At 73.9% G+C, this 57671-nt stretch carries 40 protein-coding genes and 2 pseudogenes (1 of these 42 running past the window's edge); 25 read left to right on the forward strand and 17 right to left on the reverse strand.

The window, feature by feature from the left end:
• Window positions 1-610: 610 nt before the first annotated feature.
• Complete coding sequence (locus tag ACIOFR_RS31970) at window positions 611-2548, forward strand: BTAD domain-containing putative transcriptional regulator (protein WP_401002733.1); 1938 nt, start codon at window positions 611-613, stop codon at window positions 2546-2548.
• Between the two features lie 265 nt (window positions 2549-2813).
• On the opposite strand, the gene ACIOFR_RS31975 is transcribed toward ACIOFR_RS31970, so the two are convergent.
• The 3 genes from ACIOFR_RS31975 to ACIOFR_RS31985 all read right to left on the reverse strand — a co-directional run bounded on the left by ACIOFR_RS31975 (window position 2814) and on the right by ACIOFR_RS31985 (window position 4685).
• Window positions 2814-3227 carry a spore-associated protein A gene (locus tag ACIOFR_RS31975; RefSeq protein WP_401002734.1) on the reverse strand — a complete coding sequence of 138 codons (414 nt, stop codon included), beginning with the start codon at window positions 3225-3227 and terminating at the stop codon, window positions 2814-2816.
• Window positions 3228-3368: 141 nt separating this feature from the next.
• Window positions 3369-3758 carry a peptidase inhibitor family I36 protein gene (locus ACIOFR_RS31980; RefSeq protein ID WP_401002735.1) on the reverse strand — a complete coding sequence of 130 codons (390 nt, stop codon included), beginning with the start codon at window positions 3756-3758 and terminating at the stop codon, window positions 3369-3371.
• Between the two features lie 108 nt (window positions 3759-3866).
• The gene (locus tag ACIOFR_RS31985) at window positions 3867-4685 is read right to left on the reverse strand and encodes a hypothetical protein (RefSeq protein WP_401002736.1); all 819 of its coding nucleotides are present in this window, start codon (window positions 4683-4685) and stop codon (window positions 3867-3869) included.
• Window positions 4686-5195: 510 nt separating this feature from the next.
• Here ACIOFR_RS31985 and ACIOFR_RS31990 point away from each other — a divergent pair.
• The 3 genes from ACIOFR_RS31990 to ACIOFR_RS32000 all read left to right on the forward strand — a co-directional run bounded on the left by ACIOFR_RS31990 (window position 5196) and on the right by ACIOFR_RS32000 (window position 7161).
• Window positions 5196-5606 carry a spore-associated protein A gene (locus ACIOFR_RS31990; RefSeq protein WP_401002737.1) on the forward strand — a complete coding sequence of 137 codons (411 nt, stop codon included), beginning with the start codon at window positions 5196-5198 and terminating at the stop codon, window positions 5604-5606.
• A 308-nt stretch (window positions 5607-5914) separates the two neighbouring features.
• Complete coding sequence (locus ACIOFR_RS31995) at window positions 5915-6187, forward strand: BlaI/MecI/CopY family transcriptional regulator (protein ID WP_401002738.1); 273 nt, start codon at window positions 5915-5917, stop codon at window positions 6185-6187.
• 26 nt (window positions 6188-6213) lie between these two features.
• A complete protein-coding gene (locus ACIOFR_RS32000) occupies window positions 6214-7161 on the forward strand; it encodes a M48 family metalloprotease (protein WP_401002739.1) in 948 nt (315 codons plus the stop codon).
• Window positions 7162-7197: 36 nt separating this feature from the next.
• Here ACIOFR_RS32000 and ACIOFR_RS32005 read toward each other — a convergent pair whose 3' ends face one another.
• Entirely contained in the window at window positions 7198-7866 is a 669-nt protein-coding gene (locus ACIOFR_RS32005) for an ABC transporter ATP-binding protein (RefSeq protein ID WP_401002740.1), read from the reverse strand.
• A 284-nt stretch (window positions 7867-8150) separates the two neighbouring features.
• Here ACIOFR_RS32005 and ACIOFR_RS32010 point away from each other — a divergent pair, with 284 nt between their 5' ends.
• Window positions 8151-8966: a cysteine synthase family protein gene (locus ACIOFR_RS32010; RefSeq protein WP_401002782.1), complete on the forward strand. Its 816-nt coding sequence runs from the start codon at window positions 8151-8153 to the stop codon at window positions 8964-8966.
• 66 nt (window positions 8967-9032) lie between these two features.
• On the opposite strand, the gene ACIOFR_RS32015 is transcribed toward ACIOFR_RS32010, so the two are convergent.
• The gene (locus tag ACIOFR_RS32015; RefSeq protein WP_401002741.1) at window positions 9033-10526 is read right to left on the reverse strand and encodes a sensor histidine kinase; all 1494 of its coding nucleotides are present in this window, start codon (window positions 10524-10526) and stop codon (window positions 9033-9035) included.
• The gene (locus ACIOFR_RS32020) at window positions 10519-11193 is read right to left on the reverse strand and encodes a response regulator transcription factor (protein ID WP_401002742.1); all 675 of its coding nucleotides are present in this window, start codon (window positions 11191-11193) and stop codon (window positions 10519-10521) included. The genes ACIOFR_RS32015 and ACIOFR_RS32020 overlap by 8 nt, the downstream gene beginning before the upstream one ends.
• 131 nt (window positions 11194-11324) lie before the next feature.
• On the opposite strand from ACIOFR_RS32020, the gene ACIOFR_RS32025 reads away from it, so the two are divergent.
• From ACIOFR_RS32025 to xdhC, 9 genes and pseudogenes are all read left to right on the forward strand, one after another.
• A complete protein-coding gene (locus ACIOFR_RS32025) occupies window positions 11325-11858 on the forward strand; it encodes a hypothetical protein (RefSeq protein ID WP_401002743.1) in 534 nt (177 codons plus the stop codon).
• A gap of 55 nt (window positions 11859-11913) precedes the next feature.
• Window positions 11914-12711, forward strand: a complete 798-nt coding sequence (locus ACIOFR_RS32030) for a hypothetical protein (RefSeq protein ID WP_401002744.1) — start codon at window positions 11914-11916, stop codon at window positions 12709-12711.
• Between the two features lie 335 nt (window positions 12712-13046).
• Entirely contained in the window at window positions 13047-13694 is a 648-nt protein-coding gene (locus ACIOFR_RS32035) for a DedA family protein (protein ID WP_401002745.1), read from the forward strand.
• Window positions 13691-14308, forward strand: a complete 618-nt coding sequence (locus ACIOFR_RS32040; RefSeq protein ID WP_401002746.1) for a phosphatase PAP2 family protein — start codon at window positions 13691-13693, stop codon at window positions 14306-14308. Before ACIOFR_RS32035 ends, ACIOFR_RS32040 begins: the two co-directional genes overlap by 4 nt.
• Before the next feature lie 235 nt (window positions 14309-14543).
• Window positions 14544-14669: pseudogene (locus ACIOFR_RS32045) on the forward strand (deferrochelatase/peroxidase EfeB); the annotation flags it as partial.
• An 11-nt stretch (window positions 14670-14680) separates the two neighbouring features.
• A pseudogene (locus tag ACIOFR_RS32050) lies at window positions 14681-14854 on the forward strand (winged helix-turn-helix domain-containing protein); the annotation flags it as partial.
• A 566-nt stretch (window positions 14855-15420) separates the two neighbouring features.
• Window positions 15421-16929 carry a xanthine dehydrogenase small subunit gene (locus ACIOFR_RS32055; RefSeq protein ID WP_401002747.1) on the forward strand — a complete coding sequence of 503 codons (1509 nt, stop codon included), beginning with the start codon at window positions 15421-15423 and terminating at the stop codon, window positions 16927-16929.
• Window positions 16926-19397, forward strand: a complete 2472-nt coding sequence (gene xdhB, locus ACIOFR_RS32060) for a xanthine dehydrogenase molybdopterin binding subunit (protein ID WP_401002748.1) — start codon at window positions 16926-16928, stop codon at window positions 19395-19397. The genes ACIOFR_RS32055 and xdhB overlap by 4 nt, the downstream gene beginning before the upstream one ends.
• A 1-nt stretch (window position 19398) precedes the next feature.
• Window positions 19399-20208, forward strand: a complete 810-nt coding sequence (gene xdhC, locus ACIOFR_RS32065; protein WP_401002749.1) for a xanthine dehydrogenase accessory protein XdhC — start codon at window positions 19399-19401, stop codon at window positions 20206-20208.
• Between the two features lie 116 nt (window positions 20209-20324).
• Here xdhC and ACIOFR_RS32070 read toward each other — a convergent pair whose 3' ends face one another.
• Entirely contained in the window at window positions 20325-22061 is a 1737-nt protein-coding gene (locus ACIOFR_RS32070) for an amidase (RefSeq protein WP_401002750.1), read from the reverse strand.
• 142 nt (window positions 22062-22203) lie between these two features.
• Here ACIOFR_RS32070 and ACIOFR_RS32075 point away from each other — a divergent pair, with 142 nt between their 5' ends.
• Window positions 22204-22848 (forward strand): TetR/AcrR family transcriptional regulator, encoded by a 645-nt coding sequence (locus ACIOFR_RS32075; RefSeq protein ID WP_401002751.1) that lies wholly within the window; start codon window positions 22204-22206, stop codon window positions 22846-22848.
• A 119-nt stretch (window positions 22849-22967) separates the two neighbouring features.
• Here ACIOFR_RS32075 and ACIOFR_RS32080 read toward each other — a convergent pair whose 3' ends face one another.
• Window positions 22968-27317 carry a LamG-like jellyroll fold domain-containing protein gene (locus tag ACIOFR_RS32080; protein ID WP_401002752.1) on the reverse strand — a complete coding sequence of 1450 codons (4350 nt, stop codon included), beginning with the start codon at window positions 27315-27317 and terminating at the stop codon, window positions 22968-22970.
• Between the two features lie 343 nt (window positions 27318-27660).
• Between ACIOFR_RS32080 and ACIOFR_RS32085 the strand changes: the two genes are divergently transcribed.
• The 5 genes from ACIOFR_RS32085 to ACIOFR_RS32105 all read left to right on the forward strand — a co-directional run bounded on the left by ACIOFR_RS32085 (window position 27661) and on the right by ACIOFR_RS32105 (window position 39531).
• Window positions 27661-34923 (forward strand): RHS repeat-associated core domain-containing protein, encoded by a 7263-nt coding sequence (locus tag ACIOFR_RS32085; RefSeq protein ID WP_401002753.1) that lies wholly within the window; start codon window positions 27661-27663, stop codon window positions 34921-34923.
• A gap of 17 nt (window positions 34924-34940) precedes the next feature.
• Window positions 34941-35228: a hypothetical protein gene (locus tag ACIOFR_RS32090; protein WP_401002754.1), complete on the forward strand. Its 288-nt coding sequence runs from the start codon at window positions 34941-34943 to the stop codon at window positions 35226-35228.
• A gap of 247 nt (window positions 35229-35475) precedes the next feature.
• A complete protein-coding gene (locus ACIOFR_RS32095) occupies window positions 35476-36942 on the forward strand; it encodes a hypothetical protein (RefSeq protein ID WP_401002755.1) in 1467 nt (488 codons plus the stop codon).
• Window positions 36943-37000: 58 nt separating this feature from the next.
• Window positions 37001-38251 (forward strand): AAA family ATPase, encoded by a 1251-nt coding sequence (locus ACIOFR_RS32100; RefSeq protein ID WP_401002756.1) that lies wholly within the window; start codon window positions 37001-37003, stop codon window positions 38249-38251.
• Window positions 38252-38301: 50 nt separating this feature from the next.
• Window positions 38302-39531, forward strand: coding sequence for a VWA-like domain-containing protein (locus tag ACIOFR_RS32105; RefSeq protein ID WP_401002783.1), 1230 nt, complete (start codon window positions 38302-38304; stop codon window positions 39529-39531).
• Here the strand turns inward: ACIOFR_RS32105 and ACIOFR_RS32110 are convergent.
• Window positions 39480-40244: a DUF4386 domain-containing protein gene (locus ACIOFR_RS32110; RefSeq protein ID WP_401002757.1), complete on the reverse strand. Its 765-nt coding sequence runs from the start codon at window positions 40242-40244 to the stop codon at window positions 39480-39482. The genes ACIOFR_RS32105 and ACIOFR_RS32110 overlap by 52 nt on opposite strands.
• Before the next feature lie 279 nt (window positions 40245-40523).
• Between ACIOFR_RS32110 and ACIOFR_RS32115 the strand changes: the two genes are divergently transcribed.
• The 3 genes from ACIOFR_RS32115 (at window position 40524) to ACIOFR_RS32125 (ending at window position 47585) form a co-directional block, all read left to right on the forward strand.
• A complete protein-coding gene (locus ACIOFR_RS32115) occupies window positions 40524-41774 on the forward strand; it encodes a sensor histidine kinase (protein ID WP_401002758.1) in 1251 nt (416 codons plus the stop codon).
• The gene (locus ACIOFR_RS32120; RefSeq protein WP_401002759.1) at window positions 41771-42439 is read left to right on the forward strand and encodes a response regulator; all 669 of its coding nucleotides are present in this window, start codon (window positions 41771-41773) and stop codon (window positions 42437-42439) included. Before ACIOFR_RS32115 ends, ACIOFR_RS32120 begins: the two co-directional genes overlap by 4 nt.
• Window positions 42440-42758: 319 nt before the next feature.
• Window positions 42759-47585 carry a DUF3320 domain-containing protein gene (locus tag ACIOFR_RS32125; protein WP_401002760.1) on the forward strand — a complete coding sequence of 1609 codons (4827 nt, stop codon included), beginning with the start codon at window positions 42759-42761 and terminating at the stop codon, window positions 47583-47585.
• Between the two features lie 183 nt (window positions 47586-47768).
• On the opposite strand, the gene ACIOFR_RS32130 is transcribed toward ACIOFR_RS32125, so the two are convergent.
• The 3 genes from ACIOFR_RS32130 to ACIOFR_RS32140 all read right to left on the reverse strand — a co-directional run bounded on the left by ACIOFR_RS32130 (window position 47769) and on the right by ACIOFR_RS32140 (window position 50722).
• On the reverse strand, window positions 47769-48905 hold the full coding sequence (locus tag ACIOFR_RS32130) for a sulfite oxidase (protein WP_401002761.1): 1137 nt from the start codon (window positions 48903-48905) through the stop codon (window positions 47769-47771).
• A 120-nt stretch (window positions 48906-49025) separates the two neighbouring features.
• Complete coding sequence (locus ACIOFR_RS32135; protein WP_401002762.1) at window positions 49026-49934, reverse strand: hypothetical protein; 909 nt, start codon at window positions 49932-49934, stop codon at window positions 49026-49028.
• The gene (locus ACIOFR_RS32140) at window positions 49931-50722 is read right to left on the reverse strand and encodes a ParA family protein (protein ID WP_401002763.1); all 792 of its coding nucleotides are present in this window, start codon (window positions 50720-50722) and stop codon (window positions 49931-49933) included. Before ACIOFR_RS32140 ends, ACIOFR_RS32135 begins: the two co-directional genes overlap by 4 nt.
• A 221-nt stretch (window positions 50723-50943) precedes the next feature.
• On the opposite strand from ACIOFR_RS32140, the gene ACIOFR_RS32145 reads away from it, so the two are divergent.
• On the forward strand, window positions 50944-52152 hold the full coding sequence (locus ACIOFR_RS32145; RefSeq protein WP_401002764.1) for a cytochrome P450: 1209 nt from the start codon (window positions 50944-50946) through the stop codon (window positions 52150-52152).
• 25 nt (window positions 52153-52177) lie between these two features.
• Here the strand turns inward: ACIOFR_RS32145 and ACIOFR_RS32150 are convergent, their stop codons facing one another.
• The 5 genes from ACIOFR_RS32150 to ACIOFR_RS32170 all read right to left on the reverse strand — a co-directional run bounded on the left by ACIOFR_RS32150 (window position 52178) and on the right by ACIOFR_RS32170 (window position 56964).
• Window positions 52178-53389 carry an FAD-dependent monooxygenase gene (locus tag ACIOFR_RS32150; protein WP_401002765.1) on the reverse strand — a complete coding sequence of 404 codons (1212 nt, stop codon included), beginning with the start codon at window positions 53387-53389 and terminating at the stop codon, window positions 52178-52180.
• Between the two features lie 132 nt (window positions 53390-53521).
• The gene (locus tag ACIOFR_RS32155; protein WP_401002766.1) at window positions 53522-53818 is read right to left on the reverse strand and encodes a hypothetical protein; all 297 of its coding nucleotides are present in this window, start codon (window positions 53816-53818) and stop codon (window positions 53522-53524) included.
• Between the two features lie 70 nt (window positions 53819-53888).
• On the reverse strand, window positions 53889-54686 hold the full coding sequence (locus ACIOFR_RS32160) for a VOC family protein (RefSeq protein ID WP_401002767.1): 798 nt from the start codon (window positions 54684-54686) through the stop codon (window positions 53889-53891).
• A 188-nt stretch (window positions 54687-54874) separates the two neighbouring features.
• Window positions 54875-56308 carry a diaminopimelate decarboxylase gene (lysA, locus tag ACIOFR_RS32165; RefSeq protein WP_401002768.1) on the reverse strand — a complete coding sequence of 478 codons (1434 nt, stop codon included), beginning with the start codon at window positions 56306-56308 and terminating at the stop codon, window positions 54875-54877.
• Window positions 56305-56964 carry an SAV_915 family protein gene (locus ACIOFR_RS32170; RefSeq protein ID WP_401002769.1) on the reverse strand — a complete coding sequence of 220 codons (660 nt, stop codon included), beginning with the start codon at window positions 56962-56964 and terminating at the stop codon, window positions 56305-56307. Before ACIOFR_RS32170 ends, lysA begins: the two co-directional genes overlap by 4 nt.
• Before the next feature lie 391 nt (window positions 56965-57355).
• Between ACIOFR_RS32170 and ACIOFR_RS32175 the strand changes: the two genes are divergently transcribed.
• On the forward strand, window positions 57356-57671 hold the 5' portion of the coding sequence (locus tag ACIOFR_RS32175) for a universal stress protein (protein ID WP_401002770.1). It continues 272 nt past the right edge of the window; 316 of the gene's 588 nt are visible here — the first part of the coding sequence; it begins with the start codon at window positions 57356-57358; its stop codon lies off the right edge, out of view.

The following is a 57671-nucleotide window of genomic DNA, read 5'->3' on the forward strand; positions in this document are numbered from 1 at the left end:
CCTGGCACCTCACCCCCGCCAGCGCATAACCAGAAGGGGCCGCCCGGCCCGCAGCCAGACAGCCCCTCAGCAAGATCTTCACGAGCCTTCTAGGGCCTGATCCGGCCCGCCGGGTGCGACGGAGGAGTCACCGCGCGCGCGAAGAATGTCCGGCGCGGCGCGGCCGGTTGCCGGACGGCACCGCCGGCACGTACCGCGCCCGATCGGCCGCCCTGAGCGCGGCGAACGTCTGCGTGCAGTGGGGCGGCGGCTCCTGCGCGGGCATCTCGTGGACCAGCGGCTGGAGCCACTGCGGCTGACGTCCGGTCGCCCCTGTGCACGGTTGTTGTCCGGCTGTCCGGCTGTCGGGCTGTCGGGCTGTCCGACGGTGTGTTCGGGCGTTGTCAGGACGTTGTACGGACTTTGTCAGGACAGCGGAACGCCTTGCACTTGTACGGGAATGACCGTCCATCACCAACTCGACGGCCCTGACAACCAGTCGTCGCACAAGATCTTGTCCGTCAGCACGGTGCGCCCGGAAAACCCGCGTGCACCGCTCGGAGCACCGACGGCGCAGGAGAACAGGCGAGTGGAATTCGGGATCCTGGGGCCCCTTGTGGTCCGTGACGGAGTGCAGACCCGTACCGTCCCCGGCGGCAGGCAGCGGGCGCTGCTCGCGGCGCTCCTGATCCGGCACGGGCAGCCGACGTCGGCGCAGTTCCTGACGGAGGCCGTCTGGGACGGGCACCCGCCCAGGAGTGCCACCGCCGCCCTGCGCAACTACGTGATGCGGCTGCGCAAGGCGCTCGGCGCGGCGGGTGAGCGGATCGAGACCACCGCGGGCGGCTACCGGATCAACGTCGACGCGCAGGAGTTCGACCTCCAGAGCTTCACCGTCCTGCGCGACGAGGGCATCGCTGCGCTGCGCCGACAGGACTTCGAGCGCGCCGCCGCCCGGCTGGACGCCGCCCTCCAGCTGTGGCGCGGGCCCGCGCTGGCCGACATCCCCTCGGACGCGCTGCTCCGCAAGGAGGCCGGGTGGCTGGCCGAAGCCCGCCTGGACGCCGTGGAGGCGAGGCTGGAGGCACAGCTGCGGCTGGGCGGCGACGTCCGGGCACTCGCCGCCGAGCTGCAGACACTCACCACCGAGCACCCGGAGCGGGAGCTGCTCTGGGCCCAGCTCATGACGGTGCTGTACCGCAGCGGGCGGCAGAGCGAGGCGCTGGCCGTCTACCAGCGGGTGCGGCAGACACTGATCGAGGAGATCGGCGTCGAGCCCGGCAGGGAACTGCGCGAGGTTCACCAGCGCGTCCTGCGCGGTGACCCCGCCCTCGACGGGCCGACCCGGCCCCGCCCCGAGCCGATCGGCATCAACTCCGCGAGCGCCGGCGCGGCAGCAGACACAGGCGCCGACGCTGGGGCCGGGGCGGCCGCGGGCGCGGCCGGGCACCCGGCGCCCGACCGGACCGCGCGCTGTCGACCGGCGCTCGCCGTGACGCCATGTCAGCTACCCCCGGCACTGCCCGACTTCACCGGTCGTGCACGGGAGACGTCCCTGCTCAGCGGACGGCTGACCGCCCTGGACCGTACGGCGCCGTTCACCGCCGTGATCTCGGGCCAGCCCGGCGTCGGCAAGAGCACGCTGGCCGGCCAGGTCGCGCACGCCACCCGGACCGCGTTCCCGGACGGCACGCTGTACGCCGAGCTCCGCGGGACGGACGGCAGCCCGGCCCTTCCCGCCACTGTGCTCCGAACTTTCCTGATCGCGCTCGGCGTTCCCGCCGACCTGGTGCCGGTCGGACTGGAGGACCGGATCTCGCTCTACCGCTCGCTGCTGACCGGCCGTCGGGTCCTGGTGGTGCTGGACGATGCCCGCGACAGCGCGCAGGTCCGCCCGCTGCTGCCCGGCGACCCCGGCTGCGCGGCGCTGGTCACCAGCCGCCACCGACTCGCCGACCTGGTCGGGGCACTGCCGCTCGAACTGGACGTGCCGTCGGCGCCGGAGGCCGCGCTGCTCCTACGGCGGCTGGTCGGAACCGCACGGTCGGCAGCCGATCCGCAGGCAGCCACCCAGGTGGTCGCCGCCTGCGGACGACTTCCGCTGGCGCTGCGGATCTGCGCGGCCCGGCTGGGCGCGCGCCCCGGCTGGAGCATGCGGCACCTCGCGGACCGCATGGCCGACCAGCTGATGCTGTTGAACGAACTGCGGGTGGGCAGCCTGGACGTCAGGGCCAGTGTCGAGCCCAGCTACCGGGCACTGGAGCCCGCCGCCGCCCGGGCCTTCCGGCTGCTCGCCACGGCCACGGACGACCCCCTCTCGACCGTGCAGGCCGCCCAGGTGCTGCACCTTCCGGTGCCGGCTGCCGAGCACCTGCTCGAACGGCTCGTCGACGCACACCTGCTGCTCACCGACGCGCCCGGCCGGTACCGCTACCCGGCCCTGCTGCGGGCCTTCGCTCGCGAGCAGGGCGGCCTGCGGCCCGGGGTGGTGCCGGCGCAGCAGGACAGGCGCGCCGCCGCCGAACGGCCGGTCACGCTCGCCGACCTTGGGTGCGCGCTGGGCCGCTGAGGTCTGATGCGGTGCCCTGCGCCGTGCACGGCTCCCGGACGGGCGCAGGAGCTGTCGTGGATGTCGGAGCGTCCTCGGCTGGGCACTCGTCGGCCGGCGCCTCGTCACTGCCGCCGGGCGCGGGACGCTCCGGTGCCCGGCGGCAGTCGACGGCCGTCCCACCCGCAGGACCTCGCCGGCCTCGACTCCGTTCGGCAGCGGGCAGGTTGGCCGTCGGGCGCGGTCGAACCGTCAGAACGACCTGCGCCGGCGAACCTCCACCGCCTCAGCCGCAGTGGGAATCGAGCTGCTGTGCCGAGTCCCATTCGATCTGGGCGATCCAGTCGATGCACTGGCCCGGCGCGTGCACGTAGACCGGTCCGGCGTAGGAGCCGTAGTAGTCGCCGTCCTTGTACCAGGGATTTCCCCCGGTGGCGAGGCTGATGGATGCGAGCACGTACACCGGGCTGCCGGGGCTGTCTCGGACCGTCACGGCACAGTTCTGCCCGGTCGAGCTGTTGTACGTCAGGAACGCGGTACCGCCCTTGAGCGACATCGAGTCGACGACGCGGTAGCCCGAACCGCAAGCCCCGTTGTAGTCGGCGGCCTGCGCCACCGAGGGGACGGCGACCACGGCGCCGGCCGTGGCGACCACGGCGACGCCCACGCGGGCGAGAGTCTGCTTGATGCTTCGCTTCATGAGTGTCGGTGCTCCGAATCTGCTGGTGGATCAGGTGTGCGGCGATTTGGCGCGATTCCTGCTCTTGCCGCGGTATTCGCCAAAGCCGGGCCCCGCTACGCGAGAGCGCGTACCGGGGCCCGGTTTCCAGGTGGGTGGGGATCAGCAGTCGTGGGCGAACTTCACCGAGGCGTTCTCGTTGTACGTGTTGACCAGGTTCTCGGCATTGCGGAAGTTGAACATGTCGCTCGGGCCGCTGTAGTTGGAGTTGTAGTGCACCCAGACCGTCACGCACGTGTTGGAGACAACCGACGCGGCGTTGTTCTTGACGTGCTGCCCTCGGCCGTTGCCGGGGCTGGTGAAGGTGTACCCGGCGAGGTCGGGAATGCTCGTCGGTACCACCATGTGGGAGCCCTGCTGGTTCGAGTTGTAGAAGAGGCAGAATGCGCCTTCCGGACAGTCGCTGGTGTCGGCCTGCGCGGTGGTGGCGAGGGCGGGGACGAGCAGGGCAGCGCCCAGGGCTGCTGCGGCGAGCTTGAGGGTACGGTTCATTTCTTCTGGTCCTCTCTTGATGGACGTTCCAGGCGTGTATGCAATCCCCCGGCCTGTCGGGGGAAGGTCGGGCACGCCCGGACGGGAAAAATGTGTCAGCCCACTACTTCATCGATCGCGCAGCACGGCGTCGGCCTTGGCGAGTTCCTCGGTCTTCGCCGCGAGCGCCGCCGCGAATTCGGCTGGTTGCCGTGCGATCAATTCCTTCTGTAGGGAAGCCTCGACCGCGAGCCAGGTGGCGATCAGATCCACTTGCTGCTTGCAGGTCACGTCGGCCGTCGCCACTTGGATCTCCAGCGGTGTGGGCGAGTCCCCCAGGAAGCGGGGGTCGCTGATGGCATCCATCGGACTGGGGTAGGAGTAGCCCTTGTTCCTCATGCAGCCGGACCACGCCTCGAATGCCTGCGTGACCTGCGGCGCCGACGTACTGGCCTTGAAGGTCTGGAAGTTGGCCTGCTGGGCCACGCTGCTCGGGCCCAGTTCCCCCGAACCGGCCAGGCCCCGCTTCGCCTCCTCGTAACAGCCGCCGGGTGGTACCGGTACGCCGTTGACCTCGAACTTCGTGTCGTCCGCACCGGTCTTCCCCGGGAGGTGCCCGGTGAGCACCTGCTGCTGCTCGGCGGAGAACTGCGTCGGGTGGACCGGGTGGGTGCGCGGGTCGCGGTCACCCAGGTGGTAGCCGTTGGCCGCCACCTCGGCCTGGTCAGTCACGCCGTACCGGCGGTCCGTGAACGTGCGCGGTCCGGTCTGCGGGCCGGCGGGGCTGACGGCGTAGTCGAGACCGAACCGCTGCAGGCACGCCTTGCGCAGCACGGCTCCCGCCCCGGCCAGCTTCTCCGTCTCCGCCTCGGAGAAGAGATACGTCTCGATAGGAAGATGCGGATCGGCGCTCGCCGGGAGCGCGGACGGAGACTGCGTGGTCGGCACCGCCTCAGGGGCCGGCTCCCCGGATGACGAACAACCTGTCAGGGCAAGGCATATGAGCCCGGCCAGGCCGGCCAGCCGTACTCCCGCACTGCTGCCGGTCGATCGCTGATGCACGGCGGAACTCATACGCCGACGGCCTCGATCGCGGTCGCCGTTGCACTCATGGCCGGGTGTTTGCACATCTTCCGCATCTCGTCCTGCGTCCTCTTCCGGTCCGTTGGCAGTGGGCCGCCGGGTGAGCCCTTGCCCTGGGACGCCATCGTGGTGCGCGGAGATATCACCGTGGTCTCATCCCCGTCATACCCGGCGGCGCCGGTGGGGAGCCTCGGCACCCGGGTCGGTCCTGCCGGGCGAGCCCGAGTTGCCGGGGGCAGCCGGATTTCCGGTGCGTGTACGCGCTACCCCGCGATACCTGCGAGAGACCATGATCACCTAGCGTCGCACAACAGGTCGCGCCACCGCCCGAGCCCGGGCGCCGCACGGACGCGGCCCCCGTGCGAGGGAGTTCTCATGCGCCAGCTCGTCCACCGTGCCACCACCGCCGTCGCGGTCGCGACCGCCGCCTTGGCCGGAGTGGTTCTCGTGCCCGGTTCGGCCGAGGCCGCCGTCTACAACGGCGCCTGCGGGAGCGGCTACACCGTCGTCGACTCCCTGGAGGTCGGCGACTACGGGACCGTCTACCTCACCTACAGCCGGTCCACCGGCAAGAACTGCGTCGTGAACGTGCGCGACAACCCGGGTGCTCCGCTGTACATGAACGCACTGGTCCGGGTGGCGGGCTCGCAGGACTGGATCGGCGACTACGGCCAGTTCACCACCTACGCGGGCCCGGTGTACGTCTCCGCGGCCGGCACCTGCATCGACTGGGGCGGCGAGATAGAGACCGTGTACGTCTACCGCCAGAACGTCCACTGCGGCTGACCGCCGCGGCGCACCGGCACACCGCAACGCACCGGCACCGCAACGCACCGGCACCGCCGCGTACCGACACGGCACCCATGAGGGCGGCGATCTCCGCGGCCCCCTGGGGCCTCGGGGACGGGTTCCTGCGGCGGCCCGACCCACGGGCCGTAGGCTTTGCTGAGGGATACCCGACCAGCCACCCGAAGGGCCGGGCCGGCAGAGGGAACAAGGCGGAGCACGATGGAGCAGGGCAGCCCGGAGGCGAGACGGCCGCACGGCGAGCTCGCCGCTGAGGTGATGGCCGTGCTGTGGCCTCCGCGGAGCCGATGACTCCGCAGCAGGTCAACCGGGCTCTCGGTCGGGCGCTGGCGCGCACCACGGTGGCGACCATCCTGATCCGCCTGCACGAGAAGGGGACCCTCGTCCGGGTCCGCTCCGGCCGGGGCTACGCCTACGCGCCCACGGATGACGCCGCAGGGCTTGCCGCAGGCCGGATGCATCGTGCACTCGACGCGGAAGCTGATCGCGACCTTGTCCTCAAGCGGTTCGTCTCCTCGCTGTCCGGCCACGACGAGGACCTGCTGCGTGCGCTCCTCTAGCAGGCCGAGAGCGCCGGGGACGGTCCATGACGCTGGTCCTGGTCCTGGTCCTGGTCCTCGCGGCGCTGGTCTTCCCCTGGGCCGCGGCGGCGGCCGCTCGGCGCATGGCTTCCGCCCTCCCTCCCAGGGAAGCCTGCGCGGCGATCACGGGGGCGGCCGTCCTCGCCGCCGCCGGAACGGGGGCGGCCCTGGTCGGCCTGGCCCACGTGCCCTTCCTCGCCTTGTTCGAAGGCCTGTCCCTCGCCCGGGTCGCAGCCGCGTGGCCGGCGGCTCTGCCGGTGGCCGGCGTCGCGGCGGCGGTGCTTGCGGCACAGCTCGTTCTCGTGGCGCGTCGCTGGTCGGGGCACCGCTCGCTCCTGGCCCGAACCTGGGCCGATACGGCCGACGCGGAGGCGGAGGGCGACCTGCTCGTGGTGACGGGTGAGAACCCCGACGCCTTCGCCCTGCCGGGCCGAGGGCTCCGGGCGGGGCGCGTTGTCGTCACCCGCGCCATGCTCCAGGTGCTGAACGCCCGTGAGCGCCGCGTGCTCGTCGCCCATGAGCGGGCCCACCTCGCCGGGCGCCATCACCTGCTCTCGGTCACGGTCCATCTGGCCGCCGCCGTCCATCCGGCCCTGCGGGTTCTCGGCCCGGTGTTGGACTTCCACCTGGAGCGGTGGGCCGACGAGTCCGCCGCCGAGGCGGTCGGCGACCGGCGTCTGGCCGCGACGGCCCTCGCGCGTGCGGCCCTCGCCGGCGCGTCCGCCGGCCGCGCGGCCCGCGGCCCGCTGCTGTCGGTGAGCACGGGGCCGGTCCCGCAGCGCGTCCAGGCACTCCTCGGGCCCCTGCCGACCCGGCCCGCGGCGCCCTCCGCCCAGGCCGCGGTCGCGGGGCTGGGCCTGGCGGTGCTGGCTTGCACCGTCTCGGCGGCTGCTGTCGCTTACGGCCTGCACGAGTACGTGGAGCTGGCCTCCCGCGCGATCCGGGGGCACTGACCCGGATCCGGGTGACGACACCGGTGTGGACCGTGGTCAGGGTGCGGCCGGGTGCGGCGTGCACGGTTGCGTGCCGGGGGTGAGGTGGAGGGTGTCGGCGGCGTGGGCTGCCACGAGGTTCAGGTCGTGGGTGACGAGGACGACGGCGAGACCCCGGGCGGCGCGCAGCTCGCGGAGCAGGGCCATGATGCCGTCGGCGGTGGCGGCGTCGAGGGCGGAGGTGATCTCGTCGCACAGCAGGACGTCGGGGTCGGCGGCCAGGGCCCGGGCGATGGAGACGCGTTGGCGCTGTCCGCCGGAGAGCTCGTACGGGTGGCGGGTGGCGTGGTCGGTGGGCAGGCCGACCGCGGTGAGGAGTTGGGCGACCCGGGCCGGGTGCTGGTCGGGGGGCGCCGTGCGGTGGAGGGTGAGCGGGCGGGTGAGGGTGGCGCCGACGGTGCGGGCGGGGTTGAGCGCGCCGAGGGGGTTCTGCGGCACCAGTTGGACGCGGCGCAGCTGTTCGCGGGTGCGCGAGCGGTGTGTGCCGGTGAGCGGCCGGCCGTCCAGGGTGACGGTTCCGGTGGTGGCGGGGTGGAGGCCGGCGAGGGTGCGCAGCAGGGTGGTCTTGCCGCACCCGGAGGGGCCGACGATTGCGGTCAGGGTGCGGGGGTGCACGTCGAGGTCGACGCCGGTGAGGACTTGTCGGCGGGAGCGGCCGGTGCCCACGTGCGCGGTGAGGGAGCGGGCCGTCAGAACGGCGTCGCCGTCCGGCTCCAGGCGGATGGTGGGGGTCGTGGTGGTGTGCTGGGCCGGGATGCCTCCGCTGGGCGCGGTGGGGGCGTGCAGGGTGTGGGTGGTGTCGGCGCAGCGGGTGACGAAGTCGGGGTCGTGGCTGGTGAGGGCGATGGTGATGCCGTCGTGGCGGGTGAGGTCGCGGATGAGGTCGGCGATGTCGTCGCGCAGGGCGGCGTCGAGGCCGGCGGTGGGCTCGTCCAGGAGGAGGCCACATCATCGAGTCGACCTCCGGCAACACCGGCCTCGGCCTCGCGGTCGTCGCCGCCGAGCATGGCTACCGCTTCACCGCCGTCGTCGACAACCACGCCGCCGCCGACAAGCTCCGCGGCATGAAGGCCATGGGCACCCACCTCGTCCACGTCGACGAGGACGGCGACGGCGAGGAGCTCCACACCGCCGCCCGCGAGGAACTCGCCGAGGACATGGCCCGGGGCAAGGACAACACGTTCTTCACCGAGCAGCACAACAACCCGAGCAACGCCGTCGGCTACTACCCCGTCGGCCGGGAGATCGCCCAGGCCCTCGACAACCGCGTCGACCTGCTGATCGGCGCGGTCGGCACCGGCGGCGGCCTGTGCGGCACCGCCCGGGAGCTGAGGAAGCACGTTCCCGACGTCACGGTCGTCGGCGTCGAACCCAAGGGCTCCATCGCGTTCGGGCCGCCCGCCCACGACTACTACCAGTCCGGAACCGGCACCCCCGAAGGCGCCACCATCGGCCTGCTCGTCGACTACGACCTCATCGACGAAGGCGTCAAGGTCGGCGACATCGAGGCGTTCGCCACCGCCCGCGTCGTCGCCCGCCGCACCGGCCTGCTCATCGGCGGCTCCGCCGGCGGCGTCGTCCACGACGCCCTGACCCGCCTGACCACCCTGCCCCCGGACACCGTTATGGTCGCCTTCATCAACGACGGCGGCGAGAAGTACATGGACACCGTTTTCAACGACGAGTGGATGAACGCCCGCCAGCTCATCGACGAGGCCGTCGAGGCCGACATCGACGAGACCCTCACCAAACTCCGCAGGAACTGACTCGCCATGCAGCAGCTCGCCACCTGGGCCCGGGACGGCAGGGCGCTGGCCGCCCTGCGGACGGGGTCAGTCCGATGCGGTGCCGGGCCGCGTGCCCCCGTCGCCCGTGGCGGGTCCCCGCCGGGCGGGGAGGCGGGTGCGGAAGGTGCAGCCCGCACCGATGTCGTCGATGGTGAGGGTGCCGCCGTGGATGGTGGCGATGTCGCGGGCGATGGACAGGCCGAGGCCGGTGCCGCCGTCGTCGCGGCTGCGGGCGTCGTCGAGGCGGGTGAAGCGTTCGAAGACCTTCTCGCGGCCGGCGGGGTCGATCGCGGGCCCGTCGTTGGTGACGTCGATGACGGCCTGTCCGGCCTCGGCGTCGAAGCCGAGGCGCACGGCGATGGTGGTGCGGGCGTGGCGCTGGGCGTTGTCGAGGAGGTTGGTGAGCAGCCGTCCGAGCCACATCGGGTTGCCGGTGGTGGTGAGGCCGTCGGTGAGGTCGAGGGTGACGGCGTGCGGCTGGGCGTGGCGTCCCTCGGCGGTCGTGCGGACGAGGTCGGCGAGGTCGATGTCCTCCTGTGGCCCGTCGTGGCCGGTGGCGTCGAGGCGGGCCAGCAGCAGGAGGTCGGTGGCGAGGGACTGCAGCCGGTCGGTGTCCTGGAGGGCGCCGGCGACCATGGTGGCGCGGACGGCGGGGTCGGGGTGGGTGTGAGCCACCTCCAACTGGGTGCGCAGGACGGCGAGGGGGCTGCGCAGCTCGTGGGAGGCGTCGGCGATGAAGCGGCGCTGGCGGACCCCGGCGGCCTCCAGCCGGTCGAGCATGGCGTTCATGGTGTGGGCGAGGCGGGCGATCTCGTCGTCGCTGCCGGGTTCGGGGACGCGCCGGTCGAGGTCGCGGTCGCCGATCCCGGCGACCTCCGAGCGGATCACCTCCACGGGGCGGAGCGCGCGGCCGGTGGCACGCCAGGTGACGATGCCGACGGTGGTGACGAGGAGGGCGCTGAGGGCGGCGAGGGCGGCGGTGGTGAGGTCCGCGGCGGTGTCGGCGGTGTGCAGGGACGCGCCGACGCGGACGGTGACCTGGCCGGTGGGGGTGTCGGCGGTGAGGGTGGTGACGCGCTGGTGGTGCTCGTCGCCGAGCGCTTGGAGGTCGAAGGTGTCGTGCCCTTCGGAGGTGCCGGTCGGGGTGAGCGCGGGCCGGCCGGCGAGGTTCTGACTGGACGCCAGGACGGCGCCGGTGGTGTCGGTGACCTGGACGAAGTCGCTGCCGTGGTCGAGCGGGATCGGGTTCGGCAGGTGGCCGTCGGCGGCGAGCCGCCCTACCACCTGGGCCTGCTCGCGGGCCCCGGCCTCGACACTGCGTACCAGGTTGGCCCGCAGGAGCAGCAGCACGGCGGCCGACGCGACGAGGAGGACCACCGCCACACTGACGCACGCCGCGAGCGTGGTGCGGGTGCGGACCGACCGGGGTGCCAGACGGGCGATCAGCGCGGCGATGCGGGGCCTGGCCGTGATCTGCCGCAGGGCGCCGGCGGCGCGGCGGCGGGCGGAGCCGAGCAGCCCGGCCCGTGGGTCAGCCACCGTCGGCCGCCAGCCGGTAGCCGGAGCCGCGGACGGTCTGGACGGCACTCCGGCCGAACGGTGCGTCGATCTTGCGCCGCAGGGCGCTGATGTGGACCTCGACGGTGTTGGGATCGCTGTCGGCGGAGTCCCAGACCTCCTCGAGGAGGTCCCGCTTGGAGACCGCTTCGCCGGCGCGGCGGGCGAGGTGGTCCAGGAGCGCGAACTCCCGCGGGGTGAGCGCGATCGGCGTACCCGCCCGGGTGCAGGCCCGGGCGGCGGAGTCGACGACCAGGTCGCCGAGCACGGTGCGCCGCGGGGCGCGGGAGCCGATCCGGCGGGCGAGCGCCTTGAGGCGGGCGATGAGGACGACGAACGAGAACGGCTTGGACAGGTAGTCGTCGGCACCGGTGTCCAGGGCCTCGGCCTCGTCCCACTCGCCGTCCTTGGCGGTGAGCATCAGGATCCCGGCGTCGCTGCCGGCGGCCCGCAGCCGCGAGCACACCCGGTAGCCGTTGAGGCCGGGCAGCATGATGTCGAGGATGATCACGTCGTAGGAGTGGTCGGTGGCCCGGGCCAGGCCGGACAGGCCGTCGTGGACGATGTCGACGCTGAACCCCTCGACCTCCAGGCCGTGCTTGATCGCCAGGGCGAGCCGCTGTTCGTCCTCCACCACCAGTACGCGCATACCTCCAGGGTGGCAGGTCGCCGACGTGGACAGCTGAAGGCGTCTTCAGGTCTTCAGCAACCCTTCAGCCCCCTCTCGCCATGCTGGGCCCATCGACCGGGCACGGTGCCCGGAGACATCGGGGAACCGGGGTGAGCACGGTGGACGAGTCCGCGGGCGGGCAGGAATTCCAGGAACCGCAGGAGGAGCAGGTGCCGACCGGGACGGTTCGGCGGTGGCGGCCCGGGCGCAGGGCGCGCTGGGGCGGTGCGGCCGCGGTGGCGGTCCTGATAGCCGGCAGCGCGGTCGCGGTCGCCGCGCACCACGGCTTCGAGGAGAGGGACGGCCGGGCCTCCGCCCACGCCGACGGCCACGGCCACGACCACGGCCACGGCCACGACCACACCCGTGCGGACGGCCGCGACGGCGAGCAGAACGACGAGCACGGCGACGCCGGCCCGGCCCCGGCCCCTGCGCCGCTGCCGTCACTCGACGCGGCGGACGCCGTGGTCAAGGCCTCGTCCGCGGTGCCCGGCGGCAAGGTCGAGTCGCTGCGCGCGGTGTCCGTCACCGGCGGCGGCCGGGCCTGGCAGGCGGTGGTCCTCGGCCCGGACGGCGTCCGGCACGTGGTCACCGTCGACGGCGCCACCTCCGCGATCACCTCCAACACCGTCCTCGGCGGCTGACGCCCCGTCACCCGACGGCGCGGCCACGGCCGCGCCACGAAAGGAGTGCGCCGCTGTGAGCGCCACGACGACGGCCGGTGCACCCCGGCTCCACGACCGTCCGACCGGCGGGACGTGGAGCAAGGTGCCCGCGGTGACCGCCGGATTCTGGGCGGTGAAGGTCCTCACCACCGGTATGGGTGAGACCACCTCCGACTACCTGGCCCGGACCCTCGGCCCCGTCCCGGCGGTCGCCGGCGCCGCCGTGCTGCTCGCGGCGGTGCTCTACGCCCAGGCCCGGGCCGACCGCTACCGGCCGGCCGTGTACTGGGCGGCGGTGGTGATGGTGAGCGTGTTCGGCACCATGGCCGCCGACGTCGCGCACGTCGCCGTCGGAGTCCCGTACGCGGCCTCCGCCGCGGCGTTCGCCATCGCGCTTGCCGCGGTCTTCTGGCTGTGGCGCCGCCTGGAGGGCACCCTCGCGGTCGACACCGTCCGCGGTGGGCGCCGCGAGGTCTTCTACTGGGCGGCGGTGATGGCGACCTTCGCCCTCGGCACCGCCGTCGGCGACCTGACCGCCGCCACCCTCGGCTGGGGCTACCTGCCCTCCGGCCTGCTGTTCACCGCCCTGATCGCCGTACCGGCGCTCGGCCACCGCGCACTGCGCCTGCCGCCGGTCCTCGCCTTCTGGTGGGCATACGTGCTCACCCGCCCGCTCGGCGCCTGCTTTGCCGACTGGGCGGGTGTGAGTCGGCAGCGCGGCGGCCTCGACCTCGGCACCGGCCCGGTCAGCCTGGTCCTGGCTGTGATCATCGCGGCGGCGGTCCTCGGGCTCACCGCCGGATCCCGCCGCCCGGCCCGCGCGGACGCCTGACCGTCCGGGCCCACCTCATCCGGTCGGGCGGGAGCGCCCCACGGAGCGCCCGCCCGACCGGACCCGCGCTGTCACCACCTGCCTGCGGCCTCGGGCCCTCCGAAGACGTTCGGCCCGCCTCGGGTGTCCGCTGATCGACAAGTTCCACGCGGACGGACGCGGCCCGATCCAGGGGTTCCTGAAGGCACCTTCAGGTCTTCAGGAACCCATCAGCGCCGCTCGGCCATGCTGGACCTGACTGTTCGGACACGACGCCGGCCACCGCGAGGCACGACCGTCCCGCGAACGGGCCGGGCGCCGCCGACCGGCCGCCCCCTTCGGAAAGGCACCGAACGATGCTCTCCTCCTCCGCCCTGCTGGCCGTCAACCCGCTGGATGCGGGCTCACTGCTGGCCGCGTTCGGCGCACTGGGCATCGCCGTGATCATGTTCGCGGAGACCGGCCTGCTCGTCGGCTTCTTCCTGCCCGGCGACTCGCTGCTGTTCACCGCCGGCCTGCTGTGCACCACCGGTGCCCACAGCGGCCCCCACCTGAACCTCGGCCAGGTCCTCGCCGCCGCCGCGGTCGGCGCCCTCGCCGGCGCTCAGACCGGTTTCCTCATCGGCCGCCGCGGCGGCCGCTCCCTGCTCGCCCGCTCCCGCAACAAGCACCTGCACGAAGGCGCGGTGCGCGCCGAGGAGATCCTCACCCGCTACGGCCACGGCAAGGCCGTCGTCCTCGCCCGCTTCGTCCCCGTGGTGCGCACCGTCCTCAACCCGCTGGCCGGCGCACTCGGCGTCAACACCCGCACCTTCACCCTCTGGCAGGTCGTCGGCGGCCTGGTGTGGACGGTCGGCCTGGTCACGGCCGGGTACGCGCTCGGCTCCTCGATCCCGAACGTCGACCGCTACCTGCTGCCGATCGTCGCCGGCGTGGTCGCGGTGTCGCTGCTGCCGCTGGTCCTGGAGGTGCTGCGCTCCCGTCGCCAGGCCAAGGCCCGATGAGCGGGCCCGCGAGCACGCTCGCCCTCGACGGCCGCGGAATCGACGGCGACCTGTACCGGAGCGTCGACCAGTGGGCCCAGCACCTGCCCGCACCGGTGCAGCACACCGTCGCCGGCTTCTCCGCGTACGGCCTGGCGCTGGTCGCCGTGCTGATGCTCCTGGCCTGGTGGCACGCCCGGCGCGCCGACAGTGCGACGGTGGCCCGGGCACTGGCCGCGCCGCTGGTGGTCGTCGTCGCCTTCGTGGCCGACACGCTCCTCAAGTCCGTGCTGCGCGAGCCCCGCCCGTGCCAGGTGCTGGACGCCGGGCGGACTCTCGAAGCGTGTCCCGCCGCCGGGGACTGGTCGCTGCCCAGTAACCACACCGTCATCGTCTTCGCCGCGGCGGCCGTGCTGTGGCAGGTCGACCGTCGCCTCGGCGCGCTCGCCCTGCTGCTGGCCGTCGCGATGGGCGTCTCGCGGGTCCTGGTCGGCGTCCACTACCCGCACGACGTCGCCCTCGGCGCCGCGGTCGGCACCGCCGCCGGGTACGGCCTGGGCCTGCTCGCCGGCCGCGTCGCGCCGCGGGTCGACCGGGCCCGCGCAGGGAAGCTGCGCCGATGGCTGACCGCATGACCGTACGACGGTCGGCGTCCTGGATCGCGGTCTGTCCGGTGCGGGTGACCACGACCGACAGCACCTGCGAGCTCTCGAAGACCTCCTTCCCGACCGGGCACGTCGAGATCGCCATCCAGAACGAGGGCTCCAAGGTCACCGAGGTCTACGTCTACGGCGGCGGAGGCAGGATCATCACCGAGCGGGAGAACATCGGCCCCGGCAGCACAGGGCCACCATCAACGCGGAGATCAAGGCCGGCACCGACGACGCCGACCTCGCCGAGCACGTGTGGGTGGGCGCCGGCGACGGCCCCGAGTGGATGACCGGAGGCTCGTACCTGGTCGCCCGCCGGATCCGGATGACCATCGAGTCCTGGGACGGACGCCGGCGCCGCGCTGGAAGATCCTCGCCGAGGCGTGGCAGGACAGCTACGGCAGCGCCGAGACCATCGACGTCCACCTTTCCTGGCTGCGCCGCAAGCTCGGCGAGACCCCCGCCCCCGGCTACCTCCACACCGTCCGCGGCGTCGGCTTCCGCTTCGAAGCCCCCGCCGACCTCCACTGACTCCCCGGTCGACCGAACCTCCCACCAGGCGAACGCAGTTGAGCCCGACCGGCCCCCCTCCGGGCGAGCGCCGAGCGCTCGGAGCCGCGTCCGACCCGCCTGCCCCGGGCCGCCACCACGGGGCGCGCCGGACCGGCGACCGGGGCCGTGCGGGGCCCGGGTCGGCCGCTTGACCGCGGTGGCCGCGCCCAGTACCTTCGCTGGACCGACCCATGAGGACCGACAGGAGGCGACCGGAGGATGTACACCTGCTCCGATCTCGGCCGCCTCGCCCGCTGCACCGTCTGGGTTCCGGGTCGGATCGCGCACGGCTGCTAGGCCTCGGCCCTGTCCGACGATGCGCGCCGTGCGCGCGACGCCGGTCGTCGTCCCCCGGCCCGCGGCCCGGGGAGTGGCGCGTCCGGGCGGCGCGCATCGTCGGACAGACCCCGGAGCACCGTTCTGATGTGTCCGCTCGTTGGTGTGTGACGGGGTTTCCCGTCCCGTCCGTCGGCACGTCGCCGTGGTGCGTCGATCGCGCCCGTGGGCCGCCCTCGGCGCCTCCGAGTACAGAAAGTTGCCTGACATTGGCACAGCAGCATGAGGTGACCGGTCGCGCCGGAGAACGCGAGCCGGTCCCGGTACCGGCGCGGATCACGGTCAACGGCAGGCAGACACCGATCTCGCCCGCCCCGTCGCACACCACCGTGCTGGAGTTCCTGCGCGAGCGCGGACTGACCGGCGCCAAGGAGGGGTGCGCCGAGGGCGAGTGCGGAGCCTGTGCGGTCCTGGTGGCCCGTCCCGGGGTGGCCAGCCCCACCGACTGGGTGGCGGTCAACGCCTGCCTGCTGCCGGTCGCCGCGCTCGACGGCCAGGAGATCGTCACCTCCGAAGGGCTCGCGGTCGCCGGGGAGCCCGGTACGCCGCCCGTCCTGCACCCGGTGCAGCAGGAGATGGCGGCCCGGGGCGGCTCCCAATGCGGCTACTGCACACCGGGATTCGTCTGCAGCATGGCCGCCGAGTACTACCGGCCCGACCGCCGCGCACCCGAGCCGCCGTCCGCCTGCGCCGAGCACGGCCCGAACGGGTTCGACCTGCACGCGCTGAGCGGGAACCTGTGCCGGTGCACGGGCTACCGCCCGATCCGTGATGCCGCGTTCGCGGTGGGCACGCCCGCCGACGACGACCCGCTGGCCCGGCGCCGCGCACAGGCCCCGCCCGCGCCCGTCGCGTCCGAGTACGTCCGGGACGGGGGCTCGTTCCTGCGCAGGAGCACCCTGGACGGGACGTTGCGCCTGCTGCGCGAGCGGCCCGAGGCGGTCGTGGTCGCCGGATCCACCGACTGGGGTGTCGAGGTGAACATCCGGTCCCGGCGGGCGGACTGCGTGGTGGCCGTCGACCGGCTGCCCGAACTGCGTGAACTGCGCGTCGAGTCCGACCGCATCGAGATCGGGGCGGCGCTGACCCTCACCGAGATCGAACGACGGCTGGACGGGCGCGTTCCCCTGCTGGCGGAGCTGTTCCCGCAGTTCGCGTCCCGGCTCGTCCGCAACAGCGCCACCCTCGGCGGCAACCTGGGGACCGGTTCCCCGATCGGCGACAGCCCTCCGGTGCTCCTCGCGCTGGAGGCGTCCGTGCTGCTCGCCGACGCCGACGGTGAGCGCGAGGTCCCGCTGGCGGACTACTTCACCGGCTACCGGCAGAGCGTGCGCCGCCCCGGCGAGCTGATCCGCGCGGTACGCGTCCCGCTGCCGATGGCACCGGTCACGGCCTTCCACAAGATCGCCAAGCGGCGCTTCGACGACATCTCCAGCGTGGCGGTCGCCTTCGCCCTCGACATCGCGGACGGGACCGTCCGCCGGGCCCGCATCGGTCTGGGCGGCGTCGCCGCCACCCCGGTCCGCGCCCGCGCCACCGAGGCGGCCCTGGAGGGGCAGCCGTGGTCGGTGCGGACCGTGGAGGCCGCCGCCCGGGTGCTGAGCGGGGAGGGCACACCCATGGACGACCACCGCGCCAGCGCCGGGTACCGCTCCGCGATGCTCGGCCAGAGCCTGCTGAGACTGTACGCACGGACCACCGGGGAGGTGTCGTCATGAGTTCGCTGTCCGAACGCCCGGCGAAGGGCGTGGTCGGTGTCCCCGTCCCGCACGAGAGCGCCGCCCTGCACGTCACGGGCGCCGCCCTCTACACGGACGACCTGGTCCACCGCACCAAGGACGTGCTGCACGCCCACCCCGTCCAGGCCGCCACGGCCCGCGGCAGGATCGTCGCGCTGCGCACCGGGCCCGCGCTCGCCGTCCCCGGGGTCGTCCGCGTGCTGACCGCCGCCGACGTGCCCGGCGTCAACGACGCGGGGATGAAGCACGACGAGCCGCTCTTCCCCGACGAGGTGATGTTCCACGGCCACGCGGTCGCCTGGGTGCTCGCCGAGACCCTGGAGGCCGCCCGACTCGGCGCGGCGGCCGTCGAGGTGGAACTCGACGAACGGCCCTCCCTGATCACGCTGCGGGAGGCGATCGAGGCCGGCAGCTTCCACGGCGCCCGGCCCGTGATGGAGAGCGGCGACGTCGAGGCGGGTTTCGCCGAGTCCGCCCACGTCTTCACCGGGGAGCTCCAGTTCTCCGACCAGGAGCACTTCTACCTCGAAACGCACGCCGCGCTGGCCTACGTCGACGAGGCGGAGCAGATGTTCGTGCAGAGCAGCACCCAACACCCCTCCGAGACCCAGGAGATCGTCGCGCACGTACTCGGCCTGCACAGCCACGAGGTGACCGTGCAGTGCCTGCGGATGGGCGGCGGGTTCGGCGGCAAGGAGATGCAGCCGCACGGGTTCGCGGCGATCGCGGCGCTCGGCGCCAGGCTCACCGGCCGGCCGGTGCGGGTACGGCTCAACCGGACCCAGGACCTGACCATGTCCGGCAAGCGGCACGGGTTCCACGCGGCCTGGAGGATCGGGTTCGACGCCGACGGCCGCATCCGGGCCCTCGACGCCACCCTGACCGCCGACGGCGGCTGGAGCCTGGACCTGTCCGAGCCGGTGGTCGCCCGCGCGCTGTGCCACATCGACAACACCTACTGGATCCCCAACGCGCGCGTCACCGGTCGGGTGGCCAGGACCAACAAGGTCTCCAACACGGCGTTCCGCGGCTTCGGCGGCCCGCAGGGCATGCTGGTGATCGAGGACATCATGGGCCGCTGCGCGCCCCTGCTCGGCCTGGACCCGATGGACCTGCGCGAGCGCAACTTCTACCGGAAGGGCCAGTCGACCCCGTACGGGCAGCCGGTCGTGCACCCCGAACGCATCACCGCGGTCTGGCGGCAGGTCCAGGAGAACGCCGGCACCGCCGGCCGCCGCCGGGAGATCGCCGCCTTCAACGCCGCACACCCGCACACCAAGCGCGCGCTGGCGGTCACCGCCCTCAAGTTCGGCATCTCGTTCAACCTCACCGCCTTCAACCAGGGCGGTGCGCTGGTGCTCGTCTACAAGGACGGCTCGGTCCTGATCAACCACGGCGGCACCGAGATGGGCCAGGGCCTGCACACCAAGATGCTGCAGGTGGCCGCGACCACCCTGGGCATCGCGCTGCACAAGGTGCGGCTGGCCCCGACCCGGACCGACAAGGTCCCCAACACCTCCGCCACGGCGGCCAGCGCCGGTACGGACCTCAACGGTGCGGCCGTGAAGGACGCCTGCGAGCAACTGCGCGAGCGGCTGCTGCGGGTGGCCGCCACCCGGCTCGGCGTCAGCGCCTCGGACGTGCGCATCGTCGAGGGCGTCGCCCGGGCCCTGGGCGGCGGGGACGAGCTGGCCTGGGACGACCTGGTGCGCACCGCGTACCTCCAGCGGGTCCAGCTGTCGGCGGCCGGCTTCTACCGGACCGAGGGCCTGCACTGGGACGCGGTGTCGTTCCGGGGCTCGCCGTTCAAGTACTTCGCCCACGGGGCCGCCGCGACCGAGGTGGAGGTGGACGGCTTCACCGGCGCGTACCGCATCCGACGGGTGGACATCGTGCACGACGTCGGCGACAGCCTGTCCCCGATGATCGACATCGGCCAGGTCGAGGGCGGGTTCGTCCAGGGCGCGGGCTGGCTGACGCTGGAGGACCTGCGCTGGGACCACGGCGACGGGCCGCACCGGGGCCGGCTGCTGACCCAGGCCGCGAGCACCTACAAGCTGCCGAGCTTCTCGGAGATGCCCGAGGAGTTCCACGTCACCCTGCTGGAGAACGCCTCCGAGGAAGGCGCGGTGTACGGGTCGAAGGCGGTCGGGGAACCTCCGGTGATGCTGGCGTTCTCGGTCAGAGAGGCGTTGCGGCAGGCCGCCGCCGCGTTCGGGCCGGACGGGGCGGCCGTCGAGCTCGCCTCGCCCGCGACGCCGGAGGCGGTGTACTGGGCGATCGAGGCGGCCCGCCGGGGCGGTGCCGTTCGCGACGGCCGCCGCCCCGCCGGGGCGGTGGAGGACGGACCGGTCGAGGACGGGGCGGTCGGCGGCGGGGCGGCCGGCGGGGCGCACCTCGCCGGCGCCGCCGCGCAGGCCGGTGCCCACGCCCCGGCCGGTGCCTGACATGACGTGGTTCGCCGCGGTGGCGAGGCTGCGGAGCCGCCGGGAACCCGGCGTTCTGGTGACGGTCGCGACCGCGCGCGGCCACGCCCCGCGCGAAGCCGGTGCGAAGCTCGTCGTGGGGGAGAACGCGACCTGGGGATCGATCGGCGGTGGCAACGTGGAGGCGGTCGCGATCGACCGGGCCAGGGAGCTGATCGCGGCGGCCCGACCCGGGCCCGAGCTGATCGACTTCGCCCTGAACGACAAGGCGGTCAACCGGCACGGCGTCCAGTGCTGCGGCGGCACGGTCTCGGTCCTGCTCGATCCGCTGCCGGTGGTGCCGGCGGTGGCGATCTTCGGGGTCGGTCACGTCGGGCTGGAACTGGCGCGCGTACTCGCCCGTCAGGACCTCGACCTCCACCTGATCGACACCCGCCCCGACGTCCTCACCGAGGAGCGGCTCGACGTCCTGGCCGACTCGGTGGCGCAGGTACGGGTGCACCACCCCCTGCTGCTCCCGGAGGCGGTGCTGGAGGAGCTGCCGCCCGGCACCCACGTCCTGATCATGACTCATGACCACGCCGAGGACGCGGCGCTGTGCGACGCCGCCCTGCGCACGCCCCGGCTCGGATCCGTCGGGCTGATCGGGTCGGCCGCCAAGTGGGCGCGGTTCCGCAGGCGCCTCGCCGCGGAGGGCGGCCACGACGAGGCCGCCATCGACCGGATCAGGACACCGATCGGGCTGGCGGGTCTCACCGGCAAGGAACCGGCCACGATCGCCGTGAGCGTGGCCGCCGAGTTGCTGCGGACCTTCGAGGCCGAGGAGGGGTGAATCCCCGGGGTGCCCGGCGGTACCGGCCCGGGCGCCACCCCGCCGTTCCCCGACCGGGCGCCGAGCCGCCGGGTGCCCCCGCACGACCGCGCGCGGCGTGCGGGGGCACCGTCACGTCACCGCGCCGGCAGCCTCGGGGTGCGCGGCGGTGCCGTGCGCCGGCTGCCCGTCGCCTCGAAGGCCGCGCCGAGGGTCAGCAGGGCGTTGTCGTCGTAGGCGCGGCCGGCGAAGGTCAGCCCGACGGGCATGCCGGTGTCCGCCATGGTGCCCATGGGCACGGTCACCGTCGGGATACCGAGGTGGCGGGGGACCAGGTTGCCGTTCGCGACCCAGACGCCGTTGCGCCAGCCGAGGTCGGCGGACGCCTCGGAGACGTCCATGTCCGCCGGTCCCACGTCGGCGACCGCGGGGAACACCACCGCGTCCAGGCGCAGTTCGTCCATCCACAGCTCCAGGTCGACCCGGCGGGTCTCCTCCAGCCCGCGCAGCCCCTCTTCGAGGTGCGGCATTTCGGTGAAGGACGGGTACGGGCGCTCGCGCACGAGGCGCGGGTAGTCGCCGATCGTGTCGTCGAATCCGGTGTAGCGGTCGGGGAGTTCGCCCTGCTGCATGGGCCAGATGCGGTCGCCGTCGACCTCGGCCAGGGTGGCGAGCGCCGGGTCGCCGTTGGCGCGCAGGAAGTCGTCCCACGCCCAGGCGGACAGGTCCTCGATCTCGACGGTGAGGAAGTCGCGGCCGACCAGGCCTCGGGTGAACAGCGAGGGCGCGTCGGGGCGGTCGGACTCGTAGTTCGACACGACGGGGAAGTCGACCTCGACCACCTCGGCGCCGGCGGCCTCCAGGTCGCGGCGGGCGGCTTCCCACAGGGCGATCACCGAGGGGCGGGTGTCGATCCGCCGGCCGGTCTGGCCGCCGATGCCGCCGTCGGGGTTGGTCCCGGCGTCGGGGTCGGCGTTGATGTACATCCTGGGTACGCCGACGCGCTTGCCGGCGAGCGCCGCGCGGGCCGTCGGGGCGTCGGCGGGCGCGAGTGCCGGGTACGAGGCGGGGCGCACCTGCGACGGTGCGGGGAGCGGCACCCACGGCTGTGCGCGCCACAGGTCGCCGCGGGTGTCCGGGTCGTCGGCCACGACGACGTCGAGCAGTTCGAGCAGGTCGGCCATGGTGCGGGTGTGCGGGACGACGACGTCCATGGTCGGTACGAGCGGCCAGTTGCCGCGCACCGAGATCACGCCGCGGCTGGGGGTGTAGGCGCACAGCGCGTTGTTCGACGCGGGGGCCCGGCCCGACGACCAGGTCTCCTCGCCGAGGCCGAACGCGCCGAACGACGCGGCGGTCGCGGTGCCCGAGCCGTTGGAGGAGCCGGAGCCGTACGCGCTGGTGAGCCAGTCGGCGCTGTACGGGCTCTCCGCGCGGCCGTACACGCCGCGCTGCATGCCGCCGTTGGCCATCGGCGGCATGTTGGTCAGTCCGATGAGGACGGCTCCGCCCGCGCGCAGCCGCTCGACGGCGAAGGCGTCGTGCTGGGCGACGAGGTGCTCGAAGGCGGGGGAGCCGGCCGCGGCGGTCAGTCCCTTCGCGAGGTAGCTGTCCTTCGCGGTGTAGGGAATGCCGTCCAGTGGGCCGAGCGTCTCGCCGCGCGCGCGGCGTGCGTCGGAGGCCTCCGCTTCGGCGCGGGCGTCCGGGTTCATCACCACCATCGCGTTGAGCGCGGTGGCGGTACCGGGCCGGTCGTACGCGTCGATCCGCGCGAGGTAGGCGTCGAGCAGCCCGACCGCGGTGGTCTCGCCCTTCTCCAGCGCCGCGCGCAGGTCGGCGATGCCGGTCTCCACGACGTCGAATCCGCGCGTCATACGGGTGCCTCCTGGGTGGTCGGGTCGGACCGGCGAACCGCTGGGCGTCGAACCGATCGCGCGCGGCTGCCGTGTCCCCGGTGCACTGACTAGATTTTCAGTCTAGACTACAGATCTAGATCCCCGGAATCGAGATGAGCCCATGCCGACGCCAGAGTCCGAGCCCACGTCTCGGGCCCCGTTCGACAGGAAGCGCCAGCCCAGCGGCGACGAGGCGCGGGGCCGGGCGATGCGGGCCGCGATCAGCGCCATCGCCGAGAAGGGCACCGCGGCCGTGCGGATGTCGGACATCGCCGAGCGGGCCGGCATGAGCACCGGGCACATCCTGTACCACTTCGGCAGGAAGGACCGCCTCCTGCTCGAAGTCCTCGTCTGGAGCGAGGCGGACCTCGGCGACCGGTTCCAGCGGGCCGCGGACGAGGCCGCGTCCCCCGCCGAGAAGCTGGCGCTGTTCGTCCGCTTCTACCTGCCCCGCCACGAGGGCGACGAACGCTACGCGCTGTGGACACAGGTGCTGGCCCAGCGCCACGACGACGCCGGCCGGCGACTCCTCACCGAGCTGTCCGACGCCTGGGAGGAGCGTCTGGAAGCCGTCCTCCGTGAGGGACAGGCGCTGGGACACTTCGCCGAGGTGGACCCTTCCGAGTTCGTCATCAGGGCCGTGGCCATGCTCAACGGGCTCTCCGGAGACGTGATGTTCGGCCGGTCGCGCTGGCAGCACGCCTCCGCGCACGCGTTCGCCCTGTCCGCCCTCGAACGCGAACTGCGGCCGACCGGTCAGGCCTGACGACGCGCCCTGACGCCGTTCGGACCGGGCCCGGGGAGCCTCGACCGCTCCGGAACGCCGAACGGCCCGTCCACCCCCGGCAGGGGTGGACGGGCCGCTTCGGTCGACCGGCTCCGGCCTCAGCTCAGCCGGGTCGGGACCGGCCGCTTCCCGTCGAGCGAGGCGACCCCGATCGGGGTGAGGGCCTCGGGGAAGAGCTGGACGTCGGCGATCTGGCCGGCCGCGTACTCGCCGTAGCCGCCCTTGTAGAGGCGGCGGCCGAGCTGGAGCGGGCCGGTGGCGTTCCACGCGGTGCCCGCGTAGTCGGCGGCGCCGGCGGACTCGCCGTCGACGTACAGGCGCAGGTCGGCGGAGTCCGCGTCGTAGACGCCCACCAGGTGGTACCAGGTGTTGGTCTTCGGAGCGGACGCGCCGGTGGTGGGCCCGTAGGCGCTGCTGAAGGCGCCGGTGGTGTCGTCGGCATGGGCGTGGCCGAACGCGAACGCGTGGGCCCCGCTGGAGTAGTACAGCTGGAGGGCGTTGGCGTTGGTGCCGGACTGCGAGACGAAGGTGGAGTTGTCGGTGAGGCTGGTGAGCTTCACCCAGGCCGACACCGTGTAGCTCCGGCTGGTGTCCAGCGCCGGGCCTGCGGTCGCGGCGTACGCGGTGGAGCCGTTGAGGGTCAGCGCCCCGCCGCGGGCAGGGTCGGCCCCGACCTTGGCGCCGCCGTTGAGGGTCAGCTCACCGGTGGGGCGGATGCCGTCCGCGGTGCTGTCCAGCTTCCACCAGGCCGACGGCTGGCGGACGTTGCCGATGCTGACCGGTGCGCCGAACTGGGCGAGGCCGCCGGCCGGCGCCGCACCCGGGTACTCGGTCAGCCGGCCGGACCGGGAGCCGGCGTAGAGCGCCGGGAACCCGGTGCCCTGCACGTCGCCCGGGGAGGCGACGGCCGGGTTGTCCCGCTCGCCGACGCCGAGCGGCAGCACCTTCTGGGCGGCGGGCAGCACGTTTCCGCTGGTGGCGGCCCACTTCTGGTCGGGGATGTTCATGCAGTCCCAGATCACGACCGGGGTGCGCGGGTTGCGGTTGCTCGCCGGGTCGGCCAGGCAGCGGTCCGACTGCGGGTTCTTCAGCGTGCCCGGGTACGGGCCCGCGACCCACGCCTGGGCGCCGGTGCCGTTGCACTGGTACAGCTGCACCGGGGTGCCGTTGGCGGTGTTGCCCTTCTGGACGTCCAGGCACTTGCCGAGCACGTGGACGCTGCCGTCGGTGCCGAGCGCGAACTGCTGCGCGTCGGTGCCGTTGCAGGTGTACATCCACGCCACGGTGCCGTTGGCGGTGTTGCCGCCGGCGATGTCCAGGCAGAGGTTCTTGTCGGCGGTGTCCAGCACGCCGGAGACCAGCGGCGCGTGGGTCGGTGCGGCGATCCTCGTGGTCGGCACGCCGGCCGCGAAGGTCAGCGGGAAGCTGCTGACCGCGCCGGTGGAGTTGTCCCGGGCCCACAGGGTCGGCACGCCGCCCACCGTGCCGGGGGCGAGCAGGGTGGTGTCGGACCAGTCGCCGGTGCCGATCCGCACGCCGGCCCCGAGGTTGCAGCCGGCCAGGAACGTCCCCGGGAAGTACCAGAGTTCGCCCTTGTCGACGGTGATCAGGTCGGGTGCGTCGGCGAGCTGGGCGAGCTTGCCGGGGGCGAGGATCTGGGTGACGTTCTTCCAGGTGCCGTCCGATCCCCTGGCCGGGCAGGAGGCCGAGTTGCGGATCGGCACCACGTTCTGGGTGAGGGTGAAGCGGCCCGTCGTGCCGCCCGCCGTCACGGCGTCGTTCTGGTACAGGTACAGCTCGTGGGTCGACGTCGAGTAGGCGAACACGTCGTCCACGGTGGTGCCGGTGGCCGTCCCCCGGTGGGCGACCAGGTAGTTGTCCCACCCGGTCCCGTCCGGGCTCTGGGCCTTGGCGGAGGCGGTGACCGGCGGCGCGGCCGGGTCGGCGTCGCCCCGCACCAGGACGAGGTCGCCGTCGGTGGTCGGGGCGAGCAGGTCGGGCACCGCGTCACCGTCGACGTCGCCGGCGGTGACCTTGGTGGCCGGGTTCCAGGGCGCGAAGAAGCTGTACTGGCCCACGGTGCCCTGCGAGTTGCCGGCGTTGTCCACGGCCCGGACGAACAGGGTGTGCGCGCCCCACTGGGCGGCGCTCAGCACGATCGGGACCTCGGCGGTGGCGCTGCCGCCGGTGGTGGCCACGGCGTTGACCGACGTGGCGCCGTTGGCCGGGATGGTGGAGTCCAGCGAGTACTCGAAGCGGTCGACGCCGCTGCTGACGCAGCTGCCCCGGGTGCAGCCGGTGGGGGTCGGGTCGTTGGAGGTCACCGTGATCTTGACGCCGGTGTCACCGGCGTGGCCGGTGGGCGCCTTGTCGCCGCCGAGCGGCGGGAAGACCGGCGAGTCGGTGAAGGAGGGGATGGCGGGCGCGGCCAGGTCGACCTTGAAGTAGCAGTTGGCGGACCAGGCGCTCGCCAGGGTGCCGTCCTCGGCCTTGACGTGCCAGCCGTACTGGTGGCCGTCGGCGACCTTGAAGCCGATGTTGGGCCGGGCGGTGCCGCCGTCGCTGATCCAGCCGCTGACCGGGGCGCTCTTGTCGGTCGATCCGCCGTCGGCGGCCGCCGTCTTGGTGTCCCAGACCTCGTACCGGGCACGCAGGTTGACGCCGCTCATCTCGGTGTCGAGGTGGGCGTTGAGCGTGATGTCGGAGGCGTCCCCGGCCAGGCCGGACTGCCCGATCCAGCCGTCCGCCGCACCGCCGCAGCCGTTGCTGGCGGGGGCCCGGGTGGCCGGGGTGGTGCCCAGGTTGTCCGGCACCTCGGGGGCGATGTCGAACACCGTGGTCAGGTAGGGGTTGTTGGCGAAGCGGACGAAGTCGTTGTTGCTGCTCGACTTGGACTCGTTGCCCCAGAGCCCGAAGGTCCAGCTGTCCTTGACGCCGGAGAGCTTGCGGATCTGGCCGGTGACGTCGAAGTTGACGTCGTGGTTGCCGCACTTCTGGCTGATGTTGGAGCTCTTGACCTTCTGGGTGCCGCCGATGTAGCCGTCACCGGTGATGTCGGGCTGGTTGTTCCAGCTGGTGGAGCCGCCGATCGAGGTCACGGTCGCGAGCTTCACGCTGGTCTCGTTGTCGCAGTCGAACGAGGCCCCGTAGGTCGAGGTCAGGTGGACCACCGACTTGGAGATCACCATCTTCTTGTCGAGGCCGGCGATGTTCAGCTCGAAGTAGGCGCGGTTGAGGCCGAAGCAGTCCTGCCAGCGCTGGTAGCCGACGCCCTCGCCGTTGTCCTGCGCGTCGTCGTAGGGACTCTGGCTCGCGCAGCCCTCCTTGACGGTGACGTAGTGGCTCTTCTTGCTGGTGATCGGGCTGGTGAAGGGGTCGATGTACAGCGGCCAGACGGTACCGGGGCCGCCCAGCAGCCCGGCGTCCGGCACCAGGGTGAGGGTGTTGGCCTGGTGGGTCACGACGATCCGCTTCACCTGGGCCGAGCTGCCCGGCTGCTCGGCGGTGGAGACCGTGGCGGGGACGGTGCCGGTGGGGACGCCGTCGGTGGGGGCGCCGTCGGCGGGCGCCGCGGCCCGCGGTGCGGCCTTCGCGGCGGCCTTCGGAGCGGCGGCCTTCGGAGCCGTGGCGTTCGGGGCGGCGGCCGGTGATCCGGCGGCCGGTGAAGGTGCGGCGGCGGCCGTGGCCGAGTCCCACATCAGCGGGGTCGGCGAGCGGAAGACCGCGCTGCCGTCGGCGGCGGTGACCGCCACCCGGCCGTCCTGGTCGGCGCTGAGCGACAGGCCGTCGCTGACGGTGGTGGTCAGTCTGAGCGCGGCGAGCGCCGGGTCGGCCGCGGCCCTGGCGTCGTGGACGATCAGGACCTCGTGGAAGCCGCCCTGGTCGGTGCTGGTGACCTTGAGGTCGACGCCCGGCAGAACGCCGTTGTACTGCGCGGTGCTGCCGCTCACCACCGGTGCGGGGAGCGGGAAGGGGAGGGTGTAGGAGAGCCTGCGCCCGTCCGGGTCGGTGAGGGTGGCCAGCGGTCCGCCGCCGCCGCCGGAGAGGGCCAGCCCGGAGGGGGTGGCCGCGGGGGAGAGGGTGCCGTCGCCGTTCCTGGTGAGGGAGGCGTCGACGTCCTTCCAGTGCCCGTCCTTGCGCACCCGGGCGGGCTGCAGGTGCGTGGTGACGGTGAAGGTGCCGTCGGCGTTGGCGACGGTCTGCGCGGTCTCGGTGGTCAGGCTGTCGACGGTGACCGGTCCGCCGGTCCGTGCGGCCTCGGCCTTGGCGGCCGCCAGCGGCGAGTCGGCCGCCGGGGCCGCCGGGCCCGCGGATCCGGCGGGTGCCGGATCGTCCGCGAGCGCCGGCCCGGCGCTCGTGAGCAGCAGGCCGGTGATCGCCGCCGACAACGCCAGGCGGCGTGTCAGTGTGCGCGTCGGATTTCTCCGGGCGCGAAGGTGTTCCCCCATGGATCGCCCTTTCAGGGACCTCTGGCGGGCGAGCCCGGGCGCCGCTGTGTTTCTTCTCACAGGACGGCGTCCCCGCGGTCCCCCACCGCGTGTCGGAATTGCAGCCATTTACCAGCCCTGGTGGCGCTTGTGAAGGCTTTCCGGGGCTTGTGTGACGGATGAGGTCGGAGTGGCTGCTGGGGAAGGGTATTGCTCTGACTTGCCCATGGCAATACGGTGCGGTCGGCCGAACGTGCCGTCAGCTGGCTGCTCGTCAGATGGCCGGCTGGCTCGAATGTCTCATGGGGGATCACACATGCACGCAGGACCGCGTGGAATTCGCGGTGCCCGGAAACGGGCCTGGATGAGACGGGGGACCGTCGCCATCGCGGCGGCCACCGTGTTCTCGCTGGCGACTCCGCTCGCCGTCGCCGACGTCGTCGTCGGCGGATATCAGTACGCGGACAAGGTCTGGGGCGCCGACCCGCTCCCCGACCAGCCGAAGGTCCCCGGCGCCCCGGTGGGCCGCCGCGGGGCGGACCTTCCGGCACCCGCGATCCCGCCCGGGGCGCGGGAGTTGGTTCCGCACGTGGTGAAGCCCGTGCGCTGGCCGGCCGCCGCGAGTGCCACCGTCGACCTGGCGAGGACCGCCGCGGTGCGCAGCCTGGCGGCGCCCGTCGGCGAGGCGAAGGCCGGCGGGCTGCCGGTCTCGGTCTCGCCCGCCGTGCCCACGGCGCTCGGCGCCCGGGCCAAGTCGCTGGCGTCGCCGGTCGCGCCGATCAGCCAGGTCTCCTCGGTCCGAGTGAAGCTCGCCGACCGCGGCCAGGCCAAGAAGGCCGGCGTGGACGGCCTGCTGGTCGGCCTGGACCGGTCGGACGACCGGGCGGAGACCGGAAACGTCGCGGTCTCGCTGGACTACGGCGCCATCGAGCAGGCGTACGGCGGTGGTTGGGCGTCCCGGCTGCAGCTGGTGGCGATGCCCGCGTGCGCGCTCACCACCCCGCAGCTCGCCGCCTGCCGCACCCGTACGCCGATCGAGGCGGTCAACGACCCGGTCAAGCGGAAGCTGAGCGGCACCGTCGCGCTGCCGGCCGCCGGTGCCAACTCCCGTGCGGCGAAGACGGGTAGCGCCTTCGCGGCGCCGTCGGCCGTGGCGGCCGCGCAGTCCTCCGGGGGTGTGGCGGTGGCCGCGGTGGGAGGCCGCAGCGGATCCCAGGGCGACTACGGCGCGACCTCGCTGTCCGCCTCGGGCGCCTGGTCCGCCTCCGCCTCGGGCGCGTTCACCTACCACTACCCGGTCACGGCGCCGCCGTCGCTGGGCGGTGCGGCGCCGACCGTCGGACTCGCGTACGACTCGCAGTCGGTCGACGGCGAGACCTCGGCCCGCAACTCGCAGTCGTCCTGGATCGGTGACGGCTGGTCGTACAGCCCCGGCTTCATCGAGCGCTCGTACAAGAGCTGCAAGGACCAGGGCATCGAGGACTCCGGCGACTCCTGCTGGGCCGGCTGGAACGCCACGATCTCGCTGGGCACCCACACCGGCCAGCTGCTGCGGGACGCCGACGGGGTCTACCACCTCCAGACCGACGACGGCACCAGGATCGAGCGGCTGACCGGCGCGACCAACGGCCTGTGGCAGGGCGAGTACTTCAAGGTCACCACGACCGACGGCACCGCCTACTACCTCGGCCTCGACCACGCGCCCGGCGGCACCGCGGACGACTCTACCGACAGTGCCTGGGGCATCCCGGTCTACCATCCCAAGTCCGGCGACCCGTGCCACAGTTCGGACAAGGGCGACGACTCGCAGTGCGACAAGCCGGTCGGTTACCGGTTCAACCTGGACTTCGTGGTCGACCCGCACGGCAACGTGCAGCGCTACGACTGGGCGACCGAGTCCAACTACTACAACATGGGCTTCGGCCAGATCCCCGACGAGGACAAGGACAAGAAGGGCGGCACCCTCACCAAGTACACCCGGGGCGGCCACCTCACCCAGATCTCGTACGGCTACCAGCTGGAGGACGCCCGGGCGGGCCGCGAGCCGGCCGCCAAGGTGGTCTTCCGCACGGCGCAGCGCTGCACCACCTCGGACACCGTCTGCAAGGACGGCAACCTCTCCTCGGACACCGCCGCCAACTGGCCGGACACCCCGTACGACCTGAACTGCCCCTCCGACTGGAAGACCAAGATCGGGGAGGAGGGTGACACCGACGGCGTCTGCCTGATGTCCGGGCCGAGCTTCTGGCAGACCTACCGCCTGAAGGGCATCGACACCAAGGTCCGGACGGCCTCCGGCTGGCAGGACGTCGACACCTACGAGCTGAAGCAGGTCTTCTCGGACGCCGGTGGCACCTACGACCCGGTCACCGGCAAGACCCAGGACCCGAAGGCCAGCGGTTCGCTGCAGTCGGTGATGTGGCTCTCGGAGGTCGTCCACACCGGCAAGGACACCTCGGCCGGCGGCGACGGCCAGATCAGCCTCGACCCGGTCAGCTTCGTCGGCATCGAGACGGACAACCGCGTCGACGGCCTCACCCCGGCCGCGCCGCCGCTGTACCACCCGCGGATCTCCAGCGTGCAGACCGAGACCGGCGAGTCGGTCGCGGTCACCTACCGGGCGCCGGAGTGCTCGCGCGAGAAGAAGACCATGCCGGCCTCGGCCGACTCCAACACCATGGCCTGCTACCAGGTTTTCTGGAACACCCCGGGCGGCAAGGACCCGATCGAGGACTGGTTCCACAAGACCCTGGTCTCCCAGGTCACCTCCAGTGACCGGACCAAGGCCGGCTCGCCCGCCAAGGTGACCAACTACGCCTACTCCGACGGCGCGGCCTGGCACCGGGACGACTCCGAGCTGACCGACGACAAGCACCGGACGTGGAACGAGTTCCGCGGTTTCCGGACCGTCACCACCACGACGGGCGCGGCCCCGGACCCGATCACCCAGAGCACCGTCTCCTACCTCCAGGGCATGGACGGCGACTACAAGGCGGACGGCTCCCGGCGCAGCGTCAAGGTGAAGAACTCGCTCGGCGAGGAGATCACCGACAGCGCGTGGCTGGCCGGCACCCCGTACGAGAAGCAGGGCTTTACCAAGGCCGGCGGCACCGTCGTCACCAAGACCCTGACCGACACGCCGGACTCGGTGGTCGTGGCGACCGCCGGCCGCACCGCGTGGACCTCGGAGGACCCGAAGCCGGACAAGCTGTCGACGCTGCCGGACATGACGTCGCGCCGGGTGAAGTCCAGCAGCAGCCGTTCGCTCGGCCTGCTCAGTGACGACAGGACCTGGCGGACCACCCGGAGCAGCACCACCTTCGACGACCTGGGCCGGATCTGGAAGGCGGACGAGCAGGGCGACCTGTCCGTGCCCTCCCAGCGGACCTGCACCGTCACCAGCTACGCGGACGCGCCGTCCGACAACCCGATGATGCTGGTCTACCCCAAGGAGACGATCAGCCTCGCCGGCCCGTGCGACACCAAGCCGGGGAAGAGCACCACGCTCAGCCACAAGCGGGTCTACTACGACGGCGACGGGACCGTCACCAACCCGGGCACCCTCGGTCGGCTCGGCCAGCGTGCCGGGTCGCTCGGCCTGGTCACCGCCACCGAGTCGGTCACCGACTACGACGCGGCCGGCAAGCCGCGCTTCCAGGTGCTCGGCGCGATGACGTACGACCGCTACGGGCGGGTCAGCCGCAGCACGGACGCGGCCGGGCAGACCACCGCGACCACGTACCTGCCGGCCACCGGGCTCCTGCCGACGTCGGTGTCGACCGAGAACCCGCTGAAGTGGACGGCGACCAGCACGGTCTCGCCGGGCCGCGGCTCGATCACCCACGCCACGGACGTCAACGGCCGGATCACCGACTCTGCCTACGACGCCCTCGGGCGCCGGGTGAAGGTGTGGATGCCGGGCCGGAACAAGGCGAACCAGACGCCCGACCGGACCTTCTCCTACACGGTGCACGGCGCCGGCGACAGCCCGGACCCGTCCACCGTCACCACCAGGACGCTGCGCGAGGACGGGACCTACAGCACCGAGGTCGCGTTCTACGACGGCACGCTGCAGGCGAGGCAGACCCAGACCACCACCGCCGACAACTCGGCGGGCCGGCTGATCTCCTCGACCTTCTACGACTCCCACGGGTGGACCTCCTCCGTCATCGCGAGCTACCACGACGCGGCCAACGCGCCGGGCACCTCGATGTGGGCGGAGACCAACAAGACCGGCCCGGCGGTGACCCGGACGTCCTACGACGGCCAGGGCCGGCCGGTCACGGTCCAGCAGGTGTCCTTCGCCAGCACGCTCTGGCAGGCCAGCACGGCCTACCGGGGCGTGGACCGGGTCGACGTCACGCCGCCGCCCGGCGGCAAGGCGAGCACGGCGTACACCGACGCGCTCGGCCGCAGGACGTCGACCGTCATGCGTGACACCACGCCGGACCGCAAGCTCGCCGGCGGCACCGTGATCGCCTCCGGGACGTCGGTGGTCTCCCGCAGCGTCCGACTCGCCGTGCAGGCCGACGGCAACCTGGTGCTGACAGCTCTGGCCGACGGGAGGACCCGCTGGTCCTCGGGCACTTCGGGCCACCCCGGCGCGTACGCGAGCGTGCTCGCCGACGGCAGCCTCGTGGTGCTGGACGCCACCGGGAAGACCACGCTCTGGACCAGCGGGAGCGGCGGGCACACCGGCGGCTACCTCAAGGTGCGCGGCGACGGCCGGATCACCCTGCACGACGGCACCGACGCCGAGATCTGGTCGGCCGGAACCGCGGACGCCACGCCCGCGGACATCACCACCGCCTTCACCTACACCGCCCGCGGGCAGGTCGACTCGGTCAAGGACACGGTGGGCAACACCTGGTCCTACACCTACGACCTCCAGGGCCGGGCGGTGGCCCAGACCGACCCGGACAGCGGCAGCTCCAGCAGCAGCTACGACCCGCTCGGTCACGTGCTGACCGTCAAGGACGGCCGCGGCCAGGTGCTCTCGTACACCTACGACGAACTCGGCCGCAAGACCGGGGAGTACAGCGGTGAGACGCCGGGTGACCCGGCGAAGCTGCTCGCCGACTGGTCCTACGACTCGCTCGGCAAGGGCCTGCCGGCCGTGTCGACCCGCTACGTGGGCGGCAAGGGCGGCAGCGCCTACGTCAAGAAGGTCAACGGCTACAACGCGGTCGGCCAGCCGACCGGTTCGACCACGGTGATCCCCTCCGCCGAGGGCAAGCTCGCCGGCACGTACACCACGGGGGCGTCCTACACCGGCACGGTGAGCCTGCTGGCGTCGACCACCTTCGGCACCGAGGGCGGCCTGCCCGCGGAGACGGTCGGCTACGGCTACAACCTCCAGGGCAAGCTGGTGGCGATGGGCACGGCCAGCCGGCCGTACATCGCGACCGTCGCCTACAGCCCGCAGGGCCAGGTCCTGCAGACCACCATCGGCACGCCGTCCAAGCAGCTCCGGACGGCGCAGACCTGGGACCAGGCCACCGGCCGGCTGGCCACCAACCGGGTCACCCTGCAGAACAACACGGCCAACCCGGTCTCGGCGACCACCTACGGCTACAACGCGGCGGGGAGCGTCACCGCCGTCTCCGACGTCCAGTCGAGCGGCGGCACGGACCGGGTGACCGACACCCAGTGCTTCGGCTACGACGCGCAGAACCGGCTGACCACCGCCTGGACGGACACCAAGGGCCTGACCGCGGCCACCGCCGGGCAGCTCGCCAAGTGCACCACGGCGGCCCCGTCGCCGAGCACCATCGGCGGGCCGGCCCCGTACTGGCTGGACTGGCAGTTCAACCAGCTCGGTGACCGGGTCCAGCAGGTCAACCACGACGTGAAGGGGGCGGCCGCCAAGGACGTCACCCAGAGCATCGGCTACCCGGGCGGCGGCACGAGCCCGGCGAAGAAGCCCAACGCGGCCAACTCCGTCACCACGGCCGGCCCGTCCGGCTCCACCACCGTCGTGCCCGACTACGACGCGGGGGGCAACACCAAGACCCGGACCGGTCCGGGGACCGCGACCCAGGGCTTCGAGTACAACGAGGAGGGCCGCACCAAGTCGGTCACCACCAACGGCAAGGAGGCGAGCTACCTCTACGACGCCGACGGCGGCCTGCTGATCCAGCGCAACCCCGGGACCAACCAGCTCTACCTCTTCGGCGGCGCGGAGCAGCTCAGCCTCGACACCGCCAAGAAGACCGTCACCGGCCTGCGGTACTACCGCAGCCCCGACGGCACGGTGATCGTCCGCTCCTCGGGCGGCACCGTCAACTACCAGCCGACCACCCCGCACGGCACCGCACAGCTCCAGGTGGACGGTGCCACGCTGGCCGTCGCCCGGCGCGCGTACGACCCGTACGGCAACCCGCGCGGCGCGGTGCCGACGGCCTGGGCCGACAGCCGGGGCTTCCTCGGCAAGCCCTCGGACGTGACCAGCGGGCTCGGCCTGCTCGGGGTGCGGGTCTACGACCCGGTGGTCGGACGGTTCCTCACCGTCGACCCGGTCTTCGAGTCGACCGATCCCAACCAGATGGGCGGCTACGGCTACGCGGCCGGCAACCCCACGTCCGGGAGCGACCCCAACGGCCTGTGGTGGAGCTGGGGTGACGTCGGGAGCTTCTTCACCGGCGTCGGCGACTCGATCGTCGGTGACCCGTACCAGTGGAGCGTCAACACCCTCTCCGACGGCTGGAACTCGTTCGCCGACATCGCCAACGGCGACAACCAGGTGTTCAACGACATGTTCGGGTACTCCAACGAGTCCCCGTTCCGGCTCGGGCACACCGGGTACGTCGACGACTCGCCGCTGGCCGACCTGTTCGGCGTGGACACCAGTTCCACGTCGTACTTCGCGGGCCAGGTGACCGGCATCGTCGGCTCGTTCGCGATCGACGGCTACGGCGCCGTCAAGGCGATCAGCGGTGGCATCAAGGCCGTCAAGGCGGTCAAGGCGGCGGTGTCCGACGGCGAGGACATCGTCAGCGCGGTCAAGAAGCTGCTCTCCGACGACCTCCCCACCACCACCAAGGCTGACCCGACACCGACCACGCCGAAGACGGAGAAGCCGAGCAGCCCGAAGTCCGGCACCGGCAAGGGCGGCGACGACCCGGGCGCTCCCGCGTCCGACACGCCGGCGGCCGGCAAGGACGCCGGGCGTCCCAGCGGCGGCGGCGCGCCCGACAGCGGTGGCGGCGGGTCCACGCCGAAGGGACCGAAGCCCGGCAAGGCGGAGGACACCCTGGCGGGGGCGAACCCCGGCGGTTACACCGACAACTGCGGTGCCTGCGCCCAGGCCGGCGACAGCCGGCTGGCGGGCACCCACAGCGGTGCCACGGCGTGGGACAGCGGGATCCTCGCCCCGGAGGAACTGGAGTACAAGTTCGACTCCCTGTTCCACCTGACCGAGGGCCCCGAGGACATCGCGCACCAGCTGTCCGTGCTCGGCTACGGAACCCGTGGCATCGTGTTCGGCTGGACCGACGGCGTCGACGTCGGCCACTACTTCAACGTGGTGAACGACGCCGGTGTGATCAAATTCCTGGACTACCAGAGTGAGACGCACGCCGTGACGTCGGACTGGCAGAACCTCGAACTGATGATCACATGGTGGTGAGTCAGGAAAGGACGCGGATGGTGAGCATGGACCAGGAGTCGGCACGGCTGGTGGCGGAAGCGTACTGCCGTGAGCGGGTCCGCAACTGGGACGAGCGTGCGTTCCGGCTGAGGATCGACGAGACGGTCACCGTCGAGGGCGCCTACGTCTTCGGCTACCTGCCGACGGTTCCCGACTCGCGCGGGCGACTGCGCGTCGGCGGGAACCTCCCGGTGATCGTGGACCGGGAGACCGGCGACTGCCGGTTCGTCGCAGGCGTCACGGAGTACTTCGCACTCCGCGACGCGAAGCAGCAACAGGACTGACCGCCCCTACCGAGGCCGGTGCCCGGGTGTGCTCCCCGCACACCCGGGCACCGGCGTCTCCGGGGCCGTCGGTGCGGGGCCGTCCGTCCGCGGGGGAGTGACCGGGAGCCGGGCCGGCGGTCCCGCGAGGTCTCCTCCCGGCGGCGGAAAATACCGCGCGGGCGGGACGTGTCGGGGCTAGGCTGCCCGCGATGACCACTCGGACTCTCCTCAGATCGGGGGTCCCGTCCGCGCCAGGTGAGTGCTGATGCTCACTCGGAACGCGAACGGGGATTCCCGCCACTCCTTCTGGCTGCGCGTGCGCGAGTACGCCGTGCCGCCGTCCATGATCGACGCCGCGTCCGCCCGCCGCTCCGTGGGGGACTGGGCGGGGGCCTGCGCAGCCGCCGGCCTCGACGTCGACCTCGACCTGCGCCGGCTGGCCCGCACCCGCGGACGCGACCTCGCCGCCCTGATCCGGGCCGATCTGCGTCACCTGGCGCCCGACCTGCTGCGCTGGCACTTCCCGCGGATCGCCCCCGACGGGCTGCTGCGGCCGGGGCTGACCCTGACGCTGGCGCGGTACGGGACCGCCGGGCGTGACCGGGCGGGTCCCGTGCACCTGGTGGTGCGGACCCCGCCGGCCTGGGCGGACGCCGGGCAGCGGATCAGCCTCGCGCTGTGGGACGGCGACTCCCCGGGGGCGGCCGACGCCTGCCGCCACCCCCGTCCCCGCCCCGACCGGCGGTTCCGCCTGGACCTGCACCGCCACCTCTGGGACGCGCGCCGGGCCGACGAGCTGCGGGTCCGCTCCGGGGCCGATCTGCCGCTGTCCGCCGGCCCGCTGTCCGCCGGCCCTGCGTCCTCCGGCCCGCTGTCCGACGGCTCGCCGGTCGCCGTGCCGCCGATCGTGCTGCCGCCGGGGCGTCGTTGCGCCGTCGACCGATGGGCGGCCGAGGCGGCGATCCTGCTCCGCGCCGAGGGCCGCACCCCCGGCGCCACCGGTGCCACCCGCGCCGTCGGCGTGCGACTCGGCGGGCGGCACCGGCTGGTGCTGGAGCTCTCCGGGGACACGGACGCCCCCGGGCCGCCCGCCGTCCGGAGCGCCGCCGCGCCCCCCGGCGGTGGCTTCGCCGCGCTGCCGTTGCTGCCCCACGCCGCGACCTGGGTACTTCCCGACCTGGACCTGCTGCGCACCGGCGCGATCGAGGCCGACCGCCTGCACCCGCTGGTGGCCGCCGCGCTGGTGCCGGGCCGCCGCCCGGACGCCGGGCCCGTCCGGGCCGCCGACCCGCCGGGCGCACCGCAGCTGGTGGAGTGCCGGGGAGCCCGGCACCGGATCGGTCTGGTCGACGGCGTCCTGGCGCCGCTGGACCACGACCCGGCCGAGCTCCGCCGGGAGGAACTGCTGGTCGCCCTGACCGGTACGCCACTGCCGTGCCTCCGGGCCGTCGACGAGGCGCACCGCAGACCCGACTGCCTCGGCGGCGTCCGCGAACGCCTGGACCACGGCGACACCGTCGGTGCGCTGGCCGTGGTCGAGGGGCTGCTCGGCCCCGACGCCGTGCTGCGCGGCGGCGCGCTGCGCGACGAGCTGGCGGCGGCCGCGGAGCAGCGGATCACGTACGGGCTCTACCGGGCCGGTCTGATCGGCCCCGGTCCGGGCCCCGACCGGCCGGCCCGGCGCCGCTCCGGCGATCTCCGTTCCCGCCCGCGCCACCGGATGCCTCGCTGACCCGGTGCCCGCCCCGGCCCGTTCTCCGTTCCCACGAACTCCTGACAGGTGATGAAGCATGCCCGCATCCGTTCCGTCCGCACCCCAACTCGACGTCGCCGGTGACCTGTTGGCGCTGCTGCGCGAGTCCGCCACCGAACCGCGCCCCGATCCGCAGCTGGAGGCGCTCACCCTGGCCGTGGCCGCCGACCTGCCCGTGCTCCTGTGGGGCGAACCGGGGATCGGCAAGACCGCGGCCCTGACCCAGCTCGCCACCGCCCTGGACCTCCCGCTGACCACGGTGATCGCCAGCGTGCACGAGCCGTCCGACTTCTCCGGGCTGCCCGTCCTCGGGGACGACCCCGCCGAGCAGGGCGTCCCGATGGCCCCGCCCGACTGGGCGGTGCGGCTGGTCCGGGCCGGCCGGGGGCTGCTCTTCCTCGACGAACTGTCCACCGCACCGCCGGCGGTGCAGGCCGCCCTGCTCCGACTGGTGCTCGAACGCCGCGTCGGAGCCCTGCAACTGCCGCCCGGGGTGAGGATCGTGGCCGCCGCCAACCCGCGTTCCTCGGCGGCCGACGGCTGGGAACTGAGCCCGCCGCTGGCCAACCGGTTCGTCCACCTCCAGTGGACCCACGACCACGACGTGGTGGTCCGCGGCCTGGGCGGCACCTGGCCGCGGGCGACGCTGCCCCGGCTCGATCCGGAGCGGCTGCCGCAGGCCGTCGCGTTCGCCCGCCGCGCGGTGTGCGGGCTGCTCGCGGCCCGGCCCACGCTCGTCCACCGGTTGCCGACCGGCGAGACCCGCCGCGGCGGTCCGTGGCCGTCGCCCCGGAGCTGGGAGATGACGCTGTGCCTGACCGCGTTCGCCACCGCGGCCGGCGCCTCCCGGGACGTGCTCTCGCAACTGGTCAGGGGCACGGTCGGGGACGGTCCCGGGCTGGAACTGCTGGCGAGCCTGGACCGGTTGGACCTGCCCGACCCCGAGGCGCTGCTCGCCGACCCGGCGGCCGCCGTGCTGCCCGAGCGCGGCGACCTGCGGCAGGTCGTGCTGGACGGCGTGGTGGAGGCCGTCCGCAGGCGCCCGGACCGGTCCCGCTGGGACGCGGCGTGGACGGTGCTGGTCGGCGCGCTGGAGACCGGCGCCCCGGACCTGGTGGTCGTCCCGGCGACCACCCTCGCCTCGCTGCGCCGGCAGGACTGGGACGTGCCGGCGGCGATCGAGCGGCTGGCCGGCGCGGTCGCGCTGTCCCGGCGGGCGGACCGCGCCGCCGACCGGGCCGCGGAGCGGCTCACGGCCGCCGCGGGCACCGCCGGGCAGGCGCGGTGACCCCCGCCCCGCAGGCGTCGCCCGCCCCACCGGTGGCCCCCGCCCCGTCGATGGCCCCCGGCCTGGACCTCGACAAGCTGTTCGCGGCCAGGCTGCTCGCCGCGCGGGCCCGGCCGTACCTGGCGACCGCCCTGTTCGCCCTGCACACCGTGGAGTCGCGACGGGTGCCGACGATGGCCGTCGACCGGCACTGGCGGTGCTACGCCTCGCCGGGGTTCGTCGAGCGCACCCCGGTGGAGGAGCTCGCCTCGGTGTGGGTGCACGAGGTGTCGCACCTGCTGCGCGACCACCACGGGCGCAGCGACCGGGTCGCGCGGGAGCGCGGGCTGACCGGCCCGGGCGAACGGCTGCGGATGAACATCGCCGCGGACCTGGAGATCAACGACGACGTGTACGGCGACGGCCTGGTCCGGCCCGGGGGCGCCGTCCAGCCGAGCTCCCTGGGGCTGCCCGCGGGGGAGCTGATGGAGGACTACCTGCGGCTGTTCGGCCTCGGACCGCAGACGCAGGACCTGGCCTGGCTGGACTGCGGCAGCGGCGCCGACGGCCTGGAACGCGAGTGGGAGCTGGGGCCGGACGGCGCGCACGGTCTCGGCGCGCAGGAGCAGGACGCCGTGCGGTTCCGGGTGGCGCAGGGCATCACCGGCCGGCCGGGGACGGCCCCGCAGGGGTGGCGGCGCTGGGCCGAGGAGGCGTTCCACCGGCCGCAGCCGTGGCGGGAGTTGCTGGGTGCGGCGGTCCGTTCGGCGGCGTCCGGCGCGGGCGCGGGCCAGGACTACACGTACGGCCGGCCGTCCCGGCGCTCGGCGGGGGTGCCGGGTGCCGTCCTGCCGAGCCTGCGGCGCAGGCCGCCGCGGGTCGCCGTGGTGATCGACACCTCCGGGTCGGTCAGCGACGCCGAACTGGGCAGCGCGCTCCTGGAGGTCGCGGCGATCTCCCGGGCGGTGGGCGGCCGCCGGGACCTGGTCACCGTGCTGCCGTGCGACGCGGCGGCCCGGGTGGTGCACCCGCTGTGCCGCGCCGAGGGGATCCCGCTGCTGGGCGGCGGCGGCACCGATCTGCGGACGGGCTTCGCGCGGGCGCTGCGCCTCCAGCCCCGGCCGGACGTCGTCGTGGTGCTGACGGACGGTCAGACTCCGTGGCCGGACCACCGGCCGGCGTGCCGGACGGTGGTGGGCCTGTTCCCCCGGCCGCGCGGGGGCAGGTCGTGGCGCGAGGACGATCCGGACTACGCGCCGAACTCGCCGCCCGCGTGGGCGCGGGTCGTCGACATCGGGTGAGGCCCGGGCCGGGTGGGCGGGGCGGGCCGCGCGCCGGCCGCGGGCAGGTCGATGCCCCTCACCAGCAGCCACCCGGCGAGCGTCATCTCGAACGCGAACACCGGGAGCGCGCACAGCGCTCCCCAGCCGGAGAGCTGGTCGTAGACGCCGAACATCACCAGCGCGGCGGAGAGGAGGATCAGCGGGCCGCCGACCACACCGAGCAGCGCCACCGGGCGCGGTACGGCCCGCGTCCGGTACAGGAACCAGGCCAGCATCAGGGTGCTCGGGGCCAGCGCGAGGTTGGGGCCGACCAGGAAGGTCCAGTCGTGGACCGCCACCAGGGCCCGTCCGACCGCCAGGTACGCGGAGGGGTCGGCGTCCGGCGTCCGGGCGAAGTCCTGGTGCAGCGTCACGACCGAGAGCAGGCTGATGGTGCCCACGAGGATGACGGCGGCCTCCAGCAGCCGGAAGCAGACGTACCCCAGCGCGAACCCCTGGCGGTACCGCCGCAGGAGCGGGAAGACGGTGACGGAGATGCCGATGACCGCGAACGCGCAGATCACCTCCAGGAACGCCCCGGCCGCCACCTGGGTCGCGTGGGCGGGGCCTGTGACGGGGTAGTCGGGGTGGTCCAGGACCGGGCCGTACTGGAGGAGTCCGGCGATCGAGGTGACCGTCGCGAGGACGAACAGGGCCCCCGTGGTCGTCGCTGTCCTGCGGTGTGTGCTCATCGTCCTGCTTCCGTTTCGTCGCGCTGCGGCGTGGTCGGGGTGGGCCGTGCGGCCGGCGTCGGTGCCCAGCGCTGGTGCTGGCGCCGGGGTGGTGCCGGGGTGGTGCCGGGGTGGTGCCGTCCCGCGGCCCGGCCGGTCGCCTCCGGTGACCAACAGACTGCCGGCCCGGCCCGGCCCGGACCTCCCGCCGCGGGCGGGAACCGCCTCCACCCCAGGGTGGAGACGGCCCAGCCGCAGGGAGGTCCCGCGGGCTGCCGCGGCCCCCTACGCTGTGGCCCCATGACGACTCGAACACCGCCGCCGACCAAGCCGCTTCGGCCGGACGCGCCGCCCCGAGCCTGGTCACGGGTGTGGCCGTACCTGCTCGCGGCGGCCGTCGGCGGCATCGCCTGGATCGCGCACGCCGCCGTCCTGCTCTCCGGGACGCCCGCACCGGCGCAGCGCGAACGCGTCGGCACCGCCCTGCTGCTGGACCTGCTGCTCGGCGTGGTCGCGCTGGCCCTGCTGACACTGCGGCGCCGCTTCCCGCGGGCCGTCGCGTACGCGGCGGTGGCGGTGGCCCCGGTCTCGGTGGCGGGGCTGGGGGCGGTGGTCCTGGCGGTCGGGTCGATGGCGACCGGGCGCCGGCGGGGGTGGATCCTCGGAGCGGGGGCGCTGGCGGCGGTCGGCGCGGCGCTCGCGCAGGGCGTGTACCGCCCGTGGCTGTCGCCCGCGGTGGACGGGGGCGCGCCCTCGGTGGCGGCCGACGTCCTGGTGGTCCTGGCGGTCTACGCGGCCGCCGCCGCCACCGGCGGCTACCTCGGGACCCGCCGCGAACTGCTCGCCTCGCTGCACGAGCGGGCACTGACCGCCGAGCGCGAACGGGCGCTGGCCGCCCGCGCCGCCCGCGACGCCGAGCGCACCCGGATCGCCCGGGACATGCACGACGACCTGGCGCACCGGATCTCCCTGGTGGCGCTGCACGCCGGGGTGCTGACGTTCCGGGAGGACCTCGACCGGGCCGAGACGGCGGCCGCCGCGCGGACCATCCAGAGCAACGCGCAGCTGGCCCTGACCGAGCTGCGCCAGGTGCTCGGCGTGCTCCGGGAGGGTCCGACGGCGGAGGGCGGTCAGCGGTCCCGGCCGACGCTGGCGGAGCTGCCAGCGCTGCTCGCGGACGCCCGGGAGGCCGGTGCGGTGGTCCGGCTCGACACCTCCGGCCTGCCCGGGGGCACCGGGTCCGGCCTCGGCGGGATGCCGGAGACGGTGTCGCGGACGGCGTTCCGGGTCGTCCAGGAGGCGCTGACCAACGCCCGCAAGCACGCCCCCGGCGAGGCGGTCGGGGTACGGCTGGCCGGTGCGCCGGGCGGGCGGCTCGGCATCGAGGTCCGCAACCGGGTCGGCGCCGGGCCCGGCCTGGCACTGCCGTCGGCGGGGGTCGGCCTGGCGGGGCTCCGCGAACGGGCCGAACCGGACGGTGGGACCGTCGAGTTCGGGACGGAGCGCGACGGGGACTTCGTGCTGCGGGCGAGCCTGCCGTGGCCGGTGTGACCACCGTCCGGGTCGTGCTGGCCGACGACGACCCCCTGGTACGGGCCGGCCTGCGGATGATCCTGGAAGGCGCCCCGGACCTCCGGGTGGTGGGCGAGGCGTCCGACGGGCACCAGGCCGTCGACCTGGTCGAACGCGAGCTGCCGGACGTCGTCCTGATGGACATCCGGATGCCGGGGACGGACGGGCTCGCCGCCACCCGCCGGCTGCGGGAGCGGGGCGCCACCGCCCGGGTCGTCATCCTGACCACGTTCGACACCGACGAGACGGTCCTGACGGCGCTGCGCCACGGCGCGGCGGGGTACCTGCTCAAGGACACCCCGCCGGCCGACCTGGTCCTCGCCGTCCGCAAGGTGGCCGCCGGCGAGCCGATCCTGTCCGCCGCCGTCACCACCCGCCTGATCGCCGCCGTCACCGCTGCCCCGGACGACTCCCGCGGCCGGGCCGCCCGAGCCCTGCTGGACCGCCTCACCGACCGCGAACGCGAAGTCGCCCACGCGGTCGCCGAGGGTCTCACCAACACCGAGATCTCCCGGCTGCTCTTCATGGGCGTGGCCACCGTGAAGACCCACGTGGGCAGCGTCTTCGCGAAGCTGGAGGTCACCAACCGCGTCCAGGTCGCCCGCTGCGTCCACGACGCCGGGGAAGGGCCGGGGGCGAACTGACATCGCACCGGCGATCTGACCTCGAACGGGGATTCGATCTGACGTAGCGCCAATATTGCGTCAAGACACGGCAGTTATGTCGAGAACGATCTGGTCGTACGGGTGCGGGGCGCCGCGGTGGACTGGTAAGAACGTGTGCATCCCGACGACGTACACCAGCCGGACGGCGGACTGACTCCGGCGGTGCGCCCGGCCTCCGGAGGTAGCCGCACCCATGCATGATCGGCCGATCCAACGCCCCGCACGCTCAGCCGGTGGCGATCCCGGGCTCGATCGCCTGAAGCTCGTCCTCACCGGTTGGCGCACGTCCTTGCTGGACATGGGGGGACGCAACCGGCTGCTGAACTTCCGGCACACCAGGACGGCGACCCTGGAGGTGAACGCGCCGGATGCCGCTGAACTGGTGGCGGGGCTGTCCAAAGGGTGGGACTTCGCACCGGTCGTCGACGAGTCCGACCTCCGGGAGGCGCCGCCGCGACGGGGACTGGTCACCCAGAAGACCACCCAGTCCTCGTTGAACGCGGCTCTCCACCAACTCCGCAGCAAGTCGGGTCAGATGTTCAACGACTACGGTCTCTGGGTGCTCTGGCTGGGTGTCGGCATGCTGGACTGGCGGGAGGAAGGCGCTCAGGAGAGTTGCTCGGCCCCCTTGCTGCTTCTCCCGGTCGAACTGCGAAGGACCGGCCGGGGCAGCGTCAGGTTGCACGCGGCGGAGGATCAGGACCGGATCCACAATCCCGCGCTCGCGGTGAAACTGGAGCGGATGGGGATCGACTGGAGCTCCGTGCTCGACACCGACATCGCCGACCTGCCCGCCGTGATGACCGCCGCCCGCCGGGTCGCTGACGCGCGGCAGGGCTGGCGGGTCGAGGAGCGCATGGTCATCGGCCTGTTCGCGTCCTACAAGGAGGCGATGTACCAGGATCTCCACCAGAACGAGGAGCAGATTCTGGCCCACCCGTTGGTGCGGGCCGTCGCGTTGGGCCCCGATGCGGGACTGCCGGGGGACCTGATCGACTTCGAACCGCCGGCGCTCGACCGGATCGACGAGATCCAGCTGCCGGAGCGCACCCCCCTCGTCCTGGACGCGGACGCCTCGCAGCGCCAGTGCATCGCCGCCGCCCTCGACGGCCGGTCGTTCGTGATGAGCGGCCCGCCCGGCACGGGCAAGAGCCAGACCATCACCAACATGATCGCTGCACTGATGCACGCGGGGAAGACCGTCCTGTTCGTCAGTGAGAAGGCGGCCGCACTCGACGTGGTGCGAAATCGCCTTCGCGGTGTCGGCCTCGGCGACTTCGTCCTGTCGCTGCACAGCGGCGACACCTCCCGGAAGGCCGTGGCGACGGAGCTCGCCCGGGTGCTGACCACCGAGGCACGGCTGGCCGGCGCGTCGGAGCACGAACTGGACCGGGCGCGCCGACTGCGTGAGGAACTGTCCGCGTACGCCGCCGCGATGAACCAGGTCCGTGCGCCGCTGCAGCGGACCCTCCACGACGTGCTGGGCCGCCTGGTCCTGCTGGATCAGGCGGGCACGCCCCGGCTGCCGCTGAGTCAGCACGGTTCCGGGTCGGTGGCCCGGCTCGGCGCCGGAGCGCTTCAGGCACTGACGTCCGCGGCAGAGGCCGTGAGCCGTGCCTGGCGTCCGGTCGCCGAGGGCGAGGCGTTCGTCTGGCGCGGACTGGAGGGGCCGGCGGCCCTCACCGTCGCCGACGAAGCCGTCGACGCACTCGCAGCGGTGCACACCGCTGCCGAGCGCTACCCCTTTGCCGACGTCGTCCCGAATCAGCGGACCGTCGACGAGCTTCACCGGCTCGTCCGCGTACTGCGTGGTGGCCTCCAGGGTCGGCCCGGCACTCCACGTGCGGCCTTGCCGGAAGGGCTGCCGGACGCGCTCGGCCGGTTGGCCGAGCTCTTCGGGGCGCCGGCGCCGAGGACGCCCGACGCCGCCTTCGCGCTCGTCGAACTGGCCGACCTGACGTCCGCGCCGCACCGCCCGCCGCGATCGTGGTTCGACCCGGGCGCCCTGGGCCGAGCGCACCAGGCCGCGCAGAGCCTGGAACTCTCCCTCGCCGCGGAGGCTCGGGCCCGTGCCGCCGCATCGGACGTCTTCGGGACGCAGGTTCTCGGCGCAGCGGACCTGAGCGGTCTGATCCGGCGCTTCGAGACCGAGCACCGAGGCCTGCTGACGCGCTACTCCGCCCGGGCCAAGGCCGACCGCGCGGCGGTGGCAGCGCTGACCCACCACGGTACCTGGCACAAATCGCTCGTCGGCAGGCTCGCTCAGGCCCTGGCGTGGCAGTCGGCAGCCGCCGAAGTCGCCCGCGTGGCGGCCGAACACGAGCCCCTCCTGGGTGTCCGCGCCACCCGCGACGAGGACGGTCTTCCCGCACTCCGAGCCGCGCTGGTCACCGCCGACCGGATCGCGGAACTGACCGGTGCGGACTGGGGCGCAGGACGCCCGGCCGACCTGCTGGCAGAGGATTCGGAACCCGGTGAGCTGCCGCACCTGCTGGCCACGGGCGTTCGGGAGGCGCTGGGGGACTGGTGCGATGCCACGGACGAGCGGATCGCCCGGTGGTCCACGGCGGCGACGGCACTGCGCGGTCTCTTCGCTCCGTCCCGCAGCTCCCAGCTGTGGCTTCGGCTGTCGGGCCCGATGAAGCAGGCGCAGGAGGCCGTGGACGAGCTGGTCGCCGATCGGCGCGGGCCGGAGGAATGGCAGGCGTACCGGGACGGCCTCGCGTCGCTTGCCCGCCACGGTGTGGACGACGTGGTGGCCCGGGCGGCCGAGCGCGGCGTCCGGCCCGAGCAACTGCCCGAGGTGGTCGAACTGGCGGTACTCACGTCCTGGGCCGACGGCATCCTGTCGACCGACGACCGGCTCCGCACCACCCGTTCCACCGACCTGGACGCGAGGGTCGCGAACTACCAGGAGGCCGACCGCCGGCTGGTGGCCGCCGCCGGAGGAGCGGTCATCGAGGCGTGCAACCGGCGCCGGCCGCGCCGTCTGGGCGCCGGCGCCGCGGGAGTGATCATCCGGCAGGCGGAACTGAAGAGCCGGCACCTGCCGGTCCGTGACCTGCTGGGGAAGACCCGGGACGTCGTGCTGCCGGTGAAGCCGTGCTTCATGATGAGTCCCTTGACAGTCAGCCAGTTCCTGCCGTCGGACTACCGGTTCGACGTGGTCGTCTTCGACGAGGCGTCACAGGTGCGTCCCAGCGACGCGATCAACTGCATCTACCGCGGTCGTTCGCTGGTCGTCGCCGGAGACGCGAAGCAGCTCCCACCCACCGCCTTCTTCGACTCCGCCGTCGAGGACGACACCGAGGAGTACAGCGAGGACGTCCCCGACTCGTTCGAGTCGCTGCTCGATGCCTGCAAGGCGGGTGCGATGCGCGAGCTTCCACTGCGGTGGCACTACCGCAGTCGCTATGAGGATCTGATCACCTTCAGCAACCGGTCGTTCTACGAGAACGCCATGGTCACCTTCCCGGGAGCGTTCGAGGAGGGGAACGACGTGGGTGTCGCGTTCCTCAGGGCGGACGGCGTCTACGACCGGGGTGGGCGACGGGACAACCGGACCGAGGCGGACCTGGTGGCCGAGCGCGTGATCCACCACTTCGACACCCGTCCCGGTCGCACTCTCGGCGTGGTCGCGCTCTCCCAAGCCCAGGCGTCCGCGATCGACCAGGCCGTCCAGCAGGCACGGCTCCGGCGTCCGGACCTGAACGACCGTTTCACGGAGGACCGGCTCGACGGCTTCTTCGTCAAGAACCTGGAATCGGTCCAGGGCGACGAGCGCGACGTGATGATCATGTCGATCGGGTACGGCCCGGACGAGCACGGCAGGCTCGGCCTCAACTTCGGCCCGATCAACAAGGCCGGCGGCTGGCGCCGGCTCAATGTGGCCGTGACCCGCGCCCGCCACCGGATGGAGGTGGTGGCCTCCTTCCACGGGAACAGCCTGGCCGACAGCCCGAACGAGAGCGTCCAGCACCTCAAGCGCTACCTCGACTACGCCGAGCACGGACCGGCCGTCCTGGCCAGGGACGTGATCCAGGAGGACGCCGAACCGGACAGCCCCTTCGAGGAGTCCGTGCTGCGGGTGCTGCGCGACTGGGGCTACCGGGTCCAGCCGCAGGTCGGAGTCGCGGGCTACCGCATCGACATCGGTGTACGCCATCCGGAACTGCCCGGAGCCTATGCACTCGGCATCGAGTGCGACGGTGCGATGTACCACTCCTCCAGGGCCGCACGGGACCGGGACCGGCTTCGTGAACAGGTGCTGGTCGGCCTCGGCTGGAGACTCCACCGCATCTGGGGGACGGACTGGTACCGCGGCCGCGCCGCCGCCGAGCTCCGGTTGCGCGAAGCGGTGGAGGAGGCCGTCTCCCGGGGACCGCTGTCGGTTCCGACCGGCTCCGGGCAGGTCGAGGCGCCTCGGGCGACGACGGACCGCGCCGACCCCGTGGTCGCGGACGGGGACACGGAAGCCGGGAACGCAGGAGCCGGCCCGTCCGCCGGCCCCGTCCGGGTGCCGAAGCAGGCGACGTCCGTCGAACCCGAGCGGGTGCCCGTTGCCGCGCCCGACCGGCCCTGGAGTTCTCCCTATCGGACCTACCGGGGTTCCGTGCACGTGCGGTACGAGCTGCACACTCCGGAGGCCCGACCCGCGGTCGAACGGGTGCTGCTGACGATCATCGCCGCCGAGGGGCCCATCCACGGAGACCTGCTGGTGCAGCGCGTGCGTGAGGCCTGGGGTACCGGGCGGGCCGGAACACGAATCCGTGACAACATCCGGGCCGTCCTGCACGGGCTCGAACGGACCGGACGGGTCACGCTGGACGGTGAGTTCGTCGACGCGGTGCGTGATGACGGACCGAAGGCCCGTCATCCCGAGCACGACGCCCCGCGCAAGTTCGCCCACGTTGCGCCGCGGGAGCGCAGGCTCGCGCTCAGGGAGCTCGCGGCCGAGTGCCCCGGGATGACCGTGGACGAGCTGGTCCGCCAGGTGTCGGAGTTCTTCGGGTGGCGTCGGGTGACGAGGGACACCAGGGCCGGCCTCGAAGCCGACGTCGAACACCTCCGCACCGAGGGTGTCCTCGACGCCGGGTCCGGCGGCATCCGAGTCGCGCAGGTGTGAACCGCGCCCCGATCCGGTCCGGAGACGGCGGAGCGGGCCTTCCAGGCAGAACGGTCGGGAAGGCCCGTGCTGCGGGCGGACGTCAGACCGGCTGCCGTGCGCCGAGCGCGCCACCGGCCCGGACATCCGGCCGGACGGGGTTGCCGCGCGACCGGGCCGCAGCCGAGGGCCGCTGACGTCCGCTCAGCCCGGTTCGCCGTCCGGGTCGGGGGCCGGCAGGCAGAGGACGGGGACGCGCTGGACGGCGTTGTTGCAGAAGCCGCCGGTGTTCCAGGCCTGGTCGAGCGGCTGGGTGTGCCCGTCGGCGTCGGTCGCCCGGGCACTGAGCACGTGGTGGCCGGGGGTGGCCGTCCAGTGGGCCTGCCAGCTCTGCCACGCCCACGGGTGGCCGCCCGCCGGGTCCAGGTCCGCCGCCGTCCAGGTCCGGCCGTCGTCGGTGCTCACCTCGACGGCGCGGACGGGCGCGGTGCCGGACCAGGCGCGCCCCTCCAGCAGGACCGGGCCGGGCCGTAGGACACGCGTGCGCGTCAGGAAGTCGGGGAAGCCGGGCGGGACGAGCAGCGCGCGCGGCGCGATCCTGGTCACGGGCCGCCCGGGGTCCTGCGGGGACTCGCGGATCCGGTAGGCCGTCGCCTGCTGGAACCCGGTGAACGGCGTGTCGACCACGCTGATGTCCCGCAGCCACTTGACGTGCGCCATGCCGTACCAGCCCGGGACCACCAGCCGCAGCGGGTGGCCGTGCTGCGGGGGCAGCGGCAGGCCGTTCATCTCGTACGCGAGCAGCACATCGGGGCGCATCGCCTCGGCGAGCGGGAGGCTGCGCCGGTAGTCCTGCTCGACGCCGCGTTCGACGCCGTGGTCGGCGCCGGTGAAGACCACCTCGACGGCGCCCTCCGCCACTCCGGCCCCGGCCAGCACCTCGTGCAGCGGAACGCCCGTCCACTCGGCCGTCCCGACCGCCTCGACCAGCCACGGCTGGCTGATCGGCCGTGGCCGGAGCCGGGCCCGGCCGTTGCCCGCGCACTCCATCGTCACCCGGCAGGTGACCGGCCGGCGCAGCCGCAGCTCGGCGACGTCGAGGGTGAGCGGCCGCCGCACCCGCCCGCCCACGGTGACCGGCCACCCGGCACCGGGCCGGACCCGGGGGATGTCGTAGTGCACCAGTACGTAGTGCAGGCCCGGCGGCGTCAGGTCGTCGACCATCGCCTCCAGCGGCAGGCCGTGGTTGCGGGCGGCGAGACCGAGTTCCGCCGCGGTGATCTCCTCGTCCGGCCCGGCCAGCCGGGCCGGGCCGCTCACCTCGCCGAGCCGTGGGTCCATCCGCGGTCCCTCCGCCGGTCGCTGCCGCACCTGCTCCCGACCTCCAGGTTAGGCGCCGCGGCGGCGCCCCGCCGCCGCGCCGCCACCCGGCCCGCCCAGGCGCCGGCCCGTCAGCGCCCGTCAGCGCCCGTCGGCCGCCGGGCGCCGCCGCCGGTCCACCAGGTCCGCCCCGACCAGGGCCGCCGCCCGGCGCAGCTGCCGGCGGAGGTCGGCCACGGCGGCCTCCGCCTCCTCGGGGAAGGCGTGCGCGGCGGTGGCCGGCAACGTCGGCGGAAGGTCGCGCAGCGCGGCCCGCAGGACCCCGGCGAGGCGTTCGAGGTCGCCGAGGGCCAGCCTGCTCTCGTCCACGTCGGGGGTGGGGACCGGCCGGTCGGCCGGCTCACGGCGCTCCCACTCGGTGCCGCTGCTGGGCGCGTAGCCGAGCTCGGCGCGGGCCGCGGTCAGGGCTTTCGCGGTCGGCCTGGTGCCGTGCGCGAGGACCTTCTCCACCACCTCCCGGACCTGCTCGGCGCCGTACTCGCGCAGCACCGGCACCAGCACCCGGGCCTGGGACTCGCGCAGCACCAGGTTGCCAAAAGCCGGATTTGGCAACAGTGCGGCCTGCACCGGGATCATCTCCAGCAGGCGGTGCGCGTAGGACCGGGACAGGTTCCAGCGCTCGGTCAGGTACTCGTCCCAGGTCGCGTGGGTCGCCCGGTAGAGCTTCCGGTCGTGGATCTCCCACAGCGCCGGCCCGGCGTGCTGGGCGAACCGCACGTGCGCGGCCTGCTTGTCCGCCTCGAACTGGGCCTCGGCCTGCCGGACCGCCTCCACCCCCTCGGCCTGCGCGGCGGCGACCCGCGCCTCCAGCTCGGCCAGGGTGCACTCGGAGAGCCGGACCGGCACGGCGGGGGAGTCCGGCGCGTCGGCGCGTTCGGTGGGCCGGGCGGCGGTACGGCGGCTGCCCGGGCGGTTGCCGATGAGCAGGGTCTCCGGCCCGGCCAGGGTCGCGGTGGAGTCGGGGCGCTGAAGGCGCGGGCGCTCGGTCATGCGGCGGCCTCCTGGAGGTCCTTGACCTTCGTGGCGAGCTTGGCGAAGTCGTCCGCGACCTCACGGGCGGGAACGGTCCGCAGTGAGCGGAGCGGTGCCACCGAGTCGGCGGCGGCCTTGACCACGGCCCGCTCGCGGATGTGCGGCGCCCACACCAGGCCGGGGAAGCAGGAGTCGAGCCCCTCGATCTGGAAGTCGTGCACCCCGAGCCCGGTGCGCACCCGCGACGGGACGACCCCCGCCACCCGCAGCCGGGGGTTGCTGAGGTCGTCGGCGTGGTCCCGGACGAAGTTCAGCACCCGCACCGCGCCCTCGATCCCGTCGAACTCCGGCTCGGCCACGATGAGCACCACGTCCGCGGCCACCATCGCCAGCTGGGTCAGGTGCCCGAGCGACGGCGGGCAGTCGAGCAGCGTGATCCGCCGGTCGTCGCACCCGGCCAGCGCCCGCCGGAGCCGCTTCACCGCGCCCACCGTGCCGGCCTCCGAGATTCGGTTCTCCAGCTCGAACCGGGCCGGCAGGACCCGGATCCGCAGGCCGTAGATCCCGCCCCAGCCGCAGGGCACGTACGCGTCCCTGGCCGCGCCCAGGGCGTCGCACTTGATCGCCTCACTGATCGTCATCTGGTCCGGCTCCGGCCGGGCCCCCAGCCGCCGGGAGGCGTTCCCCTGCGGGTCGACGTCGGCGACGTCCACCTCCTCGCCGGCCTCGGCCAGAGCGGCGGCGAGGTTGACCACCATCGCCGACTTCCCCGAGCCGCCCTTGTTCTGACACACCGCGATCCGCATTCGGACTCCCTCTCCGCCACGCTCCGGTCACCCTGGGGCAGGGGCCGTGCTCGCAGAGTAACTATCCGATCACCCAACAGCCCGAACAGCCGCCCACCCCGAACGAGGTACACCCGGACGGCGGCCGGGCGCCCGGCCGCCGCGGGGTGGCAGCACGCCGGGTGGTCCACCGGCGCGGCTACGCTCGGCACACCGCGCCCCGGACCGACAGGAGCCAACCCGTGCCGGCCGCCGAACCACCCGTCGTCCTCGACGCGGCCTTCCTCGCCGACCCGCAGGCCTCCTACACGGCCCTCCTGCGCCGGGGGCCGGTGCACCGGGCGGTCGCACCCGACGGGGCACCGGTGTGGCTGGTCACCGGGTACCGGGAGGTGCGGGCGGCCGCCGCGGACCCCCGGCTCTCGCTGAACAAGCGCCACGCCCGTACGAAGGGGCGAGCCGGTGACTCGCTGCCGCCCGAGTTGGACTCACACCTGCTCAACTCCGACGCCCCCGACCACACCCGGCTGCGCGGACTCGTGAACAGTGCCTTCGGCCCTCGCCGCGTCCGAATCCTGCGCGACCAGGTGCAGCGGACGGCGGACGGGTTGCTCGACCGCCTTGCCGGTCGCCGGAGCGCCGATCTCGTGGCCGATCTGGCGGAGCCCTTGTCGATGGCGGTCATCTGCGACCTGCTCGGCATCCCGGAGGGCGACCGTGTCGACTTCCGGACCTGGACGGACACCCTGCTCTCGCCCGACCCGGACGCCGCACACCGGTCCCGTGCGGCCATGAGGTCGATGCGTGGCTTCCTGGCCGGCCTGATCGCGGCCAAGCGCACCGCGCCCGCCGACGACGTCCTCTCCGAGCTGATCGCGGCCCGGGACGGGGGTGAGCGCCTCGGCGAGGACGAACTCCTCGCGATGGCCTTCCTCCTGCTGTTCGGCGGCTACCACAACTCCGCCGCGACGCTGGCCGCGACCGTGTTGGCCCTGCTGACGCATCCGGTCCGGGCCGCGGAGTTGCGCGGCGGCCGGCTGACCGTGGGTCAGGTTACCGAGGAGGTCCTGCGCCGGGAGTCGCCGGCGATGCTCTCCGTGCGTCGCTTCGCGCTGACGGAGGTCGAGATCGCGGGTGCCGTCATCGGTCCGGGCGAGCGCGTCTGGCTGTGCTGGGCCTCCGCCAACCGCGATCCGGCGGCGTTCGAGAAGCCCGAGGTGTTCGATCCGGGCCGCGCCGAACGGTCCCACCTGGCCTTCGGGCACGGTGCCCACCGTTGCGTGGGCGCGGCGCTGGCCCGGCTGGAGAACGAGATCGCGGTCACCACGCTGCTGCGCCGGTTCCCGGACCTCGCCCTCGGCGAGGTGCCCGAGACGCTCCCCCGGGCGGCCTCGCCGCGCAGCCGCGCCCTGCTCGCGCTGCCGGTGACGCTGCGGCGCGACCGGCCGTGAGGCCGCCGGCCCGGCCCGTCGGTCGTCAGCCGCGCAGGGCGTGGCCGCCGAAGCCGGTGCCTCCGCCCGCCTCCTGCCACCAGCGTTCGACGGCGGGCTGGTCCATGGTCTCCCACTGCGGGGTCTCCTGGACCTGGGCCCGGCCGAGGGTGCGGCCGAGTTCGAGGACGGCGCGGCCGACGGGGGCGCGTTCGGCGTCGTAGCGGTGCAGGGCCTCCTCCCAGGTCGCGGCGCCGGCCAGGGCGCATTCGAGCACGCTGGCGTCCTGGAGGGCCTTGATGGCGCCGCTGCCGGTGTGCGGGCGGGCGATCGAGGCCGCGTCGCCGACCAGGGCGAGACGGCCGTGGGCGAAGTGCGGTGCGGCCATGTCGTACATCGGCTGGACGAAGGCCTTGTCGGGGTCGGTGAGCCGGACCACCTCCTGCCAGTACGGCGGGAAGTGACGTTCGACCAGGGTGTCCTGGTGGGTGGCGAGTTCGGCGGTGAGGTCGCGTCCGGGCGGGGCGGACGGGTCGGCGAAGGGCAGGGAGGTGGAGGCGGGCGGGGTGGTGTAGAAGACCCAGTTGACGTCCGTGCCGGTGCCGCCGGGGCCGGGGATGCGGTAGACGATCATGTGTCCGCCGGGGAACACCACCGTGGTCGCGTCCCGGTCGTCGAAGGCCTCCGGCGGGTCGGGCAGCCGGTCGGCCGGCAGGGTCCCGCGCCAGGCCAGGTAGCCGCCGTAGCGGGCGACCGCGTCCGGGTACAGGGCGGCCCGGACGACCGAGCGGTAGCCGTCCGCGCCGATCACCACGTCGAAGCGCTCCTCGCTCCCGTCCGCCAGGCACACCACCGCCCCCGCCGCGTCCGGCACCACCCGGTCGACGGCGGCGCCGCCGCGGTAGTCGACACCGGCCGGGATCCGGCTGCGCAGCTCCTGCCAGAGCGAGCCCCAGTTGTACGAGCGGAACGGGAACGGCAGCACCCCGATCTCCCGGCCCGCGCGCCGCTCGCCGTCGCGCACCACCCAGGGGCGGCGTGCCAGCTGGACCCAGGGCATGCCGGCGTCGACGTGGCCGGAGGCCTCCAGTTCGGCGTACCGGTCGTTGTGGAGGGCCAGCCCGACGCCCCGGTCCTGGAGCCGTCCGGCGGCCCGTTCGAACACCACGACCTCGTCCGCACCCGTCCGTGCCGCGGCGAGCGCGGCCGCGCAGCCCGCCACGCTCCCGCCCACCACGGCCACCCGTCCTCCGCGCACCGCTCGTCCTCCGCGCACCGCTGGTCCTCCCGCGCCGCCTGCCGCTGTCCGTCCGACCCCGGGAGTTTTCGCGGCGATGCCGTCCGCGAAACGGATCTGTGACGCAGTCGTCCGAGGAGGCGCGGCCGGCGCTCACGGCGCGGCGGTGGTCTCCGCCATGCGCTGGGTGTCGCCGTCCGGGCCGAGTTCGCAGCGGAGGGCGGACGAGCCGGCCGCGGGCCGGTCGATCCGGACCCGGAACGGTTCGTCGGGACGGCCGGGCAGGGTGCCGGACAGGATCCGCGGCAGGGTGCCCGGCCCGTGTTCGCGGTGGAAGGCGATCTCCCGGCCGTCGACCAGCAGTTCGGTCTCGGTGATCCAGCCGGACCGGATGTTCACCGTGACGGCGTGTCCCGCCCGGTCGGCGTGGAAGCTGTGGCGGTGGCGCATGGCACTCCCGGGCGTGCGGTCCCCGGTCGGTCCGGGAGCGGTGCGGTCCTGCTCCGACCCGGGCGGCGGGTCAGTTCGGGGAGGAGGACCGGAGCACGACGAAGTCCGCGCCGGCGGGGTCGACGCAGACGGCCAGCCGGCCGACGTCGGGGACGTCCGCCGGCCCCATCTGGATGCTGCCGCCGTTGCCGGTGACCTCGGCGACCGTCGCGTCGCAGTCCTCCACCGCGAACACCGGGTGCCAGTAGGGTCGCCCGCCGGTCAGCGCCAGGTGCTCGGCGGGCAGTTGGAGCAGGCCGCCCTGCATCCGCTCCTGGGGGAGTCCGGCCGGGCTGATCAGCCAGTACGTCCCCTCGTCGCCGGGCATCGCCATGGCCTCGGTCCGCCAGCCGAACAGCTCCCCGTAGAACTGCCGGGCCGCGTCCGCGTCGGTGGTGTAGAGCTCCGTCCAGCTCAGCGTGCCCGGCTCGTCGACGGCCTCCAGGCCCGCCTGGGCGGCCGGCTGCCAGACCGCGAACTGGCCGCCCTGCGGGTCGGTGAACTGGGCCATCCGCCCGTCCTCGCCGACCTCCGTGGGCGGGACCCGGACGGTGCCGCCGAGGCGTTCCACAGTCTGCGCCGCCGCATCCGCGTCGGGGGTCTGGTAGTAGAGCATCCAGGCCGATCGGGCGCCCTGCTCGCTGAGCGGGCCGACCGCACCGACCGCCTTCCCGCCGTGGTGGAACGAGGTGTACCCGCCCGCGTCCGGGCCGTACGTCCGGGCCTCCCAGCCGAACACCGAGGTGTAGAAGGCGGTCGCCGCGTCGATGTCGGGTGCGCCGAGGTCGAGCCAGCACGGGGAGCCGGGCACGAAGTCGGTGGTGATCATGGAGGACTCCTTTCAGAGGGCCGTCGGGAGCCAGCCTGACACCGGGCACCGCCGCCCGCCTGTCGGCCCGCGCCTTCCGACGGCCCACCGGACGGCCCTCACCCCGGCCTTCCCACCAGCCCCGCAGGCCCCTTCCCGCGCGCCCCTTCCCGCGCGCCCCTCCCGCCGGCCCGTTCCGCCGGCCGCCGTCAGCGGCCGACCTCGCGGAGCCGGAAGTCCTCGACCGTCTCGCGCCGGATCAGCAGCCGGGCCCGGCCGTCGCGGACGGCGACGACGGCGGGCCGGCCGACCAGGTTGTACCCGGAGGCCATCGAGAGCTGGTACGCACCGGCCGCGGGCACCGCGAGCAGGTCGCCGGGCCGCAGGTCGGCGGGCAGCGGGGCGGCCCGCACCAGCACGTCGCCCGCCTCGCAGTGCCGGCCCACCACGTCGATCTCCCGGACGGGTGCGGGCGAGGCGCGGCCGACCAGGCGCACCGAGTACCGGGCGCCGTACAGCGCCGGCCGCGGGTTGTCGCTCATCCCCCCGTCGACGGCGGCGAAGACCCTGCCGTCGGCGGTGTGCTTGACCGTCAGCACCCGGTAGACCGCGACCCCGGCGGGGGCCGCCACCGCCCGTCCCGGCTCGACCAGCAGCCGCGGCACCGCCAGGCCGTGGCGGGCGCACCGTTCGGCGAGCCGGGCGGGCACCCGGGCGGCGAACTCGCCCGGGTCCAGCGCGGGTTCGCCGTCGAGGTACCGGACGGCGTGCCCGCCGCCGAGGTCCAGCTCGGGCAGCTCGACGCCGTACCGGTCGCGGACCCCGGCCAGCAGCTCGACCAGGCGGTCCACCGCGTCGAGGTACGGACCGACCGCGTCGATCTGCGAGCCGAGGTGGCAGTGCAGCCCGGTCAGCACCAGGCCGGGCCGGTCCAGCACCCGCCGGACGGCCTCCGCGGCGGCCCCGCCCTCGACGGCGAAGCCGAACTTCTGCCCGGCGACACCGGTGCGGACGGCCTCGTGGTGCCCGGCGGACACGCCCGGGACGACGCGGACCAGGACCCGCTGCGGGGCCTGCGGGCAGCTGAGGGCGGCCAGCCGGGCGATCTCGGCCGGCCCGTCGAGCACGATCCGGCCGACCCTCAGCCGGCGGGCCAGCCGCAGTTCCTGCGGACTCTTGGCGTTGCCGTGCAGCAGGATCCGTTCCGGCGGGAATCCCGCCGCGGCGGCCAGCCGCAGCTCGCCCTCGGAGCAGACGTCCAGCCCGAGCCCCTCCTCGGCGATCCAGTCGCACAGCGCGCTGCACAGGAACGCCTTGGCGGCGTAGAGGACGCCGGCCGTGGGCAGGGCGGCGCGATAGGCCCGGCAGCGCGCCCGCACCTCGGCCTCGTCGAGGATGTACAGCGGGGTACCGAACCGGTCGGCGGCCTCCGCCAGCCCGACCCCGCCGACGGTGAGGTCGCCGCCGGGCGCGGTCCGCGCCGAGGCGGGCCAGGGGCCGCCCACGGCCGGGTGGCGGCCTTCGGCGGGGCTACGGCCGTCGCCGGGGCGACTGTCTGCGGCCGTGCGGTCGGCGGCGGCGGTCGGACGGCGGGCGGCCGGCGTGGTGCCGTGGACGGTGGGCGTGCGGTCGACGGTGGTCATGCGGCGGCGCTCCTCGGCAGGGACGCGGCGGGGAGCACGGGGGCCGGCGGAAGCAGCCGGCGCAGCACCAGGTCGACCCGGATCCCGGCCGCGCCCGCCCGGCGGAGCTCGGCCACCACCGACGCCAGCTCGTGCCGGTCGGCGCAGGTCAGCCGCAGCTCCAGGTCGACGTCGCCGGCGAGTGCCAGCCCCGCCCGGACGGCCGGGACCCGGGCGGCCAGCCGTTCGAAGTCCAGGGGCACCGGCCCGTGCGAGAACCGCACCAGGGCGTGCAGCGGACGGGCCGTCGGTCCGACCACCGGGGTGGGCGGCGCGGCCGCCGGGGCGACCAGCTGAGGGTCGACCACCAGGGCGGTCACCCCGAGCGGGGCGGCCAGCGCCCGCAGCGCGGGCTCGGACAGCCGTACCGCGCCCTGCGCCGGCCCCAGCAGCGCGGTGAGGGCGGCGGCGGAGCTGAAGGCGACCGCGCACCGGCCGCCGTCGCGCTGCCGGAACAGCCGCAGCGCGCGGGCGTTCCCGCCGTTCCCGCCGTTCCCGACGGGGACGTGCAGGACGGGCAGCACGGCCGGGACGGGCAGCACGGGCGGGGCGGGAAGGACGGGCGGGACGGGCCGGGGTTCGACGGGCTCCGCGGGGGCGGGTTCCGAGCTGGTCACGTGAGCACTCCGAAGGCTGGCGGAGATGAGCCCGGGTCCTGGCGGAGCCCGGGGGCGGACTCTTCCGACGCTAGGCGTCCGCCGGCCTGCGGCCCGGGCGTCCTGACGGTTCGTTGACCGCCCGGCCTCCGGTCCTGACAGGGCCTTGACGTCGTCGCTGCGGCGTCACGTCGCCGCGGTGCTGTGCCGCGATGCTGCGCGGCGGTGCTGCGCGGCGTGGCCGTGCGGCCGCGGCCGCCGTTCAGCAGTGCTCCGGTGCGCCCCCGCGGCCGGGCACCGTCAGGGCCGCGTTCGAAAACCCGGGCGGCCCGTCAGGGAGGCGTCAACGGCGGGCCCGTCCCGGCGACGCGGCCGGTTGGCTGATGGCGGCCGAATCGACGGAGGAACGGAAATGACGTACCAGGACGCAGCCGTGGGCGCGGACCCGCACACCGGCGGCGGGCGCCGCGTCGTGGTGGGCGTGAGCGGGTCGCTGGGCAGCCTGGCCGCCCTGCACCGGGCGGTCGCCGAGGCCGTGACCCGCGGCGCCGAGGTGCTGGCCGTGCTCGCCTGGGTCCCGCAGGGCGGCGAGCACGGCTACCGGCTGGCGCCCTGCCCGCCCCTGCTGACGGCCTGGCGCGAGGCCGCCGCGGCCCGGCTGGCCGAAGCCCTCGACGAGGCGTTCGGCGGCGCCCCGGCGGGGGTCGGGTTCTCCGCCCGCGCGGTGC

This window comes from Kitasatospora sp. NPDC088346 (genome assembly GCF_044740765.1).
Taxonomy (GTDB): Bacteria; Actinomycetota; Actinomycetes; order Streptomycetales; family Streptomycetaceae; genus Kitasatospora.

Bases quoted from the DNA above. Each gene is read 5' to 3' on its own strand.
- ACIOFR_RS31995 (WP_401002738.1), top strand. From the start codon at position 5,915: ATGACTCCGCAGCAGGTCAACCGGGCTCTCGGTCGGGCGCTGGCGCGC.
- ACIOFR_RS32080 (WP_401002752.1), bottom strand. From the start codon at position 27,317: ATGGGGGAACACCTTCGCGCCCGGAGAAATCCGACGCGCACACTGACA.
- ACIOFR_RS32140 (WP_401002763.1), bottom strand. From the start codon at position 50,722: ATGCGGATCGCGGTGTGTCAGAACAAGGGCGGCTCGGGGAAGTCGGCG.
- ACIOFR_RS31990 (WP_401002737.1), top strand. From the start codon at position 5,196: ATGCGCCAGCTCGTCCACCGTGCCACCACCGCCGTCGCGGTCGCGACC.
- ACIOFR_RS32125 (WP_401002760.1), top strand. From the start codon at position 42,759: ATGGGGGGACGCAACCGGCTGCTGAACTTCCGGCACACCAGGACGGCG.
- ACIOFR_RS32070 (WP_401002750.1), bottom strand. From the start codon at position 22,061: ATGACGCGCGGATTCGACGTCGTGGAGACCGGCATCGCCGACCTGCGC.
- xdhB (WP_401002748.1), top strand. From the start codon at position 16,926: ATGAGTTCGCTGTCCGAACGCCCGGCGAAGGGCGTGGTCGGTGTCCCC.
- ACIOFR_RS31975 (WP_401002734.1), bottom strand. From the start codon at position 3,227: ATGAAGCGAAGCATCAAGCAGACTCTCGCCCGCGTGGGCGTCGCCGTG.
- ACIOFR_RS32035 (WP_401002745.1), top strand. From the start codon at position 13,047: ATGCTCTCCTCCTCCGCCCTGCTGGCCGTCAACCCGCTGGATGCGGGC.
- lysA (WP_401002768.1), bottom strand. From the start codon at position 56,308: ATGACCACCGTCGACCGCACGCCCACCGTCCACGGCACCACGCCGGCC.
- xdhC (WP_401002749.1), top strand. From the start codon at position 19,399: ATGACGTGGTTCGCCGCGGTGGCGAGGCTGCGGAGCCGCCGGGAACCC.
- ACIOFR_RS32020 (WP_401002742.1), bottom strand. From the start codon at position 11,193: ATGCGCGTACTGGTGGTGGAGGACGAACAGCGGCTCGCCCTGGCGATC.
- ACIOFR_RS32100 (WP_401002756.1), top strand. From the start codon at position 37,001: ATGCCCGCATCCGTTCCGTCCGCACCCCAACTCGACGTCGCCGGTGAC.
- ACIOFR_RS32130 (WP_401002761.1), bottom strand. From the start codon at position 48,905: ATGGACCCACGGCTCGGCGAGGTGAGCGGCCCGGCCCGGCTGGCCGGG.
- ACIOFR_RS32075 (WP_401002751.1), top strand. From the start codon at position 22,204: ATGCCGACGCCAGAGTCCGAGCCCACGTCTCGGGCCCCGTTCGACAGG.
- ACIOFR_RS32090 (WP_401002754.1), top strand. From the start codon at position 34,941: ATGGTGAGCATGGACCAGGAGTCGGCACGGCTGGTGGCGGAAGCGTAC.
- ACIOFR_RS32110 (WP_401002757.1), bottom strand. From the start codon at position 40,244: ATGAGCACACACCGCAGGACAGCGACGACCACGGGGGCCCTGTTCGTC.
- ACIOFR_RS32155 (WP_401002766.1), bottom strand. From the start codon at position 53,818: ATGCGCCACCGCCACAGCTTCCACGCCGACCGGGCGGGACACGCCGTC.
- ACIOFR_RS32040 (WP_401002746.1), top strand. From the start codon at position 13,691: ATGAGCGGGCCCGCGAGCACGCTCGCCCTCGACGGCCGCGGAATCGAC.
- ACIOFR_RS32160 (WP_401002767.1), bottom strand. From the start codon at position 54,686: ATGATCACCACCGACTTCGTGCCCGGCTCCCCGTGCTGGCTCGACCTC.
- ACIOFR_RS32135 (WP_401002762.1), bottom strand. From the start codon at position 49,934: ATGACCGAGCGCCCGCGCCTTCAGCGCCCCGACTCCACCGCGACCCTG.
- ACIOFR_RS32000 (WP_401002739.1), top strand. From the start codon at position 6,214: ATGACGCTGGTCCTGGTCCTGGTCCTGGTCCTCGCGGCGCTGGTCTTC.
- ACIOFR_RS31980 (WP_401002735.1), bottom strand. From the start codon at position 3,758: ATGAACCGTACCCTCAAGCTCGCCGCAGCAGCCCTGGGCGCTGCCCTG.
- ACIOFR_RS32085 (WP_401002753.1), top strand. From the start codon at position 27,661: ATGAGACGGGGGACCGTCGCCATCGCGGCGGCCACCGTGTTCTCGCTG.
- ACIOFR_RS32095 (WP_401002755.1), top strand. From the start codon at position 35,476: ATGCTCACTCGGAACGCGAACGGGGATTCCCGCCACTCCTTCTGGCTG.
- ACIOFR_RS32105 (WP_401002783.1), top strand. From the start codon at position 38,302: ATGGCCCCCGGCCTGGACCTCGACAAGCTGTTCGCGGCCAGGCTGCTC.
- ACIOFR_RS32115 (WP_401002758.1), top strand. From the start codon at position 40,524: ATGACGACTCGAACACCGCCGCCGACCAAGCCGCTTCGGCCGGACGCG.